General features: G+C 68.0%; 45 protein-coding genes and 2 pseudogenes. 18 read left to right on the top strand and 29 right to left on the bottom strand.

The genetic code is table 11. The features are described from left to right. The first annotated feature begins 676 nt into the window (after positions 1 to 676). The 4 genes from AB0L00_RS43380 to AB0L00_RS43365 all read left to right on the top strand — a co-directional run bounded on the left by AB0L00_RS43380 (position 677) and on the right by AB0L00_RS43365 (position 4,507). A complete protein-coding gene (locus AB0L00_RS43380; RefSeq protein WP_364443667.1) occupies positions 677 to 1,420 on the top strand; it encodes a PDZ domain-containing protein in 744 nt (247 codons plus the stop codon). 255 nt (positions 1,421 to 1,675) lie between these two features. Further along, positions 1,676 to 2,206 carry a hypothetical protein gene (locus AB0L00_RS43375; protein ID WP_364443666.1) on the top strand — a complete coding sequence of 177 codons (531 nt, stop codon included), beginning with the start codon at positions 1,676 to 1,678 and terminating at the stop codon, positions 2,204 to 2,206. After that, a complete protein-coding gene (locus AB0L00_RS43370) occupies positions 2,203 to 3,129 on the top strand; it encodes a hypothetical protein (RefSeq protein ID WP_364443665.1) in 927 nt (308 codons plus the stop codon). The genes AB0L00_RS43375 and AB0L00_RS43370 overlap by 4 nt, the downstream gene beginning before the upstream one ends. Positions 3,130 to 3,163: 34 nt before the next feature. Then, a complete protein-coding gene (locus AB0L00_RS43365) occupies positions 3,164 to 4,507 on the top strand; it encodes a hypothetical protein (RefSeq protein WP_364443663.1) in 1,344 nt (447 codons plus the stop codon). Positions 4,508 to 4,948: 441 nt separating this feature from the next. Here AB0L00_RS43365 and AB0L00_RS43360 read toward each other — a convergent pair whose 3' ends face one another. Together AB0L00_RS43360 and AB0L00_RS43355 are read right to left on the bottom strand one after the other, a co-directional pair. After that, positions 4,949 to 5,521 (bottom strand): RICIN domain-containing protein, encoded by a 573-nt coding sequence (locus AB0L00_RS43360; RefSeq protein WP_364443661.1) that lies wholly within the window; start codon positions 5,519 to 5,521, stop codon positions 4,949 to 4,951. 702 nt (positions 5,522 to 6,223) lie between these two features. Next, entirely contained in the window at positions 6,224 to 6,445 is a 222-nt protein-coding gene (locus tag AB0L00_RS43355; protein ID WP_364443660.1) for a hypothetical protein, read from the bottom strand. 31 nt (positions 6,446 to 6,476) lie between these two features. Between AB0L00_RS43355 and AB0L00_RS43350 the strand changes: the two genes are divergently transcribed. After that, complete coding sequence (locus AB0L00_RS43350; protein ID WP_364443658.1) at positions 6,477 to 6,749, top strand: hypothetical protein; 273 nt, start codon at positions 6,477 to 6,479, stop codon at positions 6,747 to 6,749. Between the two features lie 33 nt (positions 6,750 to 6,782). Here AB0L00_RS43350 and AB0L00_RS43345 read toward each other — a convergent pair whose 3' ends face one another. Further along, complete coding sequence (locus AB0L00_RS43345) at positions 6,783 to 7,397, bottom strand: hypothetical protein (RefSeq protein WP_364443657.1); 615 nt, start codon at positions 7,395 to 7,397, stop codon at positions 6,783 to 6,785. Between AB0L00_RS43345 and AB0L00_RS43340 the strand changes: the two genes are divergently transcribed. Next, positions 7,375 to 7,698, top strand: a complete 324-nt coding sequence (locus tag AB0L00_RS43340; RefSeq protein WP_364443655.1) for a SpoIIE family protein phosphatase — start codon at positions 7,375 to 7,377, stop codon at positions 7,696 to 7,698. The two genes, AB0L00_RS43345 and AB0L00_RS43340, sit on opposite strands and share 23 nt — an antisense overlap. Positions 7,699 to 7,731: 33 nt before the next feature. Here AB0L00_RS43340 and AB0L00_RS43335 read toward each other — a convergent pair whose 3' ends face one another. The 3 genes and pseudogenes from AB0L00_RS43335 to AB0L00_RS43325 form a co-directional block, all read right to left on the bottom strand. Next, positions 7,732 to 8,496: an SDR family oxidoreductase gene (locus tag AB0L00_RS43335; RefSeq protein WP_345350388.1), complete on the bottom strand. Its 765-nt coding sequence runs from the start codon at positions 8,494 to 8,496 to the stop codon at positions 7,732 to 7,734. A 28-nt stretch (positions 8,497 to 8,524) separates the two neighbouring features. After that, positions 8,525 to 9,436: an acyl-CoA dehydrogenase family protein gene (locus tag AB0L00_RS43330; protein WP_364443654.1), complete on the bottom strand. Its 912-nt coding sequence runs from the start codon at positions 9,434 to 9,436 to the stop codon at positions 8,525 to 8,527. Between the two features lie 29 nt (positions 9,437 to 9,465). Then, positions 9,466 to 9,591: pseudogene (locus AB0L00_RS43325) on the bottom strand (hypothetical protein); the annotation flags it as partial. A 512-nt stretch (positions 9,592 to 10,103) separates the two neighbouring features. Between AB0L00_RS43325 and AB0L00_RS43320 the strand changes: the two are divergent. Next, a complete protein-coding gene (locus tag AB0L00_RS43320; protein WP_364443652.1) occupies positions 10,104 to 10,556 on the top strand; it encodes a VOC family protein in 453 nt (150 codons plus the stop codon). Between the two features lie 326 nt (positions 10,557 to 10,882). Here AB0L00_RS43320 and AB0L00_RS43315 read toward each other — a convergent pair whose 3' ends face one another. From AB0L00_RS43315 to AB0L00_RS43305, 3 genes are all read right to left on the bottom strand, one after another. Next, positions 10,883 to 11,278: a hypothetical protein gene (locus AB0L00_RS43315; protein WP_364443651.1), complete on the bottom strand. Its 396-nt coding sequence runs from the start codon at positions 11,276 to 11,278 to the stop codon at positions 10,883 to 10,885. A 27-nt stretch (positions 11,279 to 11,305) separates the two neighbouring features. Beyond that, the gene (locus AB0L00_RS43310) at positions 11,306 to 11,953 is read right to left on the bottom strand and encodes a hypothetical protein (RefSeq protein ID WP_364443650.1); all 648 of its coding nucleotides are present in this window, start codon (positions 11,951 to 11,953) and stop codon (positions 11,306 to 11,308) included. A 1,079-nt stretch (positions 11,954 to 13,032) separates the two neighbouring features. After that, entirely contained in the window at positions 13,033 to 14,175 is a 1,143-nt protein-coding gene (locus AB0L00_RS43305) for a tyrosine-type recombinase/integrase (RefSeq protein ID WP_364443649.1), read from the bottom strand. A gap of 632 nt (positions 14,176 to 14,807) precedes the next feature. Here AB0L00_RS43305 and AB0L00_RS43300 point away from each other — a divergent pair. The 5 genes from AB0L00_RS43300 to AB0L00_RS43280 are packed head-to-tail and all read left to right on the top strand — an operon-like array spanning position 14,808 to position 20,277. Then, complete coding sequence (locus AB0L00_RS43300; RefSeq protein ID WP_364443648.1) at positions 14,808 to 16,097, top strand: helix-turn-helix transcriptional regulator; 1,290 nt, start codon at positions 14,808 to 14,810, stop codon at positions 16,095 to 16,097. 15 nt (positions 16,098 to 16,112) lie between these two features. Continuing rightward, positions 16,113 to 16,841: a toll/interleukin-1 receptor domain-containing protein gene (locus AB0L00_RS43295; protein WP_364443647.1), complete on the top strand. Its 729-nt coding sequence runs from the start codon at positions 16,113 to 16,115 to the stop codon at positions 16,839 to 16,841. Beyond that, complete coding sequence (locus AB0L00_RS43290) at positions 16,838 to 18,742, top strand: hypothetical protein (protein ID WP_364443646.1); 1,905 nt, start codon at positions 16,838 to 16,840, stop codon at positions 18,740 to 18,742. The genes AB0L00_RS43295 and AB0L00_RS43290 overlap by 4 nt, the downstream gene beginning before the upstream one ends. A 25-nt stretch (positions 18,743 to 18,767) precedes the next feature. After that, positions 18,768 to 19,838 (top strand): hypothetical protein, encoded by a 1,071-nt coding sequence (locus tag AB0L00_RS43285; protein ID WP_364443645.1) that lies wholly within the window; start codon positions 18,768 to 18,770, stop codon positions 19,836 to 19,838. Continuing rightward, positions 19,828 to 20,277 (top strand): hypothetical protein, encoded by a 450-nt coding sequence (locus AB0L00_RS43280; RefSeq protein ID WP_364443644.1) that lies wholly within the window; start codon positions 19,828 to 19,830, stop codon positions 20,275 to 20,277. Before AB0L00_RS43285 ends, AB0L00_RS43280 begins: the two co-directional genes overlap by 11 nt. A gap of 231 nt (positions 20,278 to 20,508) precedes the next feature. Here AB0L00_RS43280 and AB0L00_RS43275 read toward each other — a convergent pair whose 3' ends face one another. The 6 genes from AB0L00_RS43275 to AB0L00_RS43250 all read right to left on the bottom strand — a co-directional run bounded on the left by AB0L00_RS43275 (position 20,509) and on the right by AB0L00_RS43250 (position 28,476). Continuing rightward, on the bottom strand, positions 20,509 to 21,753 hold the full coding sequence (locus tag AB0L00_RS43275) for an MFS transporter (protein ID WP_364443642.1): 1,245 nt from the start codon (positions 21,751 to 21,753) through the stop codon (positions 20,509 to 20,511). A gap of 318 nt (positions 21,754 to 22,071) precedes the next feature. Beyond that, positions 22,072 to 22,878 (bottom strand): class II glutamine amidotransferase, encoded by an 807-nt coding sequence (locus tag AB0L00_RS43270; RefSeq protein ID WP_364443641.1) that lies wholly within the window; start codon positions 22,876 to 22,878, stop codon positions 22,072 to 22,074. Between the two features lie 34 nt (positions 22,879 to 22,912). After that, complete coding sequence (locus tag AB0L00_RS43265) at positions 22,913 to 24,676, bottom strand: N-acetylglutaminylglutamine amidotransferase (RefSeq protein ID WP_364443640.1); 1,764 nt, start codon at positions 24,674 to 24,676, stop codon at positions 22,913 to 22,915. A 43-nt stretch (positions 24,677 to 24,719) separates the two neighbouring features. After that, positions 24,720 to 27,242, bottom strand: a complete 2,523-nt coding sequence (locus tag AB0L00_RS43260) for a carboxylate--amine ligase/circularly permuted type 2 ATP-grasp protein (protein ID WP_364443639.1) — start codon at positions 27,240 to 27,242, stop codon at positions 24,720 to 24,722. Positions 27,243 to 27,521: 279 nt separating this feature from the next. Continuing rightward, positions 27,522 to 27,752, bottom strand: coding sequence for a hypothetical protein (locus AB0L00_RS43255; protein ID WP_364443671.1), 231 nt, complete (start codon positions 27,750 to 27,752; stop codon positions 27,522 to 27,524). A gap of 346 nt (positions 27,753 to 28,098) precedes the next feature. Then, positions 28,099 to 28,476 (bottom strand): hypothetical protein, encoded by a 378-nt coding sequence (locus tag AB0L00_RS43250; RefSeq protein ID WP_364443637.1) that lies wholly within the window; start codon positions 28,474 to 28,476, stop codon positions 28,099 to 28,101. 595 nt (positions 28,477 to 29,071) lie between these two features. On the opposite strand from AB0L00_RS43250, the pseudogene AB0L00_RS43245 reads away from it, so the two are divergent. Continuing rightward, positions 29,072 to 30,082 (top strand): annotated as a pseudogene (locus AB0L00_RS43245) (PP2C family protein-serine/threonine phosphatase); the annotation flags it as partial. A 195-nt stretch (positions 30,083 to 30,277) separates the two neighbouring features. Here the strand turns inward: AB0L00_RS43245 and AB0L00_RS43240 are convergent. From AB0L00_RS43240 to AB0L00_RS43200, 9 genes are all read right to left on the bottom strand, one after another. Continuing rightward, positions 30,278 to 30,478, bottom strand: coding sequence for a BRCT domain-containing protein (locus AB0L00_RS43240; RefSeq protein WP_364443670.1), 201 nt, complete (start codon positions 30,476 to 30,478; stop codon positions 30,278 to 30,280). Between the two features lie 608 nt (positions 30,479 to 31,086). Further along, positions 31,087 to 31,329 (bottom strand): acyl carrier protein, encoded by a 243-nt coding sequence (locus AB0L00_RS43235; RefSeq protein ID WP_364443635.1) that lies wholly within the window; start codon positions 31,327 to 31,329, stop codon positions 31,087 to 31,089. A gap of 58 nt (positions 31,330 to 31,387) precedes the next feature. Further along, positions 31,388 to 32,386 carry a beta-ketoacyl-ACP synthase III gene (locus tag AB0L00_RS43230; protein WP_364443634.1) on the bottom strand — a complete coding sequence of 333 codons (999 nt, stop codon included), beginning with the start codon at positions 32,384 to 32,386 and terminating at the stop codon, positions 31,388 to 31,390. Next, a complete protein-coding gene (locus AB0L00_RS43225) occupies positions 32,383 to 33,087 on the bottom strand; it encodes an AAA family ATPase (RefSeq protein WP_364443632.1) in 705 nt (234 codons plus the stop codon). The genes AB0L00_RS43230 and AB0L00_RS43225 overlap by 4 nt, the downstream gene beginning before the upstream one ends. 67 nt (positions 33,088 to 33,154) lie before the next feature. Beyond that, positions 33,155 to 34,177, bottom strand: a complete 1,023-nt coding sequence (locus AB0L00_RS43220; protein WP_364443630.1) for an AvrD family protein — start codon at positions 34,175 to 34,177, stop codon at positions 33,155 to 33,157. Positions 34,178 to 34,284: 107 nt separating this feature from the next. Beyond that, the gene (locus AB0L00_RS43215) at positions 34,285 to 34,746 is read right to left on the bottom strand and encodes a nuclear transport factor 2 family protein (protein ID WP_364443629.1); all 462 of its coding nucleotides are present in this window, start codon (positions 34,744 to 34,746) and stop codon (positions 34,285 to 34,287) included. A 125-nt stretch (positions 34,747 to 34,871) separates the two neighbouring features. Continuing rightward, a complete protein-coding gene (locus AB0L00_RS43210; RefSeq protein ID WP_364443628.1) occupies positions 34,872 to 36,044 on the bottom strand; it encodes an NADH:flavin oxidoreductase in 1,173 nt (390 codons plus the stop codon). A gap of 45 nt (positions 36,045 to 36,089) precedes the next feature. After that, the gene (locus AB0L00_RS43205; protein WP_364443626.1) at positions 36,090 to 36,743 is read right to left on the bottom strand and encodes an NAD(P)-binding domain-containing protein; all 654 of its coding nucleotides are present in this window, start codon (positions 36,741 to 36,743) and stop codon (positions 36,090 to 36,092) included. A gap of 153 nt (positions 36,744 to 36,896) precedes the next feature. Beyond that, positions 36,897 to 37,718, bottom strand: coding sequence for a helix-turn-helix transcriptional regulator (locus AB0L00_RS43200; RefSeq protein ID WP_364443669.1), 822 nt, complete (start codon positions 37,716 to 37,718; stop codon positions 36,897 to 36,899). A gap of 585 nt (positions 37,719 to 38,303) precedes the next feature. On the opposite strand from AB0L00_RS43200, the gene AB0L00_RS43195 reads away from it, so the two are divergent. After that, positions 38,304 to 39,671, top strand: coding sequence for an MFS transporter (locus tag AB0L00_RS43195; RefSeq protein WP_364443625.1), 1,368 nt, complete (start codon positions 38,304 to 38,306; stop codon positions 39,669 to 39,671). Between the two features lie 448 nt (positions 39,672 to 40,119). On the opposite strand, the gene AB0L00_RS43190 is transcribed toward AB0L00_RS43195, so the two are convergent. After that, complete coding sequence (locus AB0L00_RS43190; RefSeq protein WP_364443624.1) at positions 40,120 to 41,103, bottom strand: aldo/keto reductase; 984 nt, start codon at positions 41,101 to 41,103, stop codon at positions 40,120 to 40,122. 509 nt (positions 41,104 to 41,612) lie between these two features. On the opposite strand from AB0L00_RS43190, the gene AB0L00_RS43185 reads away from it, so the two are divergent. Beyond that, entirely contained in the window at positions 41,613 to 42,449 is an 837-nt protein-coding gene (locus tag AB0L00_RS43185; RefSeq protein ID WP_364443623.1) for a DUF1963 domain-containing protein, read from the top strand. A gap of 21 nt (positions 42,450 to 42,470) precedes the next feature. Here AB0L00_RS43185 and AB0L00_RS43180 read toward each other — a convergent pair whose 3' ends face one another. Further along, positions 42,471 to 43,157, bottom strand: coding sequence for a LysR family substrate-binding domain-containing protein (locus AB0L00_RS43180; RefSeq protein ID WP_364443621.1), 687 nt, complete (start codon positions 43,155 to 43,157; stop codon positions 42,471 to 42,473). 55 nt (positions 43,158 to 43,212) lie between these two features. On the opposite strand from AB0L00_RS43180, the gene AB0L00_RS43175 reads away from it, so the two are divergent. From AB0L00_RS43175 to AB0L00_RS43165, 3 genes are all read left to right on the top strand, one after another. Next, entirely contained in the window at positions 43,213 to 43,596 is a 384-nt protein-coding gene (locus AB0L00_RS43175) for a DUF5997 family protein (RefSeq protein WP_364443620.1), read from the top strand. Between the two features lie 550 nt (positions 43,597 to 44,146). Next, on the top strand, positions 44,147 to 45,229 hold the full coding sequence (locus AB0L00_RS43170) for an FAD-dependent oxidoreductase (protein ID WP_364443618.1): 1,083 nt from the start codon (positions 44,147 to 44,149) through the stop codon (positions 45,227 to 45,229). A 367-nt stretch (positions 45,230 to 45,596) separates the two neighbouring features. Beyond that, a complete protein-coding gene (locus AB0L00_RS43165; RefSeq protein ID WP_364443616.1) occupies positions 45,597 to 47,069 on the top strand; it encodes an FAD-binding protein in 1,473 nt (490 codons plus the stop codon). Positions 47,070 to 47,121: 52 nt separating this feature from the next. On the opposite strand, the gene AB0L00_RS43160 is transcribed toward AB0L00_RS43165, so the two are convergent. The 3 genes from AB0L00_RS43160 to AB0L00_RS43150 all read right to left on the bottom strand — a co-directional run bounded on the left by AB0L00_RS43160 (position 47,122) and on the right by AB0L00_RS43150 (position 50,597). Continuing rightward, on the bottom strand, positions 47,122 to 48,105 hold the full coding sequence (locus AB0L00_RS43160) for a hypothetical protein (RefSeq protein WP_364443615.1): 984 nt from the start codon (positions 48,103 to 48,105) through the stop codon (positions 47,122 to 47,124). Between the two features lie 523 nt (positions 48,106 to 48,628). Next, entirely contained in the window at positions 48,629 to 50,170 is a 1,542-nt protein-coding gene (locus tag AB0L00_RS43155; RefSeq protein WP_364443614.1) for a carboxylesterase family protein, read from the bottom strand. A gap of 196 nt (positions 50,171 to 50,366) precedes the next feature. Beyond that, entirely contained in the window at positions 50,367 to 50,597 is a 231-nt protein-coding gene (locus tag AB0L00_RS43150; RefSeq protein ID WP_364443613.1) for a hypothetical protein, read from the bottom strand. Positions 50,598 to 50,759 lie beyond the last annotated feature (162 nt).

The following is a 50,759-nucleotide window of genomic DNA, read 5'->3' as shown; positions in this document are numbered from 1 at the left end:
GCTTGGTCGCTGAACCACCTACCGGAGGCCTCGCTACTTATCGAACACGACACGCCGTCATCCCGGACACAAACCGCACTTCGAGACAGCCCCTAAGAAGGGTCAGCATCACGGAATCCGTGCCAGAGCCAGTTTTCACGTGTCGCCGACAGGATTAAAAGTCCACAGCTCTGCCCAGATGGCGATACCGCACCGTGTTCCGCTCTGCCGGTACGTGCCGTTTAGTCCGCGTTCGCCATCCCCACTCTGGCAGATCAGCCCGATGCCGTACCGGGTGCTGCCGGACGGTACCGCGACATACGAGCACCCGCCGAGCACCCAACCAGGGCCACCAGACTGAATAGCGATGCATCGTACGCACTCGTGGTCGAAGTCATGCTTATGTGAACTGTCAAGCTGTCGCAGGCGTCCCGGCGTCGCAGTGGCTTGTCCTGCGCTCGCAAGGTAGTCCGGCGCATTACTGCTCTGTCGGTCATTCGGTGGGCGCGGTCGTCCCACGCGCTCAGGCGATCCGCAGATGACCGCTGTCACTCGTGGGGAAGATGTGGCTGTCGCAGGCGGCATCCGGTTGTGCATGAAGTAGTCCGGCGGGTCAGCCTGGCGGCCTTTCCGTGATCGATTACCTTCCGTCACAAGATGATCACCCGGGTAGGCGATGGGGCGGGGAAGGAACACGATGCGCACGAGTACGAGGGCATGTGTGGTGCTGGCTCTGGGGGCAGGGCTGGCCGGGGCCGGTATGGGGTCCGCGACCGCAGCGGCGCCTACGGCGGTGGCCACGCCGGTTCAGGCGCCGTCCCCGCAGACGAACGTCCCGGACCTGGATGCTCCGGGGCCGGCCAAGACGGTGGAGTACCCGCCGGACTACCAGACGCGGTCGCACCCGGATGAGGTCAGGATCGAGGCTCCGCAGTACACCCGGATCACCGGCGTGGACCCGCACTGTCCGAGCCCGATGATCTGCCCCGTCGACATCACCCCGGACGGCAAGTCCGCCACCGTCAAGCTGGAGGGTACTAACTGGACCTGGACCCGGCCGTGGGCGGTGCATGTCGCCGCCAACAGCGACGCGCCGTTGGCAGGGGGCGCCTTCACGGGCACTCTGACCTTCGAAGGAGTGACCTTGCCGTTGCGGGTCAACATCACCGCAGGCGGCGCCCAGGCGATCTTCGGCGGATACGTCGCCAATGCTTCGGGCGGCGGCGGGGTCAAGGTCAACTACGTCGAGCCCGGTAGCAAGGCCGAGATGTCCGGGATCTTGCCGAACGACGTCATCACCACGCTGAACGGGCAGCCGACCCCGACCGTGAGCGCTTTCCACGAGATCCTGGCGGGCAAGCGCGCCGGTCAGACGGTGCCTGTGGTCATCAACCGCAACGGCACCACGATGGCGTTGCAGCTCACGCTTGACGGAGCCTGACCAGATGGCCGGTGGGCGGCCGCCCACCGGCCATCTCAAGGCCGGTCCGCGCTGAGCGGTCCTCGACCGCCGGCGCCTCCGGCCTTGAAGACCGCGTCCGGTAAGGACGCCGGGCGGCCCGAACCTCGGCCGATGTGAGTTCCACACTCCTGCCCGGCCTGGAAGGTCACGCCGCTCAGTCCGGCGCGCCGGGTCGCCGCGATGGACTACGTATTAGCCCATCGCCGCGACTCGCCCACACCCTGGAAGTAGGACATGCCCGATATCCGCCTGACCGGCCTGTTGGCCACATGCGCGTCGGCGCTTCTGATCGCCGGCGTCTGCTCCCATCAATCGGTGTTCGCGGCGGCGGCGAGCGCAGCTCCTGCCGCCGTCGCGCCGCCACCCCCACCGACGCCCACGCCGACGCCGTGCCCGAATGGCGAACCGCACCCGTGCGGCGCGTCGGCGAAGGAACGCGAGGGCGTCGAATCCGAACGTACGGACGCCAAGAAGGACAAAGCAAAGGCGGATGAAGAGATCGCCGAGGCCAAGAAGAAGGCGGAGAAGTGTCCGCCGGAATCCAAGGAGTGCATGAAGGAGCTGATCGGCGGCGGCGAAGAGGAGCGCCGGGACATGGACAAGGCCCGGGAGGGGCTGGCCGGGATGCATCCGGCTCCTTCGGACAACGCGTCGCCGGTCATGGACCGGGCATGCCAGGAGTTCGCCGCGGACCTGCCGCCCAAGCTCAAGGAGTCTTCCGATTCGGCTCAGCTGACGAGCCTGTGCGAGGCGATGCGCTCATGACCAGCACCGTGTCCCGCCTCCGGCGAATTTCACTGCCCGCGACCGCGGCGCTGGTCGCGCTCGGGCCGGTGAGCGCCTACGCCGCGCCGCGGCCGGGTCTGCCGGTCGCGCAGGCCTTCGAGGGCGACAAGCCTTTGCCGTCGACCCGGCCGGCGATCGAGCAGTGCGCCGCCCACCCAGACGGCTGCCACTTCCACATCGACACCACTTTGTCCGGTGAGTACTACAGCGCCGTGAGGTCGCTGGGCAACGCGATGATCAACTGCACCAAGGACGCGATCACGGTGACGCGCCAGGTCACGTTGAAGACCGGAAGCACCGACAACCTCGGCGGGGAGATCACCGGCAAGCTCGCGGTCGAGGGGCAGATCAACGCCTCCGGTGAGGTCACCGCCACGGTGCACGCCGAAGGCAGCGGGGACTTCACCACGCCGAACAAGCAGCAGGGCCCCTCGGCCACCGTCGGCGCCAAGGCCGGAGCCAACGGCGGCGGCAAGCTGGCGGGCGCGCTTGGTGTCAAGGGCGCGTTCGAAGGCGCTTTCAAGCTCACCTACCAGCACACCTGGACGACGGAGGTCAGCGAGGCCACCACCTCCACCACCACGGTGCAGCCCGGTGACGTTCTCGTCTTCGGGGCGAGTTCGGCGATGCGGCGGATCGCCGGCACGCTCAACGTCGGTGGCCTGCAGGTCCGCAACATCGTCGTCGACGGGCCTTCGACGGTGAACACCAGCACGTTCATCGCCGACACCTTCACCGCGCCCGGTAATGCCTGCGACCGGCTGCGCACCCGGGGCAGGACGGCCGTGGACGACACCATCAACAACAGCAGCGCCCGCATGATCGGCCTGGTCAGGGTTTCCGCACCTCCGGCGGGCGCACGGCTGATGCGCCGGACGGTGCTGGCCCCTGAGCGTTCCTGACCCGGCCTTCCGGCATCATCTCCTGGAGATCATTGTGAAGACACCGCACCTGCGCGTCTGGGCCGTGGGGACCGCCGCCACCACCGCGGGCCTGGGCCTGGGCCTTCCCGCCTCGCTTGCTTACGCCGATCCGCCCGCCAGTACTCCGATCGCCGTCATCAACGGCGACTTCACCCAGCCCGCCATCGTCGGCGACGGCCCGGACTCCACGGCGGTCAAGGGCTGGTCGGTTGGCTCGACCGATGGAGCCGGCACCGTGGGTGGTGTCGTGCGCTATCCGGGAACCGTCTCCGGCCACCCGGACCACAAGCCCGCCGTGATGCTGCGCCTTCCGGCACCCGAGAACGCGTTCAAGCAGCGGCTCCGCGGGGTGCGCGCCGGCGCCAAGGTCACCATCACCTTCGACGACAGCCCCGGCATTGCCACCAAATGTGCCCCGGCAGCCGTGGCCCAAGGCCAGGCATACACCGTTCAAGGCGCTGGTGGCCCGGTCAGTGAGCGGACCACCGCCCCGGACCCGGACAAGAAGGCCAACACACTCGGCAAAGGCGTCTGGCGCATCGGGCAGACCTACACCTTCACCGCCGGCGAGACCGAGCCCCTGCTCACCTTCACCTCCCAGGTGCCCGCCTCCGCCAACGCCACCGGATGGTGCGGCCCACTGATCGCCAAGGTCCAGGCGACCCAGATTCCGCCGCCGGTGGACAAGACCATTCCCAAGACCGCCCTACCGGCCTCCGAAGCCTTCCGGGGCAACGACCGCCGAAGTGTCGCCGACGCGGTGTCCCAGTGCGCCGGCGCACCGGGCGCGTGCACCTTCACCCCCGAGACCGCCTACTCCTACTCCTACTTCGAACCCGCACAGCTGAACGGCGACGTCTACATCAACTGCACCCGCAACACCCTCACCCGAACCCGCCCGGTCCCCTTCACCGGACGCTCCTACGGCGACCTGCCGGCCCTCGCCGGACTACCCGGCACCGGATCCACCAGCACCAACATGGCCAAACAGTTCACCGCCGGAACTCGCACGGGCCCGCGCTGGACGACCGACATCACCCACAGCGTCACAGAGATCGTCAAGCCCGGCGAGGTCGCCTGGATCGAGACCCAGGCCGGCCGGCGACGCACCGAGGGCTGGTTCACCACCTCGCCGGATCCCGACGACCCGCACACCCAGTGGCGCCTGCACACCGTCCTGGACTACCCCGCCCCCGATCTCACCGACCGCTTCTACCAGCGCACCGGCCCGCTCACTTCCGCAGAGAAACAACGCTGCCAATCCGACCGGCCCACCGCCAGCACCCCCGTCGGGGCCGACACCCCGGCAGGCGGCGGCAGCACGCTGCGGCTGTCCCGAACCACCCGGAACCACTGATCTCCGAGCCTGGGCGGCGAACCCGCCGGGACACCGTCGATGAGACGGCCACCGGTGGGCGCCGCCTGCCGGCCCGGCCGGGGATGGCCGGTGGGCAGCCGCCCCCCGGCCACCCGGTCGGTCCCTGTCCAAGGTAAGTAGGCGGGTCGTGGTGCTCCCGCCGCGATTGACGAACACGGGCACCGTGCGACCGGCGCGCATGCCCGCCCGCTTCGGCCTTGCGCGTGACCCGCCCTTTCCGGGGCCCGGTGTATCGGAGGAGCGCGGGGCCCTGGAGGCCGCATCCGGGGATTCGGGGAACCCGGCGAGGTGGGCCTGTCCCATCCAGTGCCCAGCATGGTCACGGTCTCCGGCTTGCCGGTACCCCCTCCTCAGGGGCCAGGCCTGCGCTGAAGCTCTTCGTTCTCTCCGACTGGTATGACGGCTGGACCCGCAGTGCGGTCACGAACTCCAGGAGCTGTCGTTGGCTTCGCTGCTCCAGAGCCGGTCGCTGCTGGGGTAGGCGGTGTCGAGGTAGAGGGTGTCCCAGCTGCCGTCGTTGTAGCGCGCCACAGTGAGGGCGACGTTACGGTTGACCTTGGGCCGCCACATCCACCAGCCGGTGTACGCGTCGTTGACTTTCTCGGGCTCGAGCAACCACTTCTGAAGGTCGGAGCCGTTGCAGGTCTGGACGATGACCTGAATGCCGCGCCCGGGACTGGCGGATGCGGGTTGCAAACACTTGTTCGCGGCCCGGTTCTTGTAGACCGCCGTCCACCCGCCCGGCTCGTCAGGGGTCGGAGTCTCCTCCGCGTCCCACTGTTCGGTCGAGTATTTCCAGACCGGGTCGCGCAGGGTGATGGCGGCGGCACCCTCGGCGGTGCTGTTACTGCTGAGAGCCAGACGGCTGCCATCCATCTTGTTGATCAGATCCAGGTTGGGCCTTGGCTCGGCCGACGCCGACGACATGGTGATCGCCAGGACGGCGGCGAACGCAGCCGGTAGGACGTCTCGGGCAGCGAGAAGTAGGTTCATGATCATCTCTTGTTGGTTGGGCTTCGCGGGGGCGCATCCGATGCGGTGATCGTGGTGAGCGGCCTTCAACGCGGTCCCTGAACACACAAGAGTGAACGTCCCGTCGTCGCCGGTCCCGCAGTCGTCCCCTCCGTCGGTGCTGCGTTACGGCAGCACGAGGAATGATAACGGTGTGTGCTCGGCTCGCAGCAAAGGGTGATGAGTGTCGGGCAGTGCTGAAGGCGCGATCGATAAGTTCTAGCGCCACCCAGCCGACGCAGGTGGTGGCCCTCGCTGAAGAACTGGATGCCCGCGAGGCCGCGAGGCCGCGAGGCCGCGAGGCCGCGAGGCCGCGAGGCACAGATTGGTCGATCAGTGCCTACCGCGTCGGGCAGCATAGGCCTCGTACGCCGCGCAGCGGTCTTCTGCGAGCATGGGAGCGTCATGACGATCCCCCATCAGGCGAGCCCTTCTGGTGCGCGCGCATCCGCCCGACGCTGATCCACTGCCTCGTGATGGCCGCCGCCGCAACTGTGGCTTCTGGGAATCCATCCTGCGCCGTCGTGGGATCCCGACCAGGTCATCCCACCCACAGAGACGATCGCCGTGATCGACCGGCTCGCCGCCCAGCCCGTGCACATCGCCTCCCTGGTGATCAACGAGCTAAGCGGAAGCCCAGGAGACCACGATCCGTCCGCACCCCGTTCCTGCGTATCAGCCCCATCACCTGTTCAGGCCCTCGCGGATCGCGCGGCGCTCGGCTTGTTCACGGGTGAGCGCCTGCCGATGGGCCTGCGGGTCGCGGTGGGCTTCGATGGCCGCGCGCACGATCGCAGCCAAGATGTCGGTGGCAGGGCCTCGGCTTGTGGCCGCCAACGTCGTCGCGGGGCTCGGAGCCGCCTTCACCGGTTCGGCCCGCCGAACCTTCTGGACCCACTGACCCATCGCAATCACCGGGCCCTTGGAGGGAGGCATCTTGGTCTGGGACCTCGCGATCGCGATCGTGGCCGGGCTCGCGGTGCTGTGGTTCGCCGTCATCGCTGCCCTGTGGCTTAGGGCCGCCTCGACCTGGCCATCCTGCACGACTCCCTGCGGATGCTGCTCGACCTGGTCCGTCTTCGCAAACGGCTGGCCGCCGACCCTGCCCCTGCCTCGCAGCGTACGGATCCGGCTGTGGCTGCTGCTGGCCTACCTGCTCCTCCCGATCGATCTGCGGCCGGGTACTTACCGGCCTACCGACGTCTCCTGATATCCAGCGACGCGGCGATTCAGCGCGCCGGAGTCACTGTCTTGGGGCTTTCCAGACCTTCGGTGGCTCCTGAGGCGCGGGCCAGATCTGGATGAGGTGTCGTTCGGCGTGTCGGTGATCGCCGGGGGTGCGGCCGGTGAGTTCGTGGTGGCTGTGGCGGCCGGTGACTGAGACCCGGACCCGGTAGGTGCGGGATTCTCCCTCTTCGGCGGGGAGGTACTCGTATCCGGGTGGGGCGGATTGGTCGAGGAAGTTGCAGCCGAGGTCGGGGCCGGTGAAGACCATGCTGACCTCGGCGACCTCTTCCCAGGCATCGAGTTCGGGCTCCGGCTCTGCCGAGAGAATGTCCTTCATGACCTCGACGATGCTGTCGGCCTGCCCGGTAAAGATGGCTGCCATGTGGCCGTCGGGCTCGGGGAGGATGATGCCGTTCCCTCGGCCGGTGACGTTGGCGGTGTGCCGGCCGGTGGTGTAGTCACTGAGCCAGTACTGGCCGGTGGAGGTCTCGACGTAGAAGTCGGTCCTGGTGACTGAGGCGTCGGGTTCCCAGGCTGGCCAGGGGTGTTCCTTCAGCCATAGCACCGGTTCTGGCGGCGCGGCCCAGATCTGGATCAGGTGTTTTTCGGTGAGTTCATCGCCTCGCTTCACGAGACCCTGCAGCCCGGGTGACCGTCTGCTGTGCTACACCGACGGCGTGGTCGAGGCGCGCACTCGCGGCGGCGACCTGTTCGGGGTGGACCGCCTGGCCGACACCATCCTCCGGACCATGGCGGCCGGCATGTCCGCGCCGGAGGCGCTGCGGCGTCTCATCCACGGCCTCCTGGCCGAGCACGGCTCGCCGCTGGCCGACGACGCGACCGTGCTGCTGGCCGAGTGGCGGCCCACCACCCCGGGCGGCTCCATCCAGCTGACCTCCCAGACGCTCCCCCTCCAGCATCCAGCGCGATAGCGAATGTGAGCGCTTCGCGCGTCTCCCGCCGTCTCAGATGAGTTCCAGGCCGCCGTCGATGGTGAGGACATGGCCGGTGAGCCAGGTCGTGGCCGGGTCGGCCAGACGCAGGATCCACGACGCGACCTCGTGGGGTTCGCCCCGGCGGCCGAGCGGTATGCGGGCGGCCTCGTCCCGTTTGATCTCTTCGACGGTCGTCTCGGACAGCCCGGCCGCGGCCAGGGCCTCGCTCTCGGTCGGCCCGGGAGCCACGGCGTTGACGCGGACACCGTCAGCGGCCAGCTCCAGGGCCCAGCTCCGAGTGAGCTGTTCCAGCGCAGCCTTAGACGCGGCGTAGTGCGCCATGCCGGGGAGCGGCCGGTGGCCGTACGTGCTGGAGACGTTGACGATCGACCCTTTGGCCCGCCGGAGGTGCGGCAGGGCGGCGTGGGCGAGCATGCTCGGCGCGGTGACGTTGAGGTCGAACAGGTCGGCGATGCCGCCGGCGGTGGTCTCGGCCAGCGGCATCACCTTCGTGGCGCCGGCGCCGTTGACCAGCACGTCCAGGCGGCCCCACCGGTCAGTGGCCTCGTCGATCAGTCTGCCCGGCGTATCCGGGGCGCGGACGTCGGCGGAACACGCGACGATCTCCGGGTGCCCGACGGCGGTCTCGGCCAGGGCGTCGTCGCGCCGGCCGACCCCCAGTACGCGCGCGCCGGCACGGGCGAAGGCCCGGGCGGCGGCGCGGCCGATGCCCGAGCCGGCGCCGGTGACGATGACGACCTTGCCGCTGAAGTCCTCATGGAGCTGGACGGTCACACACTTTCCTCTCTGCGAACGGATCCTGTTAGAAGAGCGCCACACCGGGGTCCATGCCGAAGCGGACGCGCCCTGCCACCTCGAAGAAGGCGGCGGAGTGGTTGGCGTGCTGAGGGGCCACCATGCCGTCGCGGAACAGCCGCTCGACCGGACGGCCCCGGTAGACCGAGGACGAGCCGCCCAGCTCGTACATGGCGACGAGCACCTCGCGGCTCACCTGGGCGCCATGGCTCATGGCGGCGCGCAGGGCGGCTCGCCGTTCGAGCATGACATCGCCGGTCGCCGCCCCCGCCATGGCTTCCGCGGCGGCGTGGAGGAGGAGCCGGGCGGCCTGAAGAGCCGCCTCCGACCGGGCGATGACGGCCTGTGAGCTCTCGGCGAGGGTCCCACCGCTTAGCGTCTTCTTGGACCTCGCCAGCTCGACGGTCGCGTCGATGGCGGCCTGCGCGACGCCGGGGACGACCGCCGTACACCCCGGGAACACCAGACCGGGGATGAAACCCTGGTACGGCGGCCGTTGGACGCGGGCCGGTACGTCGACGCGCGCCACCAGCTCGTCCGGGACCAGGGCGTCCTGGACGAGGACATCGTTACTGCCGGAGCCGCGCAAGCCAGTGGCGTGCCAGGTGTCCTTCACCGACAGCCGGCCCCGTTCCAGGATGAACAGCCGCACATCCGGCGTACCGGCCTGCGTGAGACGCGGAACGTCTCCCTCGGTGATGACGGCCGCCACGATGAGCCGGTCGGCGCCGTGAATCCCGCTGACGAGCCTCCAGTTGCCGGAGACCCGGTAGCCGCCGCGAACGGCGACCGCGACCCCGGGCGTGCCCGAGTTAGCGAAGACCGGCTCGGGCCCCGGCTCCCAGAGGCGTGCGGTGCCGGCCTCCCCCAGCAGCGCGCCGATGAAGCCCCAGTTGGCGTTCCATACGATCCACGCCACCGAGGCACGATACGGCCGAACCGTTCGTACACCTCCAGCGCGGTCGTCAGGGGAGCCTCGAAGCCCCCGAGTTCACGAGGTGTGAACAGGCGGAACGCTCCCGCGTCACGAAGCTCGGCGAGCAGTTCCTCCGGGATGTCGCGTATGGCGTCCATCTCGTCGGCGGCCGCCCTGATCGAGGCTTCCACCTGCGCTGGAAGGCGCAGGGGGTCGGCCGCGGGTTGTGCTGACATGAGACGTACCTCCGAGGACTCGCTGGTTACCGGTGAGGGACGCGGCCGGGCCGGTCACGATCGCGGATCTGACCGCGTGACCTGCGTTCTCCACGCCGGCGCGTCATCGGCCGGCCGGTCACCAACAAGGACCGGACAGCCCTGTCATCTGTGACAGCGGCCCCTGGCGCCACCGGTCGGCCGCCGGCTCGAGCCGAGTGCTGTCACATACACGCTCGCCGTCCGGTCATAGCTGATGCCGGTTCCATTCAGGTTCACGAAGCCAGGCGCGTGCCCCCCCGGTACGCGCCACCCCGGGCAGGTCGCGCGGAGCCCCCGGCCGCGATCTGCCAGGCGCGCGGCTCCCCCGTGCGCGCCACCCCTGGGCAGGCCGCGGCACCGATCCCCGGGCCCCCGGCCGCGGCCTGCCCCCATCGAAGAAGGGATGACGAACGATGACGTCTCACGGTGACCTGCCCGTACCTGAGCACGGCCTCCTCCTCACGCACTTCCTGACCGTACGCGACGTCGCGATCTCGAGGCGCTTCTACGCCGACGTCTTCGGCGGCGAGGTCGTGATGGAGGAGAACCCGGCGATCGTGAAGGTCGCCAACAGTTGGATCATCATGAATCCCGGCGGCGGGCCCACTCCCGACAAGCCGGATGTCACCTTGGAGGCGCCCCGGAGCGGCGAGCGGGTGTCCGGCTTCCTGAACGTGCGCGTGGCCGACATGGACGCCTTCTACGCGCATGCCGTCGCGAAGGGCGCCCGCTTCCTCACCGAGCCCCTCGACCGCGCGTCGGAAGTGCGCTGCTACCTGCGTGACCCCGACGGCTACCTCATCGAGGTGGGCCAGTCCACCGGCCTGCTCAAGGGAATCCTGGCCACTCCGCCCACGAACGCCTGACCGGGACACCGACACCGGCCCTGCGCCTCTTCGTGCGCAGGGCCGGTGGTTCTCGCAAACGGCTGATGGCCACCAGCATCTGACGCGACACGCCCGAGCGACATCCAGAAGTCAACGTTTCCGAGCAGTTCTCCAGCCTCGAGCGGTCAAAAGTGTCCAGATAAACGACGTCTGTGCGGCGCAACACTCAGCCAGCGCGCGGGTGAGCCTCGAGCCCAGCCTGACAACGAGCACATTCGCAGCGGGACCAAATCTGGCGCGGCTGAACAAAGACCCATGACATCGCCTGGGACAGTACCGACATCCAGATGACAAGATCTTTGAGATTAAGACACCAAAATTGAAACGCTACAACCCGCGCCGAAGCCGGCGTCGGCCGGCAGCGGAAGCGCGCCGTAGCCGAAGAACGTCATCTCGACCCTGTACGACCGGTACCGTGCGCGCAGCGACCCAGCCGCGGCACTGCGAGGGTTGGCGAAGGCGCTGCTACCCGCACCGGTCCGTGCGGCATTGGCCGCCTCGAACTGCGCCTGAGTCATCAGCACCTCACCACGCACCTCGATCGTCACCGGCTCGGCCAGCCGCTCGGGAAGCCCGGCGATGACCCCTATCCCGTGCGAGACGTCCTCCCCCGCCGCGCCGTCTCCGCGCGTCACCAGCTTAACAAGGCATCCGTCCCGGTACCGGGCCGAGATCGCCAACCCGTCCAGCTTCGGCTCCACGCTCCACGCCATCACCAGCCGGCCTAGTTAGAAGTCGAACTCTTCAATGCGGTCGGAGCGCCGGAAGTCGACGTCACCGGTATTGAGCAGGTTGCCGAAGTGACGGCCGCCAGGGTCGTTGACCTTGCAGTAACGACAGGTGAGGGAGTGCCGCGGCCTAACCCACGAGCGTTTGCCGCAGTGGCTGCACTGGCCGAGCAAGGCGTTCCCGCCAAGGGCGTCGTACCAGTGCATGACGCCGAAGCGCTTGCCCGGGCTACGAAGGGAAGCGTGGCCGAGCAGAACGATCTCTCCTCCTGGCCATGCGCATTTGCAGGTCGCTTCACAGTGGCAGACGAGCGCCTCTGCGAGTTCGCGGGCCTTTTCCTCTCCAGGGACGCCGGTACCTTTGACTTCGAGCCAGGTACCGATCTTCGGCAGATGGAAGTCGGGCAGGTACCAGGCGCCGGATGGAAGGGTGAACTTGGTCGGCTCGTACTCCCACTCAATCCCAAGACTGTCGAGGGTCGCTGCCCAGTCAGACTCGAGTGTGGAGCGGAAATCCGTCCAGTTGTATCGACGCGGGACGGGTTCACGAGAGAGTGTCATCAGCGGACTCCTTTCCGACACGACATGCCGGGCGATCAGGTAGATGGCTTCTCCCAACAGGATCCACCTTTCCAGCGACAGTTCCACCGGAATCCGGCTCCGCCGGCGGAGGCGGCTCGTAGAGACGAGTCCGTAGCCGAGGGCAACCGCCCAGCGCGGGGGCCCAGTACATGCTGGGGCTGTTGTGGCCGGTCTCGTAGACGGCGATGGTGTCGTCGGGGTATCGGGCGCGGCGGGCGACCTCAGCTTGCGTGAGGCACCTGCCGGATGCGCTCGGCGCGGGAACCTGGGTGGTAACGCTGTGGCGCCACCGTCTCCACGCCGGTCCTCTGGCACGGCCAGCGGGTGTCGCAAGTACGAATTCCCCAGCTGCCGCCATCGCCTGGGTGGTGGATGAGGTCCGTGCCGAGCGGCAGAGAAGCGAGTGCTGAGCGAATGGTCGCCTGCCTGGCCTGCTCCAGTACCAGCGCGGCGCGTGCACGCAGGACCTGGCGAAGCAACGCCATCCCCTGCCAGGCGAGCGCGGTGGATATGCTGGTCACCTGAGTATCACCGCTCATTTGGGGTTACCCCCCCTCACGGTCGACTATCTCTCACCCGCTAGAGGCTTTCCAGCCCCAAAGGTTGGACATCGCCATCAGAAACCAACTCCGCGCAGACAGCCAAGCGCTCGGCCAAACTCGCTTCACATCGAAGATAACCGCCGACGGCGGTACCACGCAGCACACCGCTTAGGCACTTCATAGGCATGCGATCGGCACCTTATGCCGATCGCATGCCCACCTTCCCTCACCACCGAGCCTCGGCACTCAATGCAGGAACCGCCGGCTCCCCCGAGCATCGACTAGCCCGGGTATGGCCGACAGTGCTCCCGGAACGCTCCCCCATCCATGCTCCCGTGCTCCCTCTAGGAGCGGGGAGCATCGGGAGCAGGCATAGTCGCTGAACTGTCCTGAACCGACGTCGAGGACTGTCATTGATACCCACTGACCTGCTGTTTCTCGAGAAGCTGCAGGTCAGCGATTGATCGGGACGACATTGACGCGGTAGAGGTCACTGGTTCAATCCCAGTATCGCCCACCACGTTTGGCCTGGTCAGCGGCCCGGACACCCGACAGGGTGGCCGGGCTTTTGATCATTCGACCGTCATTTGACCGTGGCCGGCGTCACGACGCGGCGGCCTGCCGGGCGCCGGTGCGGGTCCGCGCGAAGGCGGCCAGGGCGGTGTCGTCGGCATCAGGCAGGGTGTGCAAGTAACGCTCGGTGGCGCGAAGCCCGGCGTGGCCGAGTCGTTCCCGCACGATCTGCAGGTCCGCTCCCCCGGCCAGCACCCACGACGCATGTGCGTGCCGCAGATCCCGCACCCGCACCGGCCGGCCGACACCGGCGGCCCGGACCGCCGGATCCCAGACCTGCTTGCGGAACCAATCGCGCGGGATGTGCCCGTCAGTGTCCAGCACACGTCGAGAACGCGGCTGGTCCTTACCGTCCGCACGACGGATCGCCCGGTAGCGGGCATAGGCGCCGCGGCAATGGGCGCACCGACACCGGCCCATCGAGTACCCGGCCAACGTGCCGTGCCGATAGCGGCGTCCGGCCGCGTTCGGACGCGTAACCCCCGAGCTCCCAGAGCCGGGAATCACCCGTACCGACGAGGCACCCGGCTCGGCGGGCGCGCTAAACAGCAGGTCATCCGGAGCGAGTCGCCGCGCGGCGGCGAAGGCGAGCAGGCGACTGACCAGCGGCTGGCTGAGTTTGACGCGACGGAACGCCTGATTCTTGGGATAGTCCTTGGCCAGGGACCGCCCGCCGGACGGGTGAAACTCCGGCCGAAGCTCCACGACCGTACGCGCGATCGTCAGCATCCGCGTCGCCGAATCCAGGTCACCCAGACGGAGCTCGACCAGCTCACCCCAGCGCAGCCCGCCTTCGATGGCGACCTCGGCCAGCAAACGAGACTGCTCATCCGGCAACGCCGCCACGATCGCCTCGAACTCCGCTGGCGTGACGATCTTTAGTGGCTTGGCCGGCACCGGAGGCGCTGCCACGCCCGAGCAGGGATGCAGGAAGATCACTTGGTCGTTCAGCGCCGTCGTGAAGATCGAACTCAACACCGTCTTACACCGCTGCACCGTCGTAGCGGATCTACCCGAGTCGGTGAGTCGGCGCAGGAAGTCCCGTACGTGCGAGGGGAGGATCTCGATCATCCGCATCCCGCCGAACTCCGGCAGCAGATACCCCTTGATCACTGAGGTACAGCCCTGGCGCGTGTTGGCCTCCATCCGATGATTGACCAGCCAGACCTCCATCACGTACCGGGAGAAGGACTGCCGCCCGCTGCGCAGGTCGACGAACCGCCCATCCCCGCTCCTGGCCTCAGCACGCCGTCACGCGCAAACCGCCGCCTTCTTCGTCCCGAACGTTCCCGCAGACCGCTCCCGGCCCCGCACATCCCAGAAGTAGGCCGTATACCTCGGGCATCCATCACGGCGACACCGCGTCCGCACGTACCCCATGAGCCATTACCCCCTTGATCCTTTGACCGTCAGCCGACCGTCGCCCAGCCTGACGCGATCAACCCTCATACAAGTCAACGCAGCTCAGCGGCATAGGGAATTTGATCAAAGCGAAGGAAGACAGCTACAGATGTTCAATTCTCAGGTCAGGATCAGCCGGAGGCTACTCGCCAGGCGCTGACGGTGATCTTCCGTCCATGTCGGACGGTCGGGGTGTCTAGATCGGCCGTTCTTTCGACCTCGCCGGTCGCGTCAGCTGAGGTGCAGTCGACGTCTTCGCTACTCGTGGACAAGTGCTGCGGTTTCCTATTGCCTTCAAGAGGAAACGGGAAACACCCGCATTCCACTTGTTCGTCCGGCGCGGCTCCCGCAGTCTTACTGGCGGTGACTCCCGGCTGTTCGGACGGGTAGGGACGGAGATTGATGTGGTCGAGCAGCCCATCCGATTCGGCGAGGAACTCCGACGCAGGCGCCTGGCGGCCGGCCTCACTCTCACCGATCTGGCCCAGCTGGTTCATTACAGCAAGGGCCAGCTGAGCAAGGTCGAACGCGGCATCAAAGCGCCCAGCCGTGAGCTGGCCCGGCTTTGCGACGCCGCCCTCGACGCCGAGGGAGAGCTCGCCTCCTTGGTCCATGGGTTCCCATCCGGGGCCAAAGTCACCGACGAGATCGATGGTGATGAGGAGGTGTGGCTGATGCAGTTGTCCGCAGACGGCCAGAGCCGGTTCCAGCCCATGAACCGGCGTCAGGCGATGGCGACCGGCGCCGCATCGATCGCCGGAATGAGCATCGGCCTTCCAGCGGTCCCCGCCAACTTCGAGAACGGAACGCTTCTCGGGACCTTCCGGTCGTTGTTCGATCAATATCGACAGCTTGGACAAGCGACGGGTCCCGGCCTGTTGCTGCCCGTTCTCATCGCACAGACCCACGCCCTGCAGGAGTTGTCCAGCAGCGCCGGTACGCGCACGCGTCAGGAGTTGTTGCGCCTCGGGTCCCGATACGCCGAGTACATCGGCTGGCTCGTTCAGGAGACAGGCGACGAGCAGGGCGCCCTGTGGTGGACACGACGCGCCGTAAGCCTGGCCAGCGAAGGCGGGGATGAGCACCTCGGCGCGTACGGGCTGGTCCGTCATGCCCTCATCACGCTCTACCGCGAGGACGCTGAGCAGACGATCGAATTGGCCCGGAAGGCTCAGAGCGGCAAGGTACCGCCGAGAATCCGCGGCCTGGCCGCGCAACGGGAAGCTCAAGGACACGCGCTCGCCGGTGATTACAACGCCTGCATGCGCAGCCTGGAACGGGCTCGCGCCCTTCTCGTTCCCAACACGCCGACCTCAGACACACCTCTCATCGGCACGACGAACCTGGCCGACCCAGCGGAGATGATCAGGGGCTGGTGCCTATACGACCTGGGAAGGCCGCAGGCCGCGGCCGAAGTAGTCAGCGCACAGTTGACGCAGGTGCCGCAACAAGCCGTGCGTACGCAGGTCCGCTTCGGTGTACGGCGCGCGCTCGCCTACGCCGCGGCTGGCGAGGTCGATCACGCCTGTCAGCTAACCCGTGAACTACTCCACAGCATCATCACCATCGGTTCAGCGACCGTCGGCTCGGACCTGCGCAGCCTCGCGCGCACGCTGTCCCGCCATCCGAAAAACGCCTCCGTGCGCGAGCTGGCGCCCGAGCTCAGCACCACGCTGCGAACCGTCACCCGATAGAGAGGAACCCCCGGCATGCAGAACGTGTTCATCAACTACCGCACCGGCGACGGCGACGAGGCCGCCACCATACTCGCGCGGGGCCTGTCCGATCGGTTCGGGAAAGAGCGGATCTTCCGCGCCACCACATCCATCCCACCGGGCGGTCCCTATGCCGACCACCTACTGAACGCCATACGGAATAGCGCTGTACTCCTCGCCATCATGGGCCCGGACTGGGCTCACCATCCCCGGCTCCGGGATGAGGACGACTGGGTGCGTCGGGAGATCCTGGAAGCGTACGCGTCACACGTGACGATCATGCCCGTGCTGAAGGGCCGGAAGACCGAACGGCTGAAGGCGACGGATCTGCCGGCCGAGCTGGCGCGGCTCGCCGATGTTCAGTCCCTTCGGTTGGACCCACGTGACAGCGAAGCGGACGTCAGGCGTATCGGTGACGCACTCGCCGACCAGGTTCCCGCGCTCAGGAAGGCCGATCGCCAAGCTTCCCCATCGGCGGATCCAGGCACCGTGCACAACTCGGCGAGCGAGGTGCACGGGACGGTCACGCAAAGCCGGCACATCACCGGCGATGTCGGCACCGTCATCAAGGGAAACCGCGGCCCGATCCACACCGGGAAAGGCGATATCAACCAGAACTCCCAGCACTTCTCCGGCGACGGGGCGACGTACATCCAGGGCGATAACCACGGGGGCGTCAGCCACCGCTTCGGCAGGACGCGCAGCGACGAGGACGAACGTTGAGCGACTCGTTCGAAGTACACGTCTCCGGCACACGCGGAGACGTGCATACCGGAACCGGCGACATCAATTCCACGCATTACCTGCTCCAGCTCGATTCACCCGGCAGAGCGCCCCGCAAGCAGCCCGCAGACGAACTGCGGTGGCTCTCACAGCGTTTCGTCCCTCCTGCGGGGCTGGGCGAAGCACGAGACGTTCTGGAGGCATCCCGCACCGTCTTCTTGGACGGACCGCCGGGCAGCGGCAGGGTCGCCGCCGCGAAGATGCTCCTGTGGGAGCTGAGGAACGATGCCGAGCAGCTCCACGAGGTGGTGCTACAGGGAAAGGAGGATGCGTCCCGGATCAATCCCGACCATGTAGGCGACGGCGACCGGGTGTGGTTGGACCTTTCTCAGGTTGACGGGCAGCTCTGGGGTGAGGTCCACGCGGAGCTGTCTTCGCTACGCGCAACCGTGCGCCAGCGCGACGCCTACCTCGTCGTCGTTCTTCCGGACACGGTGGACGATCTCGGGTCGACATTGGCGCAATACCGCGTCGAGATCCAGCGTCCGGCAGTCGGGGATGTGCTGTCCCGCTATCTGATGGCGGAAGACATTCCTCAGCCCACACGTCTTCCTCCGCTCCGGTTCCTGGACACGGCCCGGCGCATGGACCAGATCCGAAAGTACGTCGCGCTGATCGTCCGGGCCCGGGAGAAGGACCGCGAGAGCGGCTTCATCGCCTGGTGCGAGACGGCCGATCAGGCGCTGTCCGGCCAGGAACAGGACGTGGCCACCCTGGTAGCCGGCTTGACCGAAGGGCCACCGCGCGCGTTGCTGCTGGCCACCGCGATACTGCATGAAGCACACGCCGACATCGTCCACCGCGCCAGCGCCTCGCTCCTGAAGACGGTGGAACATCCACGTGACGAGAGCCCAATCCTGGTGCGGGATCCCCTCGATCACAGGCTCGAGGAAATCGGCGCGGAGCTCGACTCCACCGGAAACGTCCGGTTCCGCAAACTCGACTATGACGCGGCGGTCCGATCGTATTTCTGGACCCACATGCCGGAGCTCCACGGCCACATCCAGGAGTGGGTACGCGAAACCGTCGACATGACGGATCTCACCTCCCGCGAGCGGGAGAATCTGGTCACGTGGTTCACCGACCAGTGCCTGAACGAAAGATACCGGCCGGCTTTGGTGTCGCTGGTGAACCAGTGGACCGCAAATCCCACGACCCCCCGCAAGATGGAGGCAGCCGCTGTTGTCCTCCAACGCGGCCTCCAACACGAGAAGCAAGGCCGCTTCTTCCGCCGCCAGATCTACGAGTGGTCACGCATCACCAACCTGTCGGACCGGCTCGCCGAAGTGATCATCGTCGCCTGTCGCGACGAGATGATGACGAAACATCCGGACGAGGCCCTGGTCCGGCTCCACCATGTGGCGAGACGGGAACACGGCACCCGCGCCCGAGAAACGCTCATCCAGCTGGTAAGCGGGGCCCCTCGACTCCGTCGCCAGATGCTGAACCGTCTCACCGACCCCAGCGAACCAGGTAAGTGGCCAGCCGATGTCGACCTGTTCCTGGAGCTCGCCGATCCAGAGTCGCTCACCGATCCCGGGAAGCGCGGCCATCCGCTCATCGCAGAAAACAGCGTACGCCGTCAGTTGACCATCGGCTGGGCGCTCGCGTTCGCGCAGCGCCCGCATGAGGAGTGGGCTCCACAAGTGCGGCGGTGGCTGCACGTCGCCGCCGGGAACGAGCGGTATCGGCACGCGCTTCTCGACGTCCTCATCGGCGGAGGCGCGCAGCGCACAAGCGTTCTCGCCCACTTCTACACCATGACACGCGAACAGTGCGCGTCGCTCAGCGGCTCGGTCATGCAGAAGATCAACATCGCACAAGGAGTCCAGCCCGCATGACTCACAAGAACAAGCGGAGAGCGTCATGAGCGCCGGCCGAAACACCGTGACGCTGTACTCGACAGTCACCGGCGGAACGCTCCTGATCGGCCTGATCTTGTTCGCCCCCTGGCCGCTTTGGGCATCACTCATCCTGATCGTGGCCCTCGCGACCGCGCTCGTCCTGGTGGCGAAGACCATAGGCAACCGTTCCGGCGCATCCCCACGGCCGGAGCCCACCTTCACGTTGACCGGCGGTCCGTCAACGGACCTCAGGAGAACGCGCGTCAGCGACGTCCTTCTGCCGACCAACCTCGAGGACTACTCTTTCTTGTTCTCTGCGACGGCGCTCTGGTCACCAGCGACGTCCGTCATGGACGAATCCGAGGTGAACATGGCGGCCCTTGCCGTCGACGCTGTGTTGACACGCGCCCGCGAGATCACGGAACGACGAGACCCGAGCCATGCCTCCCTCGTCCGGCATGAGCTGGCCGGCCTGCTGGGTGAGATGCTGCCAGACCCCAAGGGACGTCTCCGGGCGATGGCCGAGTCGGTCCAACTCGTTCTTCCCAGCCAGGACCAGGAGCGGTTGGACAAGCTCGCGTCTGTCCGCAAGGAAGAAGCCATCTGGGAACACGAGCGAAAGTACGAGCAGAACAAGCGCGCATATCTGAGCGGAGACGTACTGAAGGACCCCGGCAGCGCCGTGGTCTGGTGGCTCGCCAGAAATGACGACCACGTGGAGAAGACCGTGCAGGACATCGGTCTTCTCGCACAGCTCTCCTCCGCAGCGAATAACACCGATATGCCCGAGACCTTCCAACAGTTAATCTCGGCATTCGCCTCACAACACGTGCCGGATCCGGTTCATACCAGCCCCAACGGCGCGGACGCGGGATGGGCGCCGGAGCGCGAGGACTCCCCCGCCGACCGCTTCGACGCCTTCCTCCAAACGATGCAGTTCGATGAATGCGACCCGCAGCGCCGCCTGTTCGCCCGGCGGGTAGCCGACTGCGCCGCCATGCACGGACGACACGACGTAGCCGACGAACTGATACGCCGATACGACCCACCAGGCGACGCCGAGCCCACAGGAGAAACAGACAGTGGAAGCTGAACTGGCCGCGCTGGCAACCAGCGGAGCGACAGCACTCATCGGACTGATGGTCTCGGACTCCTGGACGCAGATGAAGGAGGGATTCGCACGGTTGTTCGCTCACGGCGGCGCGGCAGACGGCCCGCTGCGAGAGTTGGAAACCTCACGGATCGAGCTCCTGACCGCCCACCTTGAAGACGATCACACCAAGGCAGCCGTCATCGAGGCCGACTGGCGCACTCGGCTGGGCCTTCTCCTAGGATCAGATGCAACCGCTCAGGACGAACTACGGCGCCTGCTTGACCCGCTGGCGTCCCGCCCGGCAGGGCCCGTCTACAACGTCAATAGCGGGGACGTGCAGTTCGGATCGATAATCCAGGCTGGCCAGATTTCGGGAACGTCAGTTCACATCACGCCAACAGCCGACGAACACATCCGTAGGCGCGAGGGCCGACAGTAAGAGCCGCGAGCCTCCGTTACGCACACACAGGCCGGCGACCATGCGGATCCGGGGATCCTGTGCCGGACGTGTAACACCTGGTTGGAGGCCTGCGCGCAGCCGTCTGGGTGCCAGTGGGCGGATTACCTCAACAATCCGCCGCCGCCCACCTGGAGCTGGCCTACCCGCAATAGCCCAGCGACCGCCCAGAGTAGAAGGGACTCCTTTCCCTTGCTTGCACCCCGTAAGTGATCACCGTTGCGGTGAGGGCGTCGCGAGAGTGCGCTCTGGTGATGGCGCGGCGTCGAAGGTGAGATGGCGGACGGAGGGGTGCAGTAGCGGGGCCAGCGCGGAGGTGCTGATCGCGATCGCGCAGACCGCGAGGGTCGTGCGGAGTCCGAGGGCGGTGGTGGCGGGAGCGACCAGCAGGTAGGCCACGGGTGCGAGGCCGATTTCTCCGATGGTGGTCCAGGCGGCGACGCGGCCTTGCAACGCTTCGGGGATGTTCCGCTGGATGACGCTGCGCCAGGTCACCATTGCGACCGCCAGCCCGGCTGCGGCCAGGGCCACGGCGGCGGCGATCACCGGCAGCGGTGCCGCGACGGCCATACACGCTCCCGGGAGCGCCATCGGGACGGTGGCCACGCAGTTGGCGTATCCGGCGCGGCGTGGCGTCCACGACAACGCGATCAATGATCCGGCGACCATGCCGAGCCCGAGGCTGGAGGCGATCAGTCCCCAGGCAGCAGGGCCGCCCAGGCGGGTCTGGACGTAGGTGAGTCCGACGATCCCGTACGCCAGATGCCACCCGGCCACCACAACCGACCCCGCCGCGACCTTCCATGCGATCCACGGGGTCCGGGCCACCAACCGCCATCCTTGAGCCAGATCAGCGGCGAATCGGCTGGCGGCGCGGTGCGCGGGTGGGACAGTGATGCCGATCAGCAGCAGCCCTGACGCCCAGAAGCTGGCGGCGTTGACGCCGACGCCCCAAGCGGGCCCGGCCGTTGCGACCACGACGCCGCCCGCGCTCGGCCCGCAGGTGATCATGCTGTAGTGGGTGAGCTTGGCCAAAGCGTTGGCCTGCTGCCGGTGTTCGGCCGGGACCAGGTCCGTGATCAGCCCGACTCGGGCGGGTTCGGCGAAGGCTCCGGCGACGCTGACGCCGCCGGCGATCAACGCCAGGCTCAGCACCCGTGCGTGCCCCGAGGCGATCAATGTGGCTTGCACGGCGACCAAGGCGCCGATCGCCATCTCCACGGCCACGATCAGGCGAATCCGTGGCAGCCGATCGGCCAGACCGCCGCCGATCGGCAGCATGATGATCTGGGCGACCATCTGTCCCATCAGCACCATCGCGACCCCGCCGGCACCGCCACCGTGATCAAGGACCGCGGCCGCGACCGCACCGGTCGCCATGGCCGTGCCGGCCGAAGACGCCAGCCCGGCCAGCCAGTACCGCCAGTAGCGTGGGTTGCCGCGCAGGGGAAACACCACCTGCACGGCCTTGACCGCCAACCATTGCCCACAAGCACCCACGCGATCATGGCCAGGTTCATCCCCGGTCAGCTATCTCACCGCCGGGACAGGCTGCGGAGTGCGTGCCGGCCAGTTGGAACATCGGTGGACATGCCGCCGAGGGTAAGACGGCCAGGGACTGTCTCGCCGGAAGACACGTCACGGGTAGACATGACTACCGATTCCGTCAGGGCGGTCCACCGGCCCGAACGCGCCCTCAGATGTCCAGCACAGGGTTGTGGCACCACATGGGGCGTCGCGTCCTTAGCCGTCCAGAGGGGGCCGTTTCCGCGAGCGTCAGGCGGCGGGTTCACCGGCCACGGGCAGGGCGAGTCCGGCGGGCAGGGCTTCGCCGGCGTGCGGATCCGCCAGGGACGGTTCGGCGTCGATCGGGCGGACGTCGACACCGAGGGTGTCGGCCACCAGCACATGCCGGTCCGGGACCCGGATCCAGTCGTCGGCGTCGTCGTGCGGCTCGCTGGCGACGAGCACGCCGTCCGCCGCGACCCGGTAGCACAGGGTCTCCCCCCAGGTCGTGGCCACGATCCGCGTGCCGTCGGTCGCGAGCATGTTCAGGCAGGCGTTCGCGTCCAGGGCCGCGATCTCCCGCAGCAACCCCAGCACGGCGAGCGGCAGTGGGTGCCCCTCGTCGAGCCGCTGCCACAGCAGTACGGCCAGCAGCGCCGCGTCGCATGTGGACTCGGGCGCGTAGCCCGGGCGAAGGAGGGGGGCCGTCTTCTCGCGGTTCAGGTGGCCGTTCAGGCTGAGCAGGCAGGCGCCGTTGGTGAACGGCGCGGTGGCGGCCTCCTCGATCGGCATGCCCGGGCTCGCGCCGCGTACCGCGCCGAGCACACACGCCGTGGACACCTCACCCGCGAGCGCGGGGAACCCTGCGTCCTGGTCGAACGGCACAGCGCGGCGATAGGAGACCGCCGGTCTCGCCGACCCGGACGGGAACCAGCCGACCCCGAAACCGTCCCGGTTCACGAGCTCGATGTTCTGCCAGCGCGGCCGGTCGCCCTGGCGCGGCAGCCCGTACGAGGGCTGGAAGATCAGCTCGGTCAGGGTGCGCGGCTCGCCGAGCCAGGCGAAGTGACGGCACATCGAGATGCGTACTCCTTCCGGAGATTTATGGATTTCAGACTCCGTGGGACTGGAGCCAGAGTTCGAGAAGTCCGAGCTGCCACAGGGCGCTGGCGCCCAGGGTGGTCCGGTGGTCGCTCGGCGCGGCCAGCAGCCGTTCGACGTAATCCTCCCGGAACAGACCGCGCTTGCGCGCCGCCGGGGCGGTGAGCGCCTCCCGGACCAGTTCGAGGTAGGGTCCGGACAGGTGACGGATCGCGGGCACCGGGAAGTACCCCTTGGTCCGGTCGATGACCGCGTCGGGGACCAGTCCCCGGGCCGCGTCCTTCAAAACCCCCTTTCCGCCCGCGGCGAGCTTGGCGTCGGGCGGACAGGCCGCGGCCAGCTCCACCAGCTCATGGTCGAGGAACGGTGTACGTGCCTCCAGCCCCCAGGCCATCGTCATGTTGTCGACGCGTTTGACGGGATCGTCGACCAGCATGACGGTCGTGTCGAGTCGCAACGCCGCGTCGAGCGCCGTTTCGGCGTGGGGCGCCGCGAAGTGCTCGCGGACGAACACCCCGCTGACGTCGTCGACGAGGTACCCGGGGTTCAGGGTCTCCGCCAGCGCGGCGTGAGGCCGGTCGAAGAACACCTTCGCGTACGCCTCGGCGGCCGACTCCCGGGGCACGCCGGCCAGCGGCGGGTACCAGTCGTAACCGGCGAACACCTCGTCCGCGCCCTGTCCAGACTGCACGACCTTGACGTGGCGGGACACCTCCTGGGACAGCAGGTAGAAGGCGACCGCGTCATGGCTGACCATCGGCTCGCTCATCGCCTCCACCGCGCCGGTCAGGGCGGGCAGCAGCCGGGAGTCGTCGATCCGGATCTTGTGGTGGTCGGTGCCGAAGCGTTCCGCGATGAGGTCGGAGTAGGCGAACTCGTCGCCCGACTCCCCGCCCGCCGCGGCGAACCCGATGCTGAACGTCTTCAGGTCCCGCTGTCCCGCCTCGGCCAGCAGCGCGACGATGAAGCTGGAGTCCAGGCCGCCCGACAGCAGCACCCCGACCGGCACGTCGGCCACCATGCGCCGGTCGACCGCCGTCCGCAGGGACTCCAGCACCGCGTCGCTCCAGTCGCCGGGGGACAGGTGCCGCGTGAAGTCGGGCCGCCAGTACGTCAGGTCCTCCGCGGTGCCGTCCGGCCGGATCGTCCGTACGGTCGCGGGCGGCAGCTTCCGCACCCCCGTGAGGATCGTGCGGGGCGCCGGCACGACCGAGTGGAACGTCATGTAGTGGTGCAACGCCACCAGGTCGAGGTCGGTCGGCACGCCGCCGCCGGCCAGCAGCGCCGGCAGCGTGGAGGCGAAACGCAATCGCTCCGCGTCCTGGCTCACGTAGAGCGGCTTGATGCCGAGCCGGTCGCGGCCCAGCACCAGCCGTCCGGTGTCCCGTTCCACGATCGCGAAGGCGAACATCCCCATGAACCGCCGGACGCACTCGGCGCCCCACCGGTGGTACGCCTTGATCAGGACCTCGGTGTCGGAGGTGGAGAAGAACCGGTAGCCCTCGCCGCGCAACGCGTCGCGCAGCTCGCGGTAGTTGTACAGGCAGCCGTTGAAGACACCGGCCAGGCCCAGCTCGCTGTCGGTCATCGGCTGCGCGGCCTTGTCCGACAGATCGATGATCTTCAAGCGGCGGTGGCCCAGCGCGACCGGCCCCTGGGCCCACAACCCCGAGCCGTCCGGGCCGCGCGGCTCCATGGCCGCCGTCATCCGCGCCACCGCCGCGACGTCGGCGGCACCTCCGTCCAACCGCAGTTCACCGCTCAGCCCGCACATCGGCGGCTCCTCTCGGCCATGCGCGCGTCCTTCCTCGCCGTGGTCACTGCATCAGCCAGGTGTCCTTGGACCCACCTCCCTGCGACGAGTTGACGATCCGGCTGCCGCTCGGGGCGACCCGGGTCAGCGCGATCGGTACCACCACCGGCTCCGGCTCCAGGCACACGAACGCGCGCAGGTCCACCGCCCGCGGCTCCAGCCGTCCGTCCGCCAGGGTCGGGTGCGTCGACAGGCTCACCGTCTCCTGCGCGATCCAGCGGGCCGGCTCCTCCAAGATCCGGGCGCGCGCCTCGTCGAGCTCGGTCCGCGACGCGTCCGGGCCGATCACGACGCCCTGCCCGCCGTACCCGTCGACCGGCTTGACGACCAGTTCCTCGAGGCGGTCCAGGGCCTCGGTGCACTGCTCGGGGTCCCGGCAGACGAAGGTCGGCACGCCGGCCAGTACGGGCCGCTCGCCGAGGTAGTACTCGACGAGGCGCGGTACGTAGGCGTAGAGCGACTTGTCGTCGGCCACGCCGTTGCCCGGCGCGTTGGCCAGCACCACGGCGCCGTTCCCGACCGCCTCGAGCAGCCCGGGGCCCAGGGGCCGTCCGTCGGCGCCCGCCGCCCGGAACAGGTCGTCCTCGTCGATGCGGCGGTACAGCATCCGCAGCGGCTCCCCGCCGGCCGTCCGTACGCCGTCGGCCGTGGCGGTCAGGTCGCCCGGCTGGACCAGGGGCACGCCCATCTCGGCGGCGAGCAGCCGGTGCTCGAAGAACGCCGAGTCCGACGGCCCGGAGGTCAGTACCGCCAGCTCCGGGGAGGCCGCCGTCAGCGCGGCGCGCAGCACGGCCACGGCGCGCGCCGGAGCGGGCGGGTGGGAAGCCATCAGCAGCTCGGGGAGGACCCGGCCGGCGAGCCACCGGTTCGCGATCGCGTACCCGATCCCGGACGGCACCCGCAGGTTGTCCTCGAGCACCGCCCAGCGGCCCGCGTCGTCGCTGACCAGGTCGATGCCCGCGACCGCGCACCGGACCACCCCCGCCGGCACCCGCCGCCCGGCTGGGTGCAGGCCGGGCGAATCGTCGATCGCCCAGGCCGGGACGACGCCGTCCCGCACCGCCGCGCGCTCCCCGTACGCGTCCCGTACGAACGCCTCCAGCGCCCGCACCCGCTGGACGAGGCCCTCCCGGAGGAACGCCCAGTCCTCGGCGCCGACCACACGCGGCACCAGGTCGACCGGGAACAGCCGATCCTCCTCCTCGCCCTCCACCCGGAACGTCATGCCGAGCCGCCGCTGCACCTCGTCGCGCTGACGCTCCCGCTCCCGCAGGCCGTCCGGGCCGATGCGGTCGAGCGCGGACAGCACCATGCCGTACGGGCCGCGGGCGCTGCCGTCGAAGACGATCGCCTCGTCGCCGGAGGTGTCGTAGCCGGTGAGCATCGAGGTCACGGCCGTGCGCGCGGGCCCGGCGCCCGGCACCCATTCGGTGTTCGCCCGAGTCTCGGCCACGAGCATGTCCACGACCTCGTGCAGGCCGCCGCGCGCGTACGCCTGCCGCTGACGGGCCGCCGAGCTGCCGCGCGCCAGGACCGCTGCGGCCAGCTCCGCGACGAGTTCCCAGTCCCCCGACTCCTCGAGCCGGGGGCGCAGCCGGTTCAGCAGCGTTTCGAGGGCCCGGCGTGGCGGCACCGGAACGCCGGTCACCGGATCGACCAGCTCTCCTTCCAGCCCCGACCGGGCGGCGCGCCACGTCGCGGCCCGTACCAGCTCCGGTCGCGCCGGAAGCGCCGGCCGCCCGTCGGCCACCGCCGCGATCTCGTCGATGACGAGCGCCCGGAACAGCCCCGTGAGCAGGACGACGTCCTCCAGGCGCGGGCACGCGTCGGGGATCCGCAGCTCGAGCGTTGGCAGGTGCGCGGACGGCCGGATGTCGTAGTAGATCATCCCCGAGTCGCTGATCACCCCGGAGCGTACGAGGTCATCGATCATCCGGTCGTACTCCGCCGCGGCCGCGAACGGGCCGATCGCCCCGGTGGTCGGCCAGCGCGACCACAGGAGCGTGCGGTAACTGGCGTACCCGGTGTCGGAGCCCAGCCAGAACGGGGAACTCGCCGACAGCGCGAGCAGCACGGGGCCCCACGGCGCCAGGCGGTGCGCGACGGTCACCGCGAGGTCGCGGTCGCCGACGTCCACGTGCACCTGGGCGCCGCAGATCAGCTGCTCGCGGGCGAGCAGCTGATACTCGTCGAGCATGTTCTCGTAGCGGGGATCCGGCGTGACCTTGAGGACGTCGAGGTCGGCCACCGGCGCGGTACCGGCCGCGACGATGCCGAGCCCCAGCCCCTCGGCCGCCGACACCACGCCGCGCCGGAGAGCCGCGAGATCCTCGGCCAGGTCGATCAGGCGGACGTACGGCCGGCTGTTGGTCTCCACCACCGACCGCTGCAGTTCCGAGCCGAACCGGCTCGGGGTCAGCTGCGCCAGGAGCCGGTCCGCCCGGGGGATGAGCGTCCGGGTCTCCAGGTCGACGGTGTGGAACTCCTCCTCGACACCGATGGCGACGGATTCCGGACCCTTGATCATCGCCGAAGCGTACGACGTGGATGTTACGTCCGTGAAAGATCCGAAGTCAGAGTTTTCTGGCGCTTACGCCACCTCTGCTCCTGGGCGGTGCGGATCACGGGCGCTGAAGCCACGACCCGCGTCAGACGGATCGTCGCCATGCCGGCGGCGCCGACGCGGGTCGGACTACCTGCGACCTGACAGGGGGTCGGCGGCGAGGGGTGAGGTGGGCCGTCGGCGAGGCGCCATCGGGTGCTGGTCCTTATCCGACGGCCTCCTCCCGAACCCGCCGTGCGGCTTTCACCGCAGCGGGCTCTCCGGTGACTGCTGCGTGGTGGCGGCGGTGGGTTGCCTGTTGTGGATGTGGTCGTGGCAGTTTTGGCAGACGACCAGGGTCTTGCGTCGTCTTTTCGCCATGACCTGTGCCCACTGAGGCGGTGACTGTCCGAACTTTCCTGGATCTGCGAGTTTACGGACCTGATGTACTTGTATCCGGTCTGTTGCGTCGCAGAGTTCGCATCGGCCCTTCAGCAGCCGACTGATCAGCTGACCGTCGCAAATACGCAGGTCGCGCCCGTTCCCACCTGTGTGGCTTCCCCCAGCGGGTTCAAACTCGCGCAGCAGCTTCCCGTTCGAACTCGCCGCCGAGGCCAGCTTGTTTGACGAGGCGCCCCCATCGCTCGCGATGCCCGAAATCGATGCTGACGACCGGACCGAATCGGGAGCAGATCGGGAGCAGGGTGCTCCACAGCTGATCGGGACTACCCATTCGATAGGTCGGTCAGTCCTTTTCGTGGGTCGGGGTCATCGGGAGCAGTGCTCCCGGCGATGCTCCCGGCCGTGCTCCCCCTCGCCACGAGATGGGTCGGGGTCACTATTACGGCCGGCGAGCCGTGAGGGTGGTCCAGCGTTGCTCAAGCCGGTCCCCCAGCTTTTGCCGCATGGGATCGGTGACATGGCTGTAGACGCCGGCGATGCCGGGCATCCGGTGTCCCATCCGCTCGTACTTGAGGGCGTCTTCGATGCCGAGTTCGTCCAGGACGGTCTTGTGGTGATGGCGCAGGCCGTGGAAGACCGCCCCGGGCAGGATGGGCGGCCATTTGCGGGCGGTGTCGCCGTCGCAGGCGGGCCGCCATAGGCGGCGGGCGAAGTTGGATCGTCGGTGCCAGTGCCCGTCCGGGGTGATGAACACCTGCGGATGGTCATGGTTATCGATGACCCCGAGCAACCCCGCAGCGTCTTCAGGCGTGTACACCAGCGGCTCGTCCCGAGGACCAGACGATGGGGTCACAGGCTCCGGTCTCCCTGGGCGGGCGTCGGCGGACGCCGCCGACCGGCGAGCTCCTCCAGAGGCCTGCTGGTGTTGTGAGCGCACGCAGTGTGGTCCTTGCGTGCCGGCCGGCCGGCGATCGGATACAGGCCCGAGCACCTGCCCTCGCTGCTCTTGCTGGGACCAATCGTGAGTGTTCGACATGACGATGGCTTCTGCGCATCCATCCGTCCCGAACGGCACCCGACCAAGCCAACCCTGCCCCATAGGCACTTCTTAGGCACACGCTTAGTTTTAGGGCGGTCTGGCGACCACGTGTGCTCCATGTGTGCTCGCGTGCCGTGATCTTGGTAAATCCTCCCACAGGCACCACCCGGCCGCCCGGGTACAACCTCCCAGCCAACCGCCGACGAACCAGACGCGGATCACATCGCCCTCGCCCTGAACCGGCACCACCGCGCCGCTCAAAGCGGTCCTTTGGGGCGGCGGGTATCGTCCCTGTTCAGGGGCATCGTGAGGAGCTTCCGGGGGGGAAGGCGTGAAACGTCTGCGCATCGACGCTGTTGTCGTGCTTCGGGGTATGCCGACGTTGATGATCGCCGGAGGGGCAGCGGCCGATCTGTTGGGCCCGCAGCCCTATGTCGGTCTGCCTTTCCTGGCGGCTGCTCCGCTCGTGGCCGGTGTCCTGCTTCCGTGGCGGTCGAGCGCGACCACCGCGGCGGTGGCGGGTGTCGTGTCGGTTGGGGTCGATCTCCTACTACGCCGCGCGATGACAGCGTTGCTCGTCGATCTGGCGATCGTGCTGTTGGTGGGCGTCATCGGATTGTGGACCAAGTGGCTGATGGATCGGCAGACCCATAACCTGGCGGTGGCCCGGGACATCGCGGAGGCGGCGCAGCGGGCGGTGCTGCCGGATCCGCCGACCGCGCTGGGGCCGCTGCAGATCGCCGCGCGCTACGAAGCGGCTCAGGCCGGGGCACGCGTCGGCGGCGATCTGTACGCGGTGCGGACCACCCGGTTCGGGATCCGGGCGATCATCGGCGACGTCCGCGGCAAGGGATTGAAGGCGGTTTCCACCGTTTGCCTCGTCATCGGCGCGTTCCGGCATGAGGCCGAGGAAGCCGTGACGCTGCCGGAGCTGGCCGACCGGCTCAACGCTACGCTCGCACGGGAGAGGTGCCCTGAGCTCGTGGATCACCTCGAAGAAGGCTTCGTCACCGCTCTGCTCGTCGAGATCCCACCGGATGCGACCAGAATGTGCCTGCTCAGCCTCGGACACACACCTCCCTACCTCCTACACGCCGGCCGTGTGGCGACCTTGGAGCCGAGCGCTCCCGACCTTCCCCTCGGCATGGACCTACCGACGGCGAACGGCGCGGCTCAGCCGGACACCATCGACTGGCCGCCCGGCGCCACACTGCTGCTGGTCACCGACGGCATCACCGAGGCCCGTGACCAGCACGGAACCTTCTACGACCCCAGCCTCGGACTCGCTCACGCCAGACACTCCTCACCGCACGAACTGGTGGACGCCCTGGCACACAGCGTCACGCGATGGACCGGCAGACAACGCCAGGACGACATGGCGATCCTCGCTTGGCGCGCAACGGAACATGACCGCGCCGCCCCATACGCCGTGAGCTCTATAGGTAGGGACCGGCGTGCATTAGCGATGAACGTCGTGCTCGTTGGCATCGGCCTCTCATCAGCGCCGTCGACCGCCCGGGAAAGGTCTGGGCGGTCGACGGCGACCGGCGAGCATTGCGGCCGCGGCCCGGGCGGCCGGTCAGATGAAGTCGGCGACGAGAACGGCGAACTCCTCCGGAGCGGCGATGGGAATCTCGGCCGTGGCCTTCTTCGAGCCGGCGTTGTCTCCCGTGACGACCAAGCGGGTGCGGGCGGAGACCGACGAGGACGCCCGTCCCCCGGCGCGTTCGATGAGTCCGTTCATCTGGTTGCGGGACAGCTCAGCCAGTGGTCCGGTCATGGATCCGGTGACGACGACGGATTTGCCGAACAGCGGCAGATGATCACCGGAGTCGGTGTCGTCGCTCGGCTGCGCCGCGGGGTTGGTCGCGCCTGGTTCGGTCATGGTGACGCCGACGCTCTGACGCACTCGCCGCACACCTTCGGTAACAGCCATAACCTGCGGCTTCCGGAATGCCCGAGTTGACCCCGGCCTGCTGCCTGCGACTTCGAACCCACGGATTAAAAGTCCAGGAAAATGCAGGAATTCCCTACTCGACACGGTACCGCCTCGTGTTTCACAGTACCACTACATGCCATTTGGTCCGCGTTCGCGATTCCCTTCGTAGCGCATCGACCCGGCGCCGTATCGGGTGCTGCCGGGCCGTGCCGCGACATACGAGCAGACAACGAGCAAACAACGGGCCCGCGTCGGCGCTGATCGCTCGCGATGGCGACGCCCCGAGTCCCTGCCTCCGAGAGCACCCTTTTGACCTCGTACACCACTTCCGTGGACGCAACCTCTAAGCCGCCGCGATCCGCGTAAGTATGGGTATCTTCCCTACTGAGCGTGGGATCGGGGACGCTGGCTCGGCGGCGTTGTCGACGGGCCTCCGAGCGATGGCCGTCTCACGCCCCAGCGATCCTTTCGTTCACGAGGGTGGCCGCGTTCCCGACGGTCCCGCTGTCGGCCAGTTCGTCGTCGCTGACCTCAACGCCGAACTCTCGCCGCAGGATCACCGAGAGTTCCACAAGGACGAGAGAGTCGAGTTCCAGGTCGTCGAACACGGTGGCCGGCGTGATCACGGCTGCGGCCACCTGAAGGTTCTCGGCCATGACGGCGATGATGCGCTCGGCAACCGAGTCGGTCATGACATGTCTCCTTCGGCGCGCGGTTTCCGTCCCCCATGTGCCGGACGGTTCATCGATTTCAGTCTGCGGTGATGTCAGGCCAGGTCAGCGCGATGGAGCCCCACGTCGCTCCGGCGCCGAAGGCGCTCAGCAGGACACGGTGACCGGGAATGAGCCGACCGGTCTCGACTGCCCGTGACAGCGCCAGGGGGATCGATGCCGCGGAGGTGTTGCCCACCCGGTCGAGGTCGATCACGGTGCGGTCCCGGTCGATTCCGAGCTGGTCGGCCACGGCGTGCAGGATACGGACGTTGGCCTGGTGGGCCACGAGGCAGTCGACCGATTCGGGGCCCCAGCCCGTCCGTGTGAGAAGGGTCTGCGCCGATTCGGCCATCCGCATGACCGCATGGCGAAAGACGGCTCTGCCGTCCATTGTCAGGTGGGCGGGCGCAAGGTCCGGGTCGGTCGATGTGGTCCGCTGACGCGAACCCCCGCCCGGAACGCGAATGAGTTCCGTCAGTGATCCGTCGCTCCCGAGATCGGATTCGAGAAGCGCTCCGGGCTCGTCGTCCCGGCCGGCCCGCAGGACCACCGCACCGGCGCCATCACCGAAAATGATCGAGGTGCTGCGGTCGTCCGGATCGAGAATGGTGGAGAACGTCTCGGCGCCGATCACCAGCACTCGTTCCGCGAGTCTCGCTTCGATGTGGGCGGCCGCGGTGGCCAGGCCATATACGAAACCACTGCAGACGGCCGCGACGTCGAAGGCCGCCACTCGGCCGAGTCCGAGACGCGAGGCGACGTCCGGTGCGGTGGCCGGACACGGATGGTCGGGAGTGGTGGTGGCGAGCACCACGAGGTCGACCAGGTCGGCGTCCGCGGCCTTCAGCGCGCGGCGGCCGGCATCCACGGCGAGATCGCTCGTCGCCATCCGGTCCGTCCAGTAACGCTGCCCTATCCCGGTTCTGGACCGTATCCATTCGTCGGAGGTGTTCAGCCGGAGCGACAGTTCGTCATTGGTCACCAGACGAGGTGGAAGCGCTGTGCCCAACCCGGAGAGGACGGCCGCCCGGGTCATTGCGCCCTGACCGGGACGCGGGCGGTCTCCGGGGTCGTGTCGATCTTCGCGTAGTCCTGCTGGGCTCGTTCGATGGCCTCATCGATGCTCATTCGGGCCGTGAAGCCGAAGATATCCATGATCTTCTCCAAACGCTCCGGGATGGATCCGCCGACGATGTGTACCGGTATCTGCAGGTCGTCGATCACCTTGAGCAACATCTCATCGGCCAGGGCGCGGAACCGTTCATTCACCGGACGATGACCGTCTTTTACGAGGGGGAACTCGATGGGGAGGTGGACGAACGCGTCGTAGGCGGCCTTAGCGTGTTGCCGGGCCGGTATGCCCATCTGCTCCAGGACACCCGCGTAGAACCGGATCTCATCCGTCATCTCCACCGAGTCCACGTGCGCGGATTCGTTCGGATTGATGCCGACCAGGACGCGGACGGTGCCGTAGCACCACTCGTGGAGCGACGACCCGTCGGAGACGAACCCATCGGGTAGGTGACTTTCGTTAACCGCACGCACCTGATTGCGGCGCATGATGAGCATGATTATCTCCGGCGCGGTGCACTCTTCGAGGGTCTTTCCCGGAACCGAGATCGGCAACAGCTCGCGCATCGTCAGGGCGGCACTGCGCGGAATTCCGGTGAGGTGGGATACCGCCATGGTGGTGATGGTCTTTCCAACCGAGTAGGTTCCGGAGATCGCCAGCTTCAATTTTCTCTCCCTCATCGGATCGTGCGTTGGATCAGCGCTGGTCGAGGCCGAGCTTCGCGTGTGTGCGTCAGGAAAGGAGATGGACGACGGAGCAGCGCATGCCGATTCCGTGCAGCTCCGCGACGATGTCGGCCGAGCGCCAGGTCTCTGCCTTGCTGTTCTTCAGTAGCCGGGTATTGTCCAGGAAGGCGATGACGGGCGTCGGGCCCTCGAGCGCCGGGCGCGGCACGGCGCATTCCAGAACGGTGCGCCGCATCCACAGTGTGTTACTCCGCGCCCGGGGGACTCCGTCCAGTTCGTACAGGAGTACCTGGCCGAGTTGGAGGCCCGCCACGAAACAGTCGATCACCGTTGCGGACGCCGGGCGCTCGCCCTCCAGCCCCTGGTTCGGGGCTGTCGCGCCGGGATCGAGCAGGACTCGCACGACGGCTCGCGCCGTCTGTGCCGTCAGATCGACGTCGACGTTATCGACCAGTTGCCGCCTGACCTTGTAACCCGCGCCGAACAGACGTGCCCCGGCATCGCCGAGAAGCACCTGTGGCGACTCGTAAGAGCCGGGGCCCGGATACGGGCGACCCGCTTCGTGGCAGATATCGAACTGGATTTGCATGGTCGCGACGGTGCACTCGACGCTGGTGGTGAGAAGGTCATGGCTGTTTCGGCACTGTGCCAGGGGCCCTGAGACGTGGGCGGTCGCCGCAAAGCCGGACAGGTCCTCCTCGACCGGTCTTCTTCCTGCTTTGACCTTGATCCGCCGCACCGCCATCCGGCGGCGCTGTTCGCGGTCGAGCCGGCGAGTGTGCACCAGATACATCTCGGCCAGCTGCGCGCCGATGACGATGACATCGATCGTGCTCAGATGCGGCCGCTGGTCGACGTCACCCTTGCGCGACCAGTCCGCCGGATACGCCACCGAGGCACGAGACTCGACCTGTCCTGAGCCGTCCGGTCCGGTGGTGATTCGAATGGTGCTCATTCGATGCCGGGACCGTTTGAATCCTTCGCCGAAGAAGCGCCATTGTCTCGGCCCGAGGAACTCATCGACAGAGGTGCCGAAAAGCTCTTGTGGCACCGCATCTTTGGTGGCCATTTTGCCCTCCAGGACAGTTGGCATGGGCCGCTCTAGGAGCCGTGAGAACAGGGCTCTGCGGAGCGGTCAATGATCCAGGGCGAGGGTGACGGTGCGCACGGACGGCCTCAGTTTCCTTGGGTGGCGAGGTCTCTGATATTGCGATTACCGTCTGCCCATATGATCGTCATCGCCAGGGCGTTGATCCGCCAACCACCCTCCGCGCGGATCAGGCCGTATCGGTACTTCCCTCCAAGAGTCCAGGTCGGGGCGCCGTATGGATTCGGGAGAAGGTGCGTCGCCTGGAACATGGCGGTCGCCTCTCCCGCGTTACCGTCAACGCTCACCAATAGGTTGGACACCAAATGCTGCGTCGCCGTGAGTCCTTCTCGATTGCCTCGCCATCTTTCGACCATGTCCTTGCGTGAGACGACCTGTGGCTCTCCGCCGTTGAGACTGCTGTAGTCCAGGGATACCTCGTCTGTGAAGAGTTCGAACAACAGCTCCCACTCACAATGATCCAGGTGCCATGCCATTCGCGTGCAGAGCTCTATGATCTCGAAGCGGTCACGGAGGGACTGGTCGTCCATGTAGAGTCCTATCAAGAAATGAAATCGCGGATTCCAGAGGCTGGTTCTGGTAGTACCGGATCGGGTGGTGGTGTGGCCACCACGGTCGCCACTCCCGCAGTGCGCCACGGAATGCACGCTCTGTGTCAGTCGAGCGTCCTGAGCATGTCGGCGCGAAAGTCGATGAGGTCGTCCAGCCGGCCTTCCCGGATTTTGGTGGGCCACGCCGGGTCGGCGATCAGCGAGCGCCCGACGGCGACGAGGTCGAACTCTCCCCGCTCCAGCCGTTCGGTGACCGCGTCGACATCGCCGGTCTGGGCGCCCACACCGTCCAGATAGGTCAGGAAGTCGCTGTCCTTGAGACCGACCGATCCGACAGTGATCGTGGGTCTCCCGGTGAGCTTCTTCACCCAGCCCGCCAGGTTGAGAGCGGATCCGTCGAACTCCGGCTGCCAGAACCGGCGGGTCGAGCAGTGGAACAGGTCGACGCCGGCGTCAACGAGCGGAGTGAGGAACGCCTCCAGCTGAGGCGGATCGTTCGCGAGCCGGGCGTTGTAGTGACCGACCTTCCACTGGGAGAGACGCAGGCTGATCGGAAAACCGGGGCCGACCGCCCGCCGGCAGGCCCGTACGATCTCGGCACCGAAGCGGGCGCGGTCGGCCACGCCGCCGTTGTAACGATCGGTACGCCGGTTCGTCACCTGCCAGAAGAACTGGTCGATGAGGTAGCCATGGGCCGCGTGCAGCTCGATCCCGTCAAAGCCGATGCGGCGAGCGTCGGCGGCCGCCCGAGCGAACGCGTCGATGACATCGGCGATGTCGGATTCGCTCATCGGGCGGCCCGCAATCTCGAGGACGGCGCTAGAGTCGCCCGTCACTCCGTCCGGATCGACCCCTGAAGGGCTGATCGGGGGGACACCGTCTCGCATCGCACGCCGGGCCCGCGGCGCGGCCCCCCACAGCAGCGGGTCCAGGCCGACGTGCCAGAGCTGTGGTGCTATCCGGCCGCCTGCGGCGTGCACCGCCCGCACCACGCCCGCCCATCCGGCGAGCGCGCCCTCACCGTGGAATCGGGGAATCGCGTCACTGCTCGCCGAGGCCGGGTGGTCGATGACCGTGCCTTCGGTGATGATCAGTCCGACGCCGTTCTCCGCCCGGCGGGCGTAATAGGCGGCGACATCGGGCCCGGGCACGCCGTCCGGTGAGAGCTCTCGTGTCATGGGGGCCATGACGATCCGGTTGTCCAGCGTCAGGGAACCCACCGTGAACTTGGTGAACAGCGGGGCCGTGGAGGTGGACAGGACAGGGATGGTCGCCATGAGGATCCTTCCTTCCGCTCGGCGGGGGCCATCAGGGCGTCACCGTCAGCCCACGAGAGTGACCGCGGCTCGCAGATCGGCCGGAGTGAACATGTGCGGGAAGACCCGTCCGCCCGGGTCCAGCGCGGAGGAGTCGTCCAAACCGCCCAGGTCCACCGGGCTGAACCCCGCGTCGAGGATCAGGTTCGAAACCAGGTCCTTGGCCTCGGCGTCGTCACTGGCGAGGGCCATCCCCCAGAAATGCCGTTGTCGTGTTCCGCGAGACCACAGCAGCTCGTCCATGACATGGGTGAACGCCCTGACGACGGTGCTGTCGGGTAGCAGGTCGGCGGTGCGGCGCCCCTGGGTCACACCCGGATCCAATGTGGAGATGATGCGTCCGTCCGGAGACAGGCCCATTGGGTTGGCAGCGTCGATGACTATCTTTCCGGCCAACCGGTCGCGCACCGTGTCGAGCAGTTCGTCCAGTGCCTGGTGCGGGACCGCGAGCATGACGACGTCGCCGGCCGTCGCCGCATCGGCGTACGACGCCGCTCGTGCGCCCGGTCCCAGTGGCCCGATGAACGAGGCCAGTCGTTGCGGGGAGCGTGAGCCGAACGTGACGGTGTGTCCGGCGGCCAGCCAGTGCCGGCCGATGGGTCGCCCGATGTTGCCGGCGCCGAGAAGGCCGATGCGCCGAGTGCCATTGGCTTGTGTCATCTCGGTGTGTCTCCTTGACGTGACTGTCCGATAGCCCGATTTGCCGAAAGACGCTTGCGCGAGAGCACCGCCCATCGGGTGAGACCTGATGTCCACCGATCAATGGGAAGCGTGATGAACCCATCGATTGCGAAACGAAGGGTGATGGTGCGTTCAGAGTTTGGCGGTCAGGTGCTGAAATTCTAGGTTCGCGTTCGTTTCGGAACATGGCGTGTACAGCATGATCCTGAGGTCGACGCGCTCGACGAAGCCGAGGGAGATGTGCTCGAAAGAAAGGATCCTATGGTCGGGGCACCGGACCTCGACGTGACTCGTCTCGCAGCCTCTGGTCTCGTGTCGCGCCCAGAGTTCAGCGAAGCGTGGGCTGGCCGACGAAAGCCTCCTGGCCATTCGGTCGAAGCTCGGATCGTCTGGGAAACGTGCCGCCTGGACACGGAACTGTCCGACGAGCTGCACTGCCATCTCGTCCCATCGTGGATACCGACTTTTGGCCAACGGATCCGTAAAGAACGCCGATAGGTAGTTGTACTCCTTGTCGTCGATCCCGAGAACCGAACGGGCCATCGCGTTCGCGGCTAATGTGTTCCAGTAGCGATCAACGACATAGGCGGGCGCCGGAAGCCATCCGTCGACAACTCGCTGGAGGTGGGGTGTGACTCCAGCCGTCGCGGTAACCCCTGGCGGCGGCAGTTTGCCGGCGAGCCGGTACAAGTGCGCTCGCTCTGTGGAGTCGAGTCGCAGGGCGCTGCCGACGGCATCGAGAACGCCATCGGAGACTTGGATGTCCCGGCCCTGTTCGAGCCACGTGTACCACGAGGCACTCACCCCGGCCAGCACGGCGACCTCCTCGCGACGGAGGCCTGGCGTATGACGTCGGCCGGCCTCCGGCAACCCTACATCGCCCGGAGAAATACGAGCTCTGCGGGACCGGAGAAAATGGCGTAGCGCCTCTCGTCTCGTACCTTGACCATCCACTCTTGAGTGTTCGGATGTCACGTCGCCGAAGCTAGATCAGCCGAATAGTCATGTCAATTACTCGCAGCAGATTTTTCTTGCATCACATATCGTGATGGCAATTCAACCACCAGCGACAAACACTGCTTCTTGCTGGAGTGAAAGCCCTGTTCGGGGATGTATGAGGCGATCGTGCGAGCCCTGTCGCATCTAGGGTGATATTTGCTATTTTGTCCTCTGTCGCGTGGTGTCGTGATCAGAGTGGAACGTGCCAGCCTGCAGTGATTTACTGGTGTAAATAGTAATAGGATTGACAATGCTCCCGGTCGGATAGGTAGCTGAATCGCGCCTATGTTGCGCCGAGTGTCCTGTGCGGGTCGAGGTTACGGCGCCTGAGCCGGCCTGCGAGCCGGCCCGTCTCGCCTCCCGGGTCCGGCGGATGACCCGGCGGCATGGATGCGTCGCGTCGGTTGCGTCGGTGATCCTGATCGTCGGTCGAGGAGGCGGCGAATCCACGCTCGTCGTCGTTGACACATATCGACGTATTGGGTTATGTAAGAGGTAATGTCGCAACCTAATGAGAAGGCAGAGGTCGGAGCGGTTCGGGTGGCAGACGACATTGCCGCTGCCGGACAGGCGATCTCCGGCAAAATCAAGATCATCGCGCTTGCCACCGGATTCGTCATGGCGAGCCTGGACATCACCGTGGTGAACGTCGCGGGAGCGACGATCCAGGCGCGGTTGCACACCACGCTCACCGAGCTCACCTGGGTTGTGGACGGCTATGTCCTCACCTTCGCCTCGCTGCTGCTCCTCGGGGGTGGCCTGGCCAACCGCATAGGCGCGAAGACCGCGTACATGAGAGGCATGGGGGTCTTCTCCATCGCATCCCTGGCGTGCGCGCTCGCTCCCAACGGCGGCGCGCTCATCGGCGCTCGGCTCGTCCAGGGGGCCGGAGCCGCGCTGTTCATGCCGAGTTCCCTGGCCTTGCTCGTGTACTCCTTTCCTGATCGGCGGGAGCGCACGAGGATGCTGGGTCTGTGGTCCGCCATCGTGGCCGCTTCGGCCGGGTTCGGGCCGACGATCGGTGGCATCGTGGTCAACGCCTTCGGCTGGCGAAGTGTCTTTCTGCTCAATCTGCCGATCGGCCTCATCGGCATGCTGATGACCCATCGTTACATCGCCCCAGCCGCCGGCCGCTCCACAAGACTGGCCGTGTCCGGGCACATCGGGTGGATCACCGCGCTCGCCGCGCTGAGCTACGCGCTGATCGAAGGACCTCATCTGGGCTGGTATGCCGCGTCGGTCCTTGTGGCGTTCGCCGTGGGCGTCGGTGCCACCGGACTGCTGGTGGCACGCGAACGCCGTACCGATAACCCGATCATGCCCTGGGCGCTGTTCCGAGACCCTTGCTTCTCCGGGGCCAACGCCGTCGGCTTTCTCTTCAACCTCGCCCTGTTCGGCAATCTCTTCATGCTCGGCCTGTTCTTCCAGCACGCGCGAGGTGCCAGCCCCTTCCGAGCCGGGCTGGAGCTGCTGCCGGTGACCTTCTCCTTTCCGCTGGCCAACGTCGTGTTCTCCCGGATCTCCGCGAGATTCACGAACGGCACGCTGCTCACGGTCTTCCTTCTGGTGGCCGGAGTGGCGTCCATCTCCATGATCGTGGTGTCACCCGGAACGCCCTACTGGGTGATGGCCGTTGTCATCGGGGTCGCCAACGTCGGAGCCGGGGTCATCGCTCCCGCCATGACGGCGGCTCTGGTCGACGCGGCAGGACGCGAACATGCCAACATCGGCGGTTCGATGCTGAATGCCAACCGCCAGATCGGCTCGCTCGTCGGCGTCGCGGCGGTAGGTGCCGTGCTGCACGTCGCACACGACTGGTATCAGGGCGCGGCGGCCTCGTTCCTGCTCGTCGGTGTCGTCTATCTCATCGGTGCGCTCTGCGCCTGGCGCCTCATCGCGAAGCCCTAGCCCGGGCATGACCTGACAGTGCTCCCGGTGATGCTCCCGGCCGTGCTCCCCCTCGGCATGAGATGGGTGGAGGTCACGACGATTGCGCCCGGCGGGCGGTCAGGGTGGTCCAGCGTTGCTGGAGCCGGCCCCCAGAGTGGTGGCTGGTGCCGGTGATCACCTTGGGCCCCGCGGGCGTGCTGACCGTGACCGGAATCAGCCCCACGCGGGCGGGTTCGGAGAACGACGCGGCGGCCGAATTCGCCGCGGCGAGCGCCGCCAGGTTCCATACCGCCGCACGCCCGGTGGCAATGAGAATGGTCTCGGCGACGGTGAACGTCGCCGTTCGCGGCTTCTGCTCTGCACCTTGTCAACCGGGACCGAGCGGTGGATGTGTTCACGGTCCGCGAGCCGGCCGCCCTGCGCGCTCACGCCCCGCAGTGACCGCGAGCACGGAGCGGCGGGCCGTTCAGGCCCGTACGGGCGCCCGCTCGTCGAGAAGGCCCGCCGCGATCAGATCGGCCCACACCTGATCCGGCACCTCCGTCCGGTACGCGGCGATGTTGGCCCGTACCTCGTCCGGTGAGCGCATGCCGACCACGATGCCGGCGACCGCCGGATGCAGCAGGGGGAACGCCATCGCCGCCTGGGGGAGAGTCACACCGTGTGCCTCGCACACGGCGGCGATCCGACGTGCCCGCCGCAGGATCTCCGGCGAGGCAGGGGCGTAGTCGAAGGACGCTCCCTCGGCGGGGCGAGGGACCGCGAGCAGGCCGGAGTTGAAGATCGAGGCAGCCAGCACCGACACGCCGCGTGCGGTGCACGCCGGCAGCAGGTCGTCGAGCGCGCTGTGGTCCAGCAGCGTGTAGCGGCCGGAGAGCATCACCACGTCGACATCGGTCTCCTCGACCAGTCTGGTCAGCATGCCGGGGTGGTACATGCCCGCCCCGACGGCGCCCACCACCCCCTGGGAACGCAGCTCCGCCAGCGCCGGGTACCCGTCGCGCAGCGCGTCCTCGAAGTGCTCCTCCGCGTCATGCAGAAACAGCACGTCGATGCGGTCCACGCCCATCCGGGTCACGGAGTCCTCGACACTGCGCAGGACGCCGTCACGGGAGAAGTCCCACACCCGACGGTGCGTGGCCGGCACGTGGAACGCCTCGTCCTGCCGTCCGGCCGGGTCCTGCTCCACGAGGAGCCGTCCGACCTTGGTCGAGAGGGTGAAGTCGCCTCGGGGCATGGCCCGGAGGAACTCACCGGTTCGGCGCTCCGAGTGCCCGACGCCGTAGTGCGGCGAGGTGTCGAAGTAGCGGATGCCGCAACTCCAGGCCGCGTCAAGCGTGTCGGTGGCGGTGTCGTCGTCCAGTGGTGCGAAGAGGCCGCCGAGAGGGCCGCCGCCGAAGCCCAGCTCCGTGACCGCCACCGTGCTGCGCCCCAGCCGTGCCGTCCTCATCCGGTCGGTCTCCTCCGTACGGCATCCACGTGCGACGCACAGAGTGTCGCGGCGCCGAACCCGCGCGTCCGACCGGTTTTCGCCCCGGCACGGGCGTCCGGGGCGCCGATTCGTCGCGGTCGAACGCCGGGTTCATAGGGGTGGGGTGGGTACGGGGGTCTCCTCGATCTCTCCGAGCCGGCCTTCGCTGACGGCCCGGTCAGCCGCACTTCGGGCTCGCTATGGCCGAGTTGCCCGGCCGCACCGCGAGGGGCCCTAGGGTGATGATCCCCCTGCTCAAGCCCCCGACGCTGACACAGTGTGATTCGCCGCGAAGTGTCGTCCTCTCGCACTACTGTCGCGTGCGCGGGGTCGGCGGCCGTCAGCGTGCTCCGGAATGGCGGCCGCCGATGCGGCGCCTCGTCCTGTCTCGCCAGTTCCCAACGCGAGAAGGACGCATTCGCCTGGACGATCTGGAGACCCTTATGGTTTTCGCGAGTTACGAGGAAGCGCACGCGAGGGTGCGCGAGTTGTGCATCGAACACCTGGGCGAGCACATCGGCGCGCAGGTCGCGGCGCTGGCCAAGCCCGCCTTCGGCCTGCGCCCGGTGAAGCCCGGCATCGAGCCCGCCGGCCTCGGCCGCTGGGGCGGCCCGGCCCTCCTGAACCCCGGAACGCCGTGGCCCGACTACGACGGCGTCCCACTGAGCCTCTTCGCCGTCCTGGACGTCGACGCCCTCGGCCCCTGGCTGGCGGACGAGCGTCCGCCCGTCGGCGACCAGCTCCTCAACATCTTCTACTGCGACCCCGACCCCGGCCGCGGATACGAGCTCGGGAACGCCCCCATTCCTGACTACGAGGGCCCGCGATACTGCCGCATCATCCCGGCGGACCCGGCACGGGCGATCGAGATGGACGCACCCGCACCTGCGACGATCCGCGACCCCGAGCCGTTCTACACCGTGCCGGTCATCACGATTCCCTCGGCCCAGGGCGTCACCTACGACCCGATTCTCGACACGCTGGACTACGGCGGCGAGACCGACGGATCCCCGTACTACGAATCCCTGCCCGGCTGGCTGATCGGGGACAAGCTCGGCGACGCCTGGCGCGACTTCTGCCACCGAGTACAGGGGCTCTACACGTACGAGGACGTGCGCTTCTCCCCGGACCAGGCCTTCGGCTGGCCGCACATGGAGAACACCTTCCCCCTGAAGGAGATGTCGGAGGACGAGCCGTACCGCCACATCATCACCATCGGCCACTACGACATGGGCGACGGCGGCTACCTGCACTTCGTCCTGCCGGCGAAGGCCCTCCGCGACGGCGACTACACGCAAACAGTCGCCTTTCTCGAAGGCTTCTAACGTTGCAGTCCCGACGCCTTTTCACGTCCGGCGGCGCGTCCGGCGGCGAGGCTTGGGAGTGGAGCGCTTTTGCGGGAGCTTCTTACGGGTGGGTTCTTGTTGTTGGGGGGTGCGGCCACGGGAGCTGTTGGGGGTGCGGCCGCGGACGATGCCGATCAGTTCCTCCATGAGGTCGGTCGTCGCGGCCTCGAGCCAGGCCAGGCCGATCTGGGACTGGGGGGCGTCGGTCACGGTGCGGTAGGTGAGGTCTTTGCGGTGGTGGAGGCGGGCCAGAGACTGAGGGAGCAGTAGGACGCCGGCCCCCGACGCCACCAGCTCGATCGCGTCCGCCGTGCTCTCCGGACGGGTGAAGGCGGGCTGCCCGGGGCGGTCGCCCCAGGGCAAGACCTCGTCGAGCGGCTCGAACACATCCTCGTCGGCGAGATCGGCAAGCTCCACCTCCTCGACCGCGGCCACCGCGTGATCCTTCGGCACCACCACCACGGTCGTCTCCAGGTACAGCGGGATCACGTGGAGGGCCTCGCGATCGACGGGCAGGCGCACGAACGCCGCGTCCACGCCGCCGTCCCGCAGCAGGTGGACAGCCTCGGCGGCAGGCATCTGGATCAGCCGAAGCGGCACCTCCCGCACCCGCTCGGCCCACACCCCGGCCCATTTCCCGGGCGTCACCCCCGGGGCGTAGGCCAGCCGGAACTCGCCCTTGGTCATTTTCTCAGCCTAGCCGCGTCCAGACGGCTCCCTCCCGCTGGCTACCCTTGATTTCATGAGCACGTCCAAGGCGAAGACGCCGCAGACCATGAAGCCGGCGACCGCGGCCAAGAAGCTGGGGATCCTGCTGTCGGCAGCGCCCGCCGAGTTCCAGGAGGGCGTCGTCTCCCGGGACGAGCTGAACGCGCTCCAGGCCGACCCGCCCTCTTGGCTCGCCGACCTGCGCCGCGTGGGCCCCCACCCCCGCCAGGTCGTCGCCGCCAAGCTCCGCGTCTCCGCCTCGGGCCTGGCCCGTGCCGGCATCACGGGCCCCCTCACCACCGCCGAGATCGAGGCCTTGAAGGCCGAAAAGCCCGACTGGCTGGAACGCGAGCAGGCCATCCAGACCAAGGTCCGCCAAGAGGAGCTCCGCCTCAAGCAGCAGCGCGCCAAGGCCTGACCCACGGGACCGAGGTAGGGCTCTGCAGCTGGATGCCCCGACCGATCTCCGACGTGTCCCTTAGGGAGGCCGCTCCCTGCCCGGATCGGCTCTGGAGTAGGCCTGGCCTCACCAGCCTGTGCGTCCATGCACACACTGCACCATCCCTTCGCTCCCTGACCTCCTCCGAACCTCCGGCGCAGTCTGGTCGTCTCATGTCCTGGACGTGCAGCGATCGGAGGGCGCGCCGGACGTGACATACGGCATACGGCTTGAGCCGGCCATCGTGTGGCGTTCGAGCCGTTCGTGGGCCATTCCGCCATTCGCTTGCTAACCGCAGTCGATAACGGAAAGGCGTAACGCGCGATGGCTGTGAGCCGGAGAGATTTTCTGCGGGGGGCCGGCCTGGCCGTGACCGGAGCGGTGACCATGGCCGGCGGCGTGGGATGTGAACACTCCGGCGGAAGCGTCACCATCGTCGGCGTCCCGCACGCCGAACGCACCTGACTGGTCGGCGCTCGGCAGATCGCTGGCGGGCCGGCTCGTCCGACCGGACGACAACGACTACGCCGTGGCACGCAGGAACTTCAACCCCCGCTTCGACACGGTTCGTCCGGCGGGCATCGCCTACTGCGAGAACCCGCACGACGTCTCGGAGTGCCTGAACTTCGTCCGGCGCTTCGGTCTTCCGGTGACGCCACGCTGCGGAGGGCACAGCTACACCGGCGCCTCACTCGTACCGGGGCTGGTCATCGACGTGAGCCCGATGTCCGCGATCCGGGCCGACGCCCCGTCGGAGACCGCGACGATCGGCGCGGGGGCCCGGCTGATCGATGTGTACGACAAGCTCAGCGCCGCCGACGTCTCGATACCGGCCGGGTCCTGTCCGACGGTCGGCATCTCCGGCCTGACTCTCGGCGGCGGCATCGGTGTCGTCTCCCGCGCGCACGGGGTCCTCTCGGACAATCTCCGCGCGATCGAATTGGTCACGGCGGACGGGCGAAAGCTCACCTGCGACGCGAAGAACAATTCCGATCTGTTCTGGGCCTGCCGCGGAGGAGGGGGAGCCACCTTCGGCGTGGTGACCTCCTTCACCTTCGCCACCCACCCGACCTCCGAGATCGTCGTGTTCTTCCTCAACTGGCCGTGGTCGGCCGCCCGATCAGCGATCGACGCCTGGCAACACTCACGCGAGCCCGAGTATGCGGCCTCGCAGATCTTCACGCGCCCGATGGACGGGACGGCCATCGACACGATCCTCGCCGCGGTCCAGCGACGTGGTGGGCTCTCGGGAGGCGGGCAGGGCGGGATCGCCCTCGACGCGCTGGGTGGCGCCGTGAACCGCGTGGCTCCCGACGCCACCGCCCTCGTCCACCGAAACGGCCTGTTCAACGCGCAGATCACGACAACGTGGACCACGGACGCACCGACCGACGCGATCAGGGCTCAGCAGAACTGGCTGCGCTCCCTGCACGCGGCGATGAAGCCATCCGCGAGCGGCCAGGCGTACCAGAACTACGCCGATGCCGGGCTGACGGACTGGAAGCAGGCATACTTCGGCGCCAACTACCCCCGGCTACTCACGGTGAAGAACCGGTACGACCCGGATCGGGTCTTCCGCATCCCGCAGACGGTCGGCACGGCCACCAAGTAATTTGAGGGGCCCATTACCAAATCGCCACGGTGGAGAGAAGCGGGCCAGCGCCCGGATCCCTTGGGGTGTGGCTCCACCTGCAGGAAGGTGATGGCTCCCTTTCCGGCCGGACGGCGGGTCCTTAGCTTCGAAGATCCGTACATCGATCGCGGTCGGGCGATGCGGCGGTGGGGGCGAGGCAGTTGCTCGATCGCACATGATCCTCTGAAGGAGGACGACCATGGTCGAGTCCACCAGACGCGCCCTTTTGCGTGCAGGCGCGGCGGCTGCCGTGTCAGGTCCTGCAGCCGCGCTCGTGGCTTCCTGGCATGCGCCGGTAAAGGCCGCTCCGCAGCTCGAAGGCGTCCCTGCGTTCGGTTCGGTCACGGTGGGCCCGGATGACCCGCGTTACCGCTCGCTGGCGCTCAGGGCTTACAACCGTCGCTTTCACGGCAAGCCCGAACAGATCCGACTGGTCGGCTCGACAGAGGACGTCGTACGCGCGGTCGACGAGGCGGTACGCACGAAGCGGCGGATCGCCGTGCGCAGCGGCGGCCACTGCTTTGAGAACTTCGTGGACGACCCGGACGTACGCCTGCTCATCGACATGGTCGCGATGACGCAGGTCGGCTATGACAAGCGCCGCAACGCCTTCATGGTCGAGGCGGGAGCGACGCTGGGCGAGGTGTACCGGAAGTTGTTCCTCGGCTGGGGCGTGACCATCCCCGGCGGAACCTGTCCCAGCGTCGGGGCAGGTGGACACATCTGCGGCGGCGGATACGGGGCACTGTGCCGCATGTACGGCCTGACCGTCGACCACCTGTTCGCGGTCGAGGTGGTCGTTGTGGACCGGTCGGGCAAGGCCAGAAGCGTGGTGGCCACCCGGGAACCGTCAGATCCCAACCGGGACCTGTGGTGGGCGCACACCGGAGCCGGGGGCGGCAACTTCGGGATCGTCACCCGCTACTGGTTCCGCTCCCCCGACGCGCAAGGCACCGACCCCGGTGGGCTCCTGCCCAGGCCGCCTTCCACAGTCCTGAGCTACTCCTTGGACTGGCCATGGGCGGAACTCGACCGGGACTCGTTCGTCAGGCTGATGCGAAACTACGGGGAATGGGGGGAGCGCAACTCGGCACCCGGCTCCCCTGCGGCCGCCCTCTACGGCGAGTTCGCCCTCTCCGGCAAGCCCAGTGAGACCATCGGCATCTCCGGTCAAGTAACCGCCGACAGCGGTGCGGAGCGGATCCTCGACGACCTGGTGACCACGCTCGGCCGCGGCGTCGGCGCACGGCCGGTGCGGCAGTCGTCCACCCTGCCCTGGCTCGCCTCGGCGACGCAGGCGATCAGCGGCGACTCCACATCCTTCGACCGCCGCCTCAAGTTGAAGTCGGGGTATCGACGCCGCCGCTGCACCGACCAGCAGATCGCCACCGCCTACCGGCACCTCACCCGGGCCGACCACGACGATCCGAACGGTCACTTGTTCATCAACACCTACGGCGGGCGCGTCAACACCGTCCACCCCGGCACGACCGCGATGCCGCACCGTGACTCGATCTTCCTGGTCGGCTTCCTCGCCGGCTGGCAGGGCGCGGCCGAGGACTCCCGGCACCTGACGTGGGTCCGCGAGTTCTACCGCGACTTCTACGCCGGTGGCGGCGGCGTTCCGGCCGGTGAGGACGACGACGGCGCATTCATCAACTACGCGGACGCGGACCTGGCCGATCCTCGGTACAACACGTCGGGCACTCCATGGCACGCCCTCTACTACAAAGACGACTACGCACGGCTTCAGCAGGTCAAGCGCCGCTGGGACCCGCGCGACGTGTTCCACCACGCGCTGTCGATCCGTCCCGCCTGAACCTCTCGCGGCCCGTCCGAGTCGGCGAGAATCGGCAGGTCGAAGCACGGAGTCACCTGTTGGTACGGGTCGCCCATATCGCATTGTGGCCGTCGTAGATCACCAAGTTGTAGTCGGCCTGGAGCACCAGCGTCGCGCCATTGTGACCGGGCGTTCCCGACGCCCAGATCGCCTGTCTGCCGTTGATGTAGACGACCAGATTCCCGTCGGTTTGGAACTCGGCGTACGCACCGGCGTGATGCGTCCCGGTGGACCAGATGATCTTGCCGCTCGTGTCTCGCAGCACGAGGTTGCCGCCCGTCTGCATGGTCAACGCGAGACGGTTCGTGCGCAGGGTCTTGCCCGGGTTGAGGTCGTATGACGCGTGCACTTCGAGTGCCCACGGGTTCCCGCCCGACATCGGCTTCTCACCCGCAGGGACGCCCTTGCGGGCCGTTTTAGTCGAGGGACCGCTCTTTTGAGCCGCATGGGCGCGAGGCGCGTGGGTGCTCGGTGAAGGTTTGCCGGCGGCCTTGGGCTCGGCGCTCTTGGTGGCCGCCGGTTTGTGCGTCGCGTGTGCGGAGGGTGTCGAGGTCGGGGTGGCCGACGGGGACATGGAGGTGTACGCGCCCGGCAGAGGTTGCTGACCGTTGCCGGCCAGCACCCTGTCGGCCGTCGCCGCGGCGGGGTGCTTCTTGGCGTGGTGCGAGCCCGTGCCGATCAGCAGGATCGGGACCGCGAGCAGGACGACCCCGCCGATCGCGACCGCGGCCAGCACGGGTTTCCTCGGCCGGTCCGGCGGCATCTCCTCATCGTTCACCGCGCCGATCTGCGGGGCGGCCGCCACCGCGACGTCCGTGTCCGGAGCGGAGTCCTCCTGCTCCTTCGCCGTCGACGGTGTGTCCTTCGGCCGCTCCTGGGTCTCGTCGGCCTTCTTCTCCTCGGTGGCGGACCGGTCGCCCTCGTCGGCCGGCTCGGCGTCGGCGTCCGGCGCCAGATCTCCGGCGGCAGGCGCCAGATCTCCGGCCTCCTCGATGTCCGCCTTGGGCAGTTCCACCGGCCGACGGATACCGAGCGACTCCGCGCGTTCACCGGGTCCTGACTGCGAAGACAAGATCGCTCTCCTTAGGTCTGCATCAGATCGTGGGGGCGCCGCGTCCAGCGGCGCCCCGGCCAGGTGCTGCGGGACGTCCCTCCCGCTGCGGGCACATGCCGGCGCAGCGCTTCGTCGAGCCGCGCCGGCGTGGCTCGGTCGGCGTCGTCCAGGGCTCCGGTCCGGTCGGTCCCCGGGCCGGTATCCTCCGGCGGGTCACGATCTACCTCCGGTGACGGATTCGGTCGCGGCGAGAGAGATGGCCGGTCGTCCGTGCACCTCCCCCACGCGAGGGCGCGGCGGTCCAAGATCGACCCCTCGCCCCGTACGCAGGCGGTATCGGCGGTAGGCCGACCCCTCGGTACGGCATACGAATCCCACCGCGTTCGGGTTCACCAACGGACGGCTCCGTTCTCGGGGGGAGTTCCTGCTCGAACGTCGGGCCTGGCAGGGCCGTGCCGGGGCGGGCGGGCGTTCCTTCGGGCCGCTACCGATCGATCAGGGGAAGTGGCGGGAAGGTGTGCTGCCGCCACAGCAGCCGGGAGGCCTCCTCCGGGTAGGCGGTGACGGCCGGTCGGGTGTCGAGGAGCTGGACGAGCCGCCGCTCGGCGTCGTACGCGGGCCAGCCGGGGTCACCGTCGGCGGCGAATGCCGCCCACGCGGCGCGGATCCGTGCGGACAGCGCCTCCGCCTCCGCGGAAGGGGTTTCGCCGATCAGCATGGCGGGCCGGCCACTGCTCAGGTTGCCGAAGACGAGCGGTACGTCGAGGCCGTGGCAGGCGCCGAGGGCGCCGCTCATGCCCGGGGCGGGCCAGGTCAGCTCGTAGAAGTAGGTCCGGCCGCCGGAGGCGGCGTGCGCCTGGGCGAGGTGGAGCGTCGGCATGCGGAACAGCCAGTCGGCATTGACCAGTTCGTACAGCTCCTCCGGGCCGGCGGCCGGAAAGCCCTCGCGGTAGCGGCGGGCGCCGTCCGGGCCGGGGGCGAGGGTGTGCAGGGCGGTTTCGGCCTGTTCCTCGGTCACCTGGCCCAGCACGCCATCGATCAGGCTGAACAGCCGGTGCTCGTCGCGGACGTGGCCCACGAGCAGGTCGACGTTCCGGCCGGCACCGTTGGCCAACGCCTCCCAGGGGGTGGCCGGCAGGACGTCGCCGTCGACGACGGGTGAGAACGGGATCGGCCGGTGGGTGATCGGGCCCCAACGGTCTTTCCATCGGTCGATCTTCGCGGCGACGGCGTCGCCCGCGACGGGCAGCCGGGAGGGATCCACGGCGGACAGGTCGGCCACTGTGGGCCGCACCCCTAGTTCGGCGGCGCAGGCGGCGGCGATGTCGGCGGCGAGTTCCGGCGAGAAGAACGTCCCCGGCACGCTCTGTGCGATGGCCCGGCGGAAGAGCCCGGCCGCCCGCGGCATCGCCAGTAGCGCGGCGACCGATCCACCGCCCGCCGACTGACCGAAGACCGTCACCCGGTCCGGGTCGCCGCCGAAGGCCCGGATGTTGGCGCTCACCCACCGCAGCGCGGCGACCTGGTCGAGCAGGCCCCGGTTGGCGGGGGCACCGTCGACGTGCGCGAAACCCTCCATGCCCAGCCGGTAGTTGAGCGTCACGACGACGACGCCGCCGGCGGCCAGCCGGCCTCCGGCGAATTCCGGAAGGCTGGACGCGCCGATCACGTAGCCGCCGCCGGGGATCCACACCAGCACCGGCAGGCCGGCCGCTGGAGCCGGATCGGGCGACCAGACGTTGACCGAAAGCCAGTCGTCGCCCGCCACGCCCTGCGCGAGCCCGTCCATCCCGAGCAGGCCGGCCTGCGGAGGCGGCGGGCCGTAGGAGACCGCCGCCCGCACCCCCGTCCAGCCGCGTACCGGCCGCGGTGCGGCGAATCGGAGCGCACCGACCGGCGGCTCGGCGTACGGGACGCCGCGGAAGACCGCCAGCCCCGCCTCCCGGCTGCCGCGTAACACCCCCGCCGCCGTACGGACCTCGAGCTCGGGCGCGGACTCGGACGACTTGGCTGCGGTGGCGGTCACGACGGTTCCCCTCCGGCGAATCGGGCGGCCGAGCCCGACTCCGCGGATCATCCCACCCGCGTCGAGATACCGGCCAGCCATTTACCGCCGGGGCTCCCCCGCCCTGCTCGCATCAGGCACCACTGCCGGCAGGTACGGGAGAGCTAGATAAGCCGCTGCGGCCGTTGGCCGTTGGCGACCTGCCCGATGAGGCGGCTCAGGTGCCTTCGCCGGTGCCGCGTCGGCGTGAACGGGAGTCGCCTTCCAGCCCCTCGACCGCACCGAGGAGGGCGCGGAGCCCGACCTCTTCGCGCTGGACGTCGGTGGGGTCGAACAGCCACTTCGAGGGCGGCAGTTCGGCGGACTCCTTCGGGCGGCTCAACTCCGACGCGGTCAGTTCCGCCTCGATCTCGACCTCGAGTTCGATCACCGGATCAGTGCCGGACATGGGATCGACCTTTCTGGCTCGTGGGTGTAGGAGGGGCTGGGCGCTATTCGCCGGCGTCGCTCGCCATCCAGTCGGCGTACTTGAGCTCGCCGAGGGTCGCGCCGTCGCCCGGCACGAGATCGCTCTCCCGCATCTCGGCGCCGAAGTAGTGCGCGTGCGGGT

Source organism: Actinoallomurus sp. NPDC052308 (assembly GCF_040679195.1).
Taxonomy (GTDB): Bacteria; Actinomycetota; Actinomycetes; order Streptosporangiales; family Streptosporangiaceae; genus Actinoallomurus; species Actinoallomurus liliacearum.
Note: the sequence above shows the minus strand (reverse complement) of the source record. Positions and strands in the feature narration are given on the sequence as shown.

What these genes read in the sequence shown, in the direction of transcription:
- AB0L00_RS43380 (WP_364443667.1), top strand. Translation starts at nt 677, where the DNA reads ATGCGCACGAGTACGAGGGCATGTGTGGTGCTGGCTCTGGGGGCAGGG.
- AB0L00_RS43375 (WP_364443666.1), top strand. Translation starts at nt 1,676, where the DNA reads ATGCCCGATATCCGCCTGACCGGCCTGTTGGCCACATGCGCGTCGGCG.
- AB0L00_RS43370 (WP_364443665.1), top strand. Translation starts at nt 2,203, where the DNA reads ATGACCAGCACCGTGTCCCGCCTCCGGCGAATTTCACTGCCCGCGACC.
- AB0L00_RS43360 (WP_364443661.1), bottom strand. Translation starts at nt 5,521, where the DNA reads ATGAACCTACTTCTCGCTGCCCGAGACGTCCTACCGGCTGCGTTCGCC.
- AB0L00_RS43355 (WP_364443660.1), bottom strand. Translation starts at nt 6,445, where the DNA reads ATGGGTCAGTGGGTCCAGAAGGTTCGGCGGGCCGAACCGGTGAAGGCG.
- AB0L00_RS43320 (WP_364443652.1), top strand. Translation starts at nt 10,104, where the DNA reads ATGACGTCTCACGGTGACCTGCCCGTACCTGAGCACGGCCTCCTCCTC.
- AB0L00_RS43305 (WP_364443649.1), bottom strand. Translation starts at nt 14,175, where the DNA reads ATGGAGGTCTGGCTGGTCAATCATCGGATGGAGGCCAACACGCGCCAG.
- AB0L00_RS43295 (WP_364443647.1), top strand. Translation starts at nt 16,113, where the DNA reads ATGCAGAACGTGTTCATCAACTACCGCACCGGCGACGGCGACGAGGCC.
- AB0L00_RS43285 (WP_364443645.1), top strand. Translation starts at nt 18,768, where the DNA reads ATGAGCGCCGGCCGAAACACCGTGACGCTGTACTCGACAGTCACCGGC.
- AB0L00_RS43270 (WP_364443641.1), bottom strand. Translation starts at nt 22,878, where the DNA reads ATGTGCCGTCACTTCGCCTGGCTCGGCGAGCCGCGCACCCTGACCGAG.
- AB0L00_RS43265 (WP_364443640.1), bottom strand. Translation starts at nt 24,676, where the DNA reads ATGTGCGGGCTGAGCGGTGAACTGCGGTTGGACGGAGGTGCCGCCGAC.
- AB0L00_RS43260 (WP_364443639.1), bottom strand. Translation starts at nt 27,242, where the DNA reads ATGATCAAGGGTCCGGAATCCGTCGCCATCGGTGTCGAGGAGGAGTTC.
- AB0L00_RS43240 (WP_364443670.1), bottom strand. Translation starts at nt 30,478, where the DNA reads ATGACCGGACCACTGGCTGAGCTGTCCCGCAACCAGATGAACGGACTC.
- AB0L00_RS43235 (WP_364443635.1), bottom strand. Translation starts at nt 31,329, where the DNA reads ATGACCGACTCGGTTGCCGAGCGCATCATCGCCGTCATGGCCGAGAAC.
- AB0L00_RS43230 (WP_364443634.1), bottom strand. Translation starts at nt 32,386, where the DNA reads ATGACCCGGGCGGCCGTCCTCTCCGGGTTGGGCACAGCGCTTCCACCT.
- AB0L00_RS43220 (WP_364443630.1), bottom strand. Translation starts at nt 34,177, where the DNA reads ATGGCCACCAAAGATGCGGTGCCACAAGAGCTTTTCGGCACCTCTGTC.
- AB0L00_RS43215 (WP_364443629.1), bottom strand. Translation starts at nt 34,746, where the DNA reads ATGGACGACCAGTCCCTCCGTGACCGCTTCGAGATCATAGAGCTCTGC.
- AB0L00_RS43210 (WP_364443628.1), bottom strand. Translation starts at nt 36,044, where the DNA reads ATGGCGACCATCCCTGTCCTGTCCACCTCCACGGCCCCGCTGTTCACC.
- AB0L00_RS43205 (WP_364443626.1), bottom strand. Translation starts at nt 36,743, where the DNA reads ATGACACAAGCCAATGGCACTCGGCGCATCGGCCTTCTCGGCGCCGGC.
- AB0L00_RS43190 (WP_364443624.1), bottom strand. Translation starts at nt 41,103, where the DNA reads ATGAGGACGGCACGGCTGGGGCGCAGCACGGTGGCGGTCACGGAGCTG.
- AB0L00_RS43180 (WP_364443621.1), bottom strand. Translation starts at nt 43,157, where the DNA reads ATGACCAAGGGCGAGTTCCGGCTGGCCTACGCCCCGGGGGTGACGCCC.
- AB0L00_RS43175 (WP_364443620.1), top strand. Translation starts at nt 43,213, where the DNA reads ATGAGCACGTCCAAGGCGAAGACGCCGCAGACCATGAAGCCGGCGACC.
- AB0L00_RS43150 (WP_364443613.1), bottom strand. Translation starts at nt 50,597, where the DNA reads ATGTCCGGCACTGATCCGGTGATCGAACTCGAGGTCGAGATCGAGGCG.